We start from the raw sequence: 45,244 nt of genomic DNA, 5'->3' as shown, positions 1-45,244 counted from the left end.
GAACGCCTGATTGGTTAGAAAATATAGGCTATCCAAAACTCACAGATACCAGAGTGGATTCCTTTGTAGGCTATGCAACGAGAAGATACATTCCACCAAAGAATGTTGAGAGAAAATGGAAGATGCTATCAATATTGAGCAATCCAACAACCAATCCCAGACTAGGGGCGATATATCCAATAGAAGATGACAAATGGTTAGTTTTTTTGTCTGGGATTAGCAAAGTCTATCCTCCTACAGAAGAGAAAGGATTTTTAGAATTTGCAAAGAGTCTGGAAAGTGAAGAATTATACGATGCCATGAAAGATGCCATTCCAGATTCAGAGATATATGGATATCGAGTAAAGGGAAGTCGAAGATATCATTATGAATCGATGTCCAGTTGGCCTGAGAATTTCATAGTGTTGGGTGATGCAGTCGCAGTTTTCAATCCATTTTATGGCCAAGGCATTACTTCAGCTGCACTAGGTGTCAAAGTACTAGACAACATGTTAAGAAACCAAAATTTTGATAAGAATTTCGCAAAGAAATTTCAAAAAAGGCTTGCAAAAACAATATCGTTACCATGGATTCTTGGTACAAGTGAGGACCTCAGATGGCCTACAACTGTAGGTAAAAAACCAAACATAATTACAAAATTAGTACAAAATCATGCTCAAAAAGTATTGCTGCTTGGACCTAAAAGCAAACTCGCTACAAAATCATTTCTACAGATGATGCACATGATAAGATCCCCTGCAATAATATTTCATCCTGTGATATTGTTGCAGTTAATTGCAAACTCCATTTGGAAAAAAGATAAGTAAGACCATAATTTTTGATTTTGATGGAACCATTGCAGATACCCTGGATTCAGTTGTTAGGATAGTCAATGACCATGCAGAACACTTTGACTACAAAAAAGTGACAAAGAAAGACATTCCATACCTGCAAGGCAAGAAATCAAGAGAGATTCTTTCGTATCTTGGTATTTCCATATTCAAGCTTCCATCATGGATAAAGAAGATACATTCAGAAATCAACAAGGAGATAACTAACATGGTACCAACAGTGAACATCTCCCCCCTGTTGTCTGAACTACACCATGACGAGCATTTTCAAATGGGAATTCTGACATCAAACACGCAGAAAAATGTAAGACAATTTCTTGGCAAGAATGAATTGGATTTTTTTGATTTTATTCGTACTGGAAAAAGCGTCTTTGGAAAGAGTCACATGATCAACAAGATCATAAAACAAAGACATGTAAACAAAAGGGAGGTATTCTATGTGTGCGACGAAGTAAGAGACATAGAGACTGCCAGAAAATCTGAAATCAAGTCAATCGCAGTTACATGGGGATACAACACAAAAGATGTGCTGATTAAAGAAAATCCTGATTTTCTGGTTAATTCGCCAGATGAATTAAGAAACATCATCATCTCATAAAACATACTTTTTTTAAAAAAAAGATTCGATTTCTTGTCTGGACTTATTGCCTGATTTAATTGGGATTTTTTTACTCCATGGAACATATTCCCATTTCCATAGATCATGGTTATTGTCATGAGGTGCAAGAGCATGGTTTGAGGTGTTGACAAAAATTACAGGATGATTTGTATCTTGAAAATAATATTTTACAGGAATTGTCTTTTGATTGTGAATGGTATCTTCAAACAGATTGCTTTTTCCACTGTAAATATTATCAAAGAAAAATTCATGGCCATTAAAATAAAATGTTTCAATATCTACGGTTCTTTTGTATTTCAGTAATCGAATATACCTATAGATGCCATCCAAGATTCCATGCATCCTCAAAACCTCATCTTGAAAAACCAATGTTATCTGAAAGGAACCATCATCTTCTTTGTACACGTGAATCTCCCTGAGAAAATTTTCCCATGCATCGATTTTTGGTTGATAGATCACTGGAATTACAGAGTTATTTCTTTCCAAATAATCTGCTTCTATTATTTTTGTACCAGAATCATTGTTTCTTTCTTGAAGTACGGTATTGTAAAGATCGTCTGTTTCATGCTCATAATCTGACCATATTTTGACATCTTTTAGTTCCCTGTGATGATTATCGTTACTCTGCTCCAAATCAAAGACAAGAATGTCTCTATGATCAATTGTCTCTTTTCTTACATTCGATGCAATAAATCCCATCATCAGATTCACCTCAAAATCTGATTTCATGAATTTTGAAAATCCTGATTTTCTCCTTCTGACTATTACTCTTGCTTTGTTGTCGCCCATTCCAATTACTCTGACACTGCAATTTTTGTAATCCCAGACCTTTTCTTTATTTCTCCAAGAGAGATAGTACCTTCTGGACTCTTTTATTTCGTCGTATATTTCCTGTCTATAGGAGAAATGAAACATCAATTCTTAATTACTTTGCACGACTAAAAGATTTGTGGCAACTTATACTGTCAAGGGTCAAATTCAGGATGCCAGTAATTCAAAATTCTATGTCGAAATTCTAGACAACGATCAACATTGGTTTGATGATAAAATTGATGATCTCCTGGGTTCTTCTTGGACTGATAATTCTGGAAAATTTGAGATTACTTTTACTGATGATTTGTATAAAGATAATTGGCTTGAAGGAAAACCTGAATTATTTGCAGTGGTAAGAGACAAATCAGGAACCATATGTTTCACAACTGATACTAAAAGTCCATCAAGTCCAGATGATGCGGAAAATCTAACTTTCGATATTGCCATTCTAAAAGAAAAACCTTTTGTGGACAGTCCATACGATGCGGCAAATATCAAAAGGATAGCAGCATTTGCAAGCGTTGGAGACAGCATAGATTTGACAGGCAATGTTAGGAATTCTTTTGGGCTACTAACTCAGACCATTAATGCGTGGTTGCTTTACACAAATGAAGTCAAATGGAATCTCATCAAATATGATGGGCCCCAAGTGGAACGTTATCCTTGGCGCAATCCTCATACTCACAAATTAAAATGGAATGATGAATCATGACAAACACCATTTTTGGAATTGAGGAATTTGAGCAACGTGCAGAACCTTACAAAGTGATTCAAAAAGACGTAATCAGAAATGTTGATGTCTGCGTAATTGGATCGGGAGCTGCAGGAGCAATACTTGCAGGAAAATTAGCTGCTGCTGGAAAGTCTGTAGTCCTATTGGAGAAAGGAAGCTACTATGACGGCGAGTCCATGAATCAACAAGAAAATGACATGATCTCATTGCTTTGGAAAAACAGTGGGGCCAACTTTACATCTAATCTGAAAATTGCAATAGCCCAGGGCTCCTGTCTTGGAGGATCAACTGTAATCAATGATGCAGTGTGTTTTAGGATTCCAGACCTTGTGATTGAGCAATGGAACAACTTGGGAGTGAATATCTCAAAGGAGGAATGGGAGTATGCAAATGACGAGGTATCAGATAGAATTAATGTCACAAAGGTGACAGAAGATGAATTAAATGAGAATGCAAAAAAACTCAGAAAAGCATGCTCAACCATACAGGTTAACGGTCAACCAATTACAGAACATCGAGTAAATGAGAGAAACTGCGGTCCCTCTTGGACTGATCCGTCACTTCAATCATGCGTACAATGCGGTTTTTGTCATTTAGGATGTCATTATGACACAAAACAAAGCATGCTGGTTACATACATCCATGATGCATTACATAGCAGTAATGATTTTACCGCATACTGTAATTGTGATGTAACCAAACTTGTCCATTCAAACGGAGTGGTAACTGGGGTTGAAGGTTCACTTGTTGACAATACAGGAAATGAAAAATACCGCATCAGAGTTAATGCCAAGGTAGTTGTAGTTAGTGCCGGTGCAATAGCATCCTCAAACATTCTACAGAAATCAGGCATAGCCAACAAAAATATCGGAGAGGGACTGGCATTGCATCCTGCACCATTTGTTATGGGCCACTTTGAAGAGAATATTTACGGCAATAGAGGAATTCCAATGTCCTATACTTGTCATCAGTTTGGTGTAACAAACAATGTTCGTAGGGGCGGATTTTTAATTGAGAGCATATTTTTGCCAATATTTCAAATGGCACTTGCCATACCAACCTTTGGTATTGATCATGCAAGACTAATGGCCGAATTCAATAACTATACACTTGCAGGAATAATGGTAAGAGATGACTCTGTAGGAAAAATCGTAAAAACTTTTGGAAACAACCCGAAAGTTCTGTATGAGTTAACAGATGAAACAATAAATGACATGGCCCGAGGCATGGCAATTCTTGCACGAATGTGGTTTGAAATAGGCGCAGACTATGTGGTTACATCACACAACGATGTGCCTGAACTTCGAGGCGTATGGGACATTCCAAGACTTGAGAAAGCAGTACGAGAAAATCCTGACGGTCTTAGAGTGGGATCAGCACATCCTCAAGGCGGGAATAGAATTGGCGATGATCCAGAAAAGGCAGTTGTTGATTCTGACTGTTTGGCATTCGGATTTAAGAATCTCTATGTATGTGATGCAAGTGTTTTTCCAACCGCCCTTGGTGTAAATCCTCAGTTGACTGTGATGGCACTTGGGGCATTAACTGCAGACAAAATCCTTGCAAACTGGCCTTCAGATATCACGATTCCTCATTCACTTGGAAACACTTGTGATTTGTCCCAGCCGCAGAATTGTTCATCCGATACTATTGGAGAAATGTTTGCAGTCACAGAACACAAGTCTGAATTATTTGAAAAACTAGAGAATTCTGCATCAAATGAAATTATTCCTGGAGAGAATTGGCAATTTGATAAAAATACATTGACGATTTCAAATGATCTATACTGGAAGGGGTTCTATGGCAGAAATGCAGATATCACAACTGCGGGATTAAGGGCCTTTGGAGGGTTTTACAAGAGATTTAGAAAACTAAACTCCGAATCCTTTAGCGGGGTTACCAAGCCGTTTAATGTTCCAGTGTTTGCAAAAAGTCTTGCAAAACAAAAAGAACTGCCCGGACATGGCCAAGTGATTCATCTGGAATATGAAGATGCGCCCTTCAACCAAGCATATGACATACTTAAGATGGTAGATGAAAATCACATTCTAGGAAAGGCATTCTTGGGTCCATTTGGAAGGGGGCAGCAATTATTTGATTTTAGCATGTCTCGGACATATTCAGTTGATTTTATTGGCGAGGATGATCTTGCAACTTTATTTTATAATGACAGGTTTAGCCATACCCCTACAAAAGACGAGATGGCAGGAAGGTGGGAAGGAGTACTTGTTTCAGATTCCTTTGTAACCCCTAGAAGCCAAGTCTTTGATTTTGATTATGATGGAAACGGGGAATACCAAATGCATTACAACTTTTCAAACCTTATCCGAGGGCATTCTGAAGTGTCTGCCAATGAGGATTTGTTCAGATTTGATGATTTTACACCATTTCATGACGAACTAAGAATGATCAGACCTGGCTTTGTCGTAGGTAAATGGGTAACAGATTGGTCATTATTGCAAAGCAGTAGGTTTTCACTTTTAGAGTTGGAAAATCGCATAAACTCTGGTGCAAGCACCATACAGGTTTTAGACAGCATCTACAAAATTTTCAATCTAAGAATACCCAGACTTCCTCAAGAAATCGGAGTGAGCTTTTTGAATGTTGAAAACCATCCGCAAAAAGGCTCAAGAATCGGATTGAGTTATATTCTTAGAAAAACAAACTAGACAAAATATGCAGAAAATGGATTCTTTAGTGACGGTACACCCTTTGAAGAACAGCTCATCTTGGACACCGCAAACGGTGATACATTTGAGATAAACAACCCTTATGAAAAATATTCCTCACTAAGATTGATTGTTGGTGTGATAGTTTTACTTGTTGTATCCTCATCTAATAATAATCGAGGGCATCTTTTAGACCTAAAATCAGCAAGAACCATTCCATTGGGTGTTTTAGTTCTAATTGGTGAGGGATTGGCACGGGCAGGAGGTTTTACTGCCTTGTATCTAGGACATATTCCCCTGCAAGGCATGAAATGATTTTGAGTTGGAGCGTTATGAATCTAGAGGCATCATGCTAAATTTTTCATTCTCTCAGTAAATGCTCTATGAGGGAGATCACCATCAAGATCAAAGACAAGGACTAGAACTTTCAACCGGCAGCTAACAGTTCAGGATTACGGCTAGACGAAAAGATTTCAGAAATAATCCAGTATTATATCATCATAAAGAGAAACCGCAAAATGTTCACACAGACAAAACTGGCCTAGACTTTCAAACCCTTTTTCAGGGTCTCATTGACCACATATGAGAAACTTGTAGAACCGTTTGATTTTTTGATGCTTTCTGCCTGGATTTTTCTCAGTTTTGTAGCCAAGTCATCATCAAGCATTATCGTGATTCGTTTTGACATGAGAGAATTTGATTTTTGTGATATTAATACCATATGTGTTTTTGATTTATGACAGAACATGAATTCTGACATTCGGGTCTTCTGCAACAATATTTCTTGCATGGTTTTCACAGTATCGCATGGTATCCTTGCAAAACGGTTTGGAATCTTTATCGTGAAAATAAAACCGCATCACCTTGACATGGCCTTCGGCGTTACAGATCATGTCCAACTGTCAAGTCCTTTTGGTGCTTCCTTCTTTTGGTTCCACTTGTGTTCTATCTGCAAGTGAACCTCCAGCTTGTGAGGAGTGTCTAGGACTGTTTGGCAGATTAGACAGCGGTAGGACATGGGATCTAAGATGGGCGATTTTGGAATTAAAGAGAGGGGTTATTGTGAAAAAGCATGACAGAAATCAAAACCACCTTGTTGCATATAGCAACCAGTCATTACAACAATACAGATACTTTTGTAATGTTTGGAATTACTTGACTGCTGTCATAATCAATATGTAACTGTGGAATAAAAAGAGATTTGAAGACATATCAAACATTTGTTTATCCACAGGATAATTTTTGAACAAGATTTAATCAAAAGAACCTCTCCATCCTCTCAAGATGTGCAACATGCCCGACGCATATCTGTGACACCAATGATCACACCTGACCCAGCAGGTATCAAACTGAAGCTGTCTCTTGCAGAGTGCAGGTGATGACCATGATGACTTGTAAGATGAGTTTGCGAGGCTGGCTTAAGAGAGAGAGGTTATTGTGAAAAAAATAAAATCACCGTATGAAATATGCCTGCAAGTGTGAAAGGCATTCATCATACAATTCTGCCGAATTTTCATGCAGGCAATATCGGAATCAATCCAGGACAGGCAAGATTCCTCAATATCGTGTATGGTCCGGGCCAAGGATATGGTAACTATGTTGATTTTCAATATGACCCTTCAAAAGAATACATCCTATTAATTGATGAATCATTTGGAAGTGCAGAGATTCCACTTGAACTAACTACCAAAATCCAATAATGAATGAATTTTTATTTTTGAATAATTGTTTTGAAAGGATATTTGCAACATCTAAAATCCAATCCATCTCAATTTCACGTACTGATTTTTTTTCTTTCATGAGATCCAATATCTTGTAAACAATGGACAGGATAAATCTCAGTAATCCAAATTTCGTTCCCAAAAATTAGAATAACTTTAAAGAACGTACCTACAGTTTAAAAGAAAAATTTCTTTGATCTGTACAATGACTAAATCAAGAACATCTCTTATGCTAATTGTATTATCTGCAACACTTGTAGCATCCTTGTCTGTTGGTTTGCTTCAAGAAAGTGAAGCCGCTAAAGGTCAAGGAGTGGGACTGCCAGCAATTGGATCTGACAAAGTTTGTGGAGATAGATTATGTTCTGAATCAGCTTCAAACTATTATTCCCCAGAAGAAGCCTCAGTTCAAACAACATCTGAAACTAGTGAATGCAAAAGCAATGAAGGTAAAACACGCACCTATTACATTGCTGCAGACGAAGTAGAATGGGATTATGCCCCTTTGGGAATAAACCAAATGAAGGGACAAGAGTTTAATGAAGATGAAAATGTATTTGTTGAAAATTCTTCAGATAGAATTGGGAGTACTTACATCAAGGCATTATATCGTGAGTATACCGATGATACATTTTCAAAACTCAAACCAAGATCTTCTGAATGGGAACATCTTGGAACACTTGGACCCATGATTCATGCTGAAGTATGTGATACAATCAAAGTCGTATTCAAAAATAATTCTGAAGAACTAGATTACTCTGTTCATCCACATGGCGTCTTTTATGACAAGGATTCAGAAGGTGCAGAATACAATGACGGAACATCAGCTAGTAGCAAATCTGATGGAATAGTTTCTCCTGGTCAAACTCATACCTATGAGTGGAAAGTACCAGAACGTGCGGGACCTGGACCAAATGATCCAAGTTCAATAATTTGGATGTATCATTCACATGTTGATTCTCCAATGGATACCAATTCAGGACTCGTCGGTCCAATGGTTGTAACAGCTAAAGGAATGGCTGATTCAAACGGTAGACCCATGGATGTAGATAGAGAAATGGTGAGCCTCTTTACAGTCTCTGATGAAAATTCCAGTCACTATCTGTGTGATAATCTAGAAAGATTCACCGATGAGACTTGTGATAATGAGGAATTAGTTGGAGATGATGACTTTGCTGAAAGTAATCTCATGCATGGTATTAACGGATATGTTTATGGCAATCAGCCAGGACAAACCTTGAACAAAGGTGAACATGTACGTTGGTATCTAATTGGCATGGGAACTGAAGTGGATTTGCATACACCACATTGGCATGGAAACACTGTTTTGTGGAATGGAATGAGAGTAGACGTACTGGAGTTAATGCCAGCCAGTCTAAAGACTGTTGACTTTATTCCCGACAATGTTGGAACTTGGATGTTCCACTGTCACGTCAATGATCATATCTCCGCAGGAATGATGTCACTTTTCAAAGTGATTTAACCTCATTTTTTATTTTTGTTTTCTAATGCATCGTATTCCTCAGTTAATTTTTGATGGATTTTTGATACATCGTCTAGTGATTTTATTTCTTTTGGCATATTTTTTAGGAATTTCCTTGTATTTTCTGAAATTCCATAAATTGCTGCCATAACTGAGAATTTTGTTTTTCTCAGAATTAAAAATTATGATTATATTTGTTCCACGTGGAACTAAGAAGTTTAGTAAAATAAGGTGATGATTTTGACATGTAAACTTTCAACTCGATCGTAAATAGGGTCACAATAACAGTCTATGGACCACATTCTTTACAAAATTATCTCATGACAACGAGAATCATGTCATAAGATGTAAGATCATAACTTTAAGAATACTTAATTTCACAAGGTTCTAATTGTCCTTATTGTATTTTTTACTTGTATTTTCACTTCTAGCTGCTATTGTCAGCATCATGTCATCTGCTCAAGTCAGTTATGCCATGGAGGAGATTTCTCCGACAAAACAAGTGAAAAATGGAGTATCCTTACAAGACATCAAGTGCAATAAAGATTTAAAATTAATATTCAAAAACTCTGATAATTCACCTGCATGCGTTTCCAACTCTACTGCAGAAATACTGATTCAAAGGGAGACATATATCACCAAAATATTCAATCAGAAGATCATTGCAGGAGAACCAAAGTATCGTATTCTTTCATGGCATGACGTACCAGAGGAACAAGAAGAATTCATAGTACGCATGATTTGGATTGATGAGAATTCAGATCCCATAAAAATGGCCAAAAAAAGTAATGAGAAACCTGAAGGATATGCTGCAGTATTTGCATGGAAATTCACAAGAGGACTATATTCGGATGCAGACGATAGATGCATAGATTCCACAACCAGGGAATACACAAAATTCCAATGTCCTTGGTTGGATAATGGAATCATATCAATAAAAGAAAAGACAGCAGAGTGGTTTGGAAAATACAAGGATGCAGGAGGTGTATTAGACTATCTAATATTAGATGATGAGTCTAGTTTTGGAAATTGGTCATTACAGGCAAACCCTGGATGGGCAGATGCAATAGAGAATGATCCCAGATTCAGTACACTAATTCCAAAATTAAACCAGACATCATTGGATCTGGTTATGAATAGACCACATGCAAATCACAGTGCATACATACAATGGAATGCCATTCAGGATGAGATGCTGGTGGATGCAAGAAACAAAGCCATCTTTGAACCTGTAAAAAAACTATATCCAAATGTCAAAGCTTCAAACTACAACGATTATGTTGTTGACATGGACCACGTCATTCCAGAAAAAAACGGCCACAAACAATATTATTTTTCAAATTTTGGAACACATAATGCAAAATCATTTTATGGCGACATTCGGCAGTACGGGGATAAAATAGGACATGATTCAAATACGGTGTTGGAATGGCAGATCAAAATATTTGAGGCCATTAAGAATTCATCAGACATTCCAAACATGGCATGGATTCCATATTTCAGTTATCCAGAAAATGATCTAAATCAAGAAGACTATGAAGAAATGATGGTATACTTGATCTGCCATACTAAAGAGCCATTGTTATTTTGGAATTCTAATGCGTCTGATTTAGACAATAAATTGGCATATGACATAATGGTCAAAATAAACAATCATGACCATTGCAAGTAAAAACTGGATTACTAGAAAAGACAGAAGGCGGACAAGAATGGGTTTGCGTTACAAACAGTCCATCATATTTTAGATATCTGAATAAACAAGATCATGAGAGATTATTGTTTTGGGCCTCACAGTTATTACTTATTTTAGAAGGGTTTATTCCTCAGTTAAATTATGTAGCGCTTGCGGCCGTCGGTGTAGTATTCTGCGGGTTTTATGCCCTGCAGAGCGTATCGGGTGCAGTCGCCGTGGCAGACGTTGGACATGGGGTTGGGTCCTGACAGCTACGACAGCTAGGAATTGATTTTGTAGCTGTCATATATTGGGTGTTTTTAGGCACGAAATCAGTTTTGACAGCTAGAACAGTAAGGACAGCTAGGATTTCACGATTCTTTTTCTTTTTTTCTTTCTTGATTATAATAAAAATATCCAACAGAGTAAAAGTTAGCTGTCGTAGCTGTCTTAGCTGTCTGGGCCAAAAATAGGCACAAACACTGACAGATAGGAAATTAGGAGTTAGCTGTCGTAGCTGTCGAAAATCATTCAGATAACCTCCAAATTGTAACGATTTTACTGCCACGGGGGAATTCCCCGTCTTTCTTGTTGTAAGTCTTTGATTCTACTCCAATCTCAACTGCTCGGAGTATTGGTGCAATCTGCTTGAGCTGTCTTCCAAACTCTCGAACATTCTGAGGAAGATCCTTGTTCCTTTTACCATATTGATCCTCAGGATTTATTTTCTCAAACATATCAGTGGCAGTCATGCTGGACTCAGCTTGTGAAGTATCCAGCAAACCTGCAATTATCTTTACAAGAGGTTTTTCATCCGATAACACCAAATTAGAAATTTCTAATCTCTCACAATATTTGTTCAGAAATTTGTTTGGTTTATTACCCAGTACCCTGGATATTGCCTCACCCCAAATAGCAAAATCAGCCATCCTGGGCAGTTTGTTTTTTGTATCCTGTTTGACTTGATCGATAATCAGCATGGCCTTCTGGATTGTCTGCAGTGCTTGCCCAACAACATGCGGCCTTGATTCATTTAATCTATCTTTGAATTCCCCGTCAGACATTCTTTCAGTTTTGTCAATCTTTGGCAGTTCATAAAATATTGAACGCTCTAGCAGATCAGCTTGATCAATTGAAGGAGTGATACCGTTGAGAATAATTTTCTCTTTTAATAACAGATTGAACTCCTCACCGTTTGTGTATAGTTTTCTTTTAGGATGCAGTGTGCCGGTTACAGTCCTACAGAGAAAATCAGATATCTGCTTTGTAAACTCGTCAATATTATCAAAGCTTGAAATCTCTCTTTTGGACAAAGTGACAGCAATATCATCAATGTCAGTTGGCATTGAAAGTGAATTTTCAACTTCAGGATCTATCATATACTTGACACCGTTTGACACTGAGGTCTTGGCAGAGCCCTGTTCACCGTGATTAATCATTATTGGAATCGGGATGTTTTTCAGAAACTCACAGATAACATGTACCTCAAAAACAATCCTGTCATCATCAGGTATTCTGCAGAGTTTAGAGAAATCCTTTATCGCCGACTCACTGCCAAATACAACATTACGGTTTATGTTGGCATGAACATTCTGTTTTTTTAGGAATATCGGTTGCACATCATCATCGCAAAGCTTGCCAATACCATCCTTTGATACTTTGTAGATTGTACCTTGATCATCATTGGTGTTATAGTATAAACAGCCGTTTTCCATTGCACATGTTTTGTAGATTTGTTTAGTTTCTATTTCTCCTAGTAAGGCCTGTGCATGCAGGTTCTTGGTCGCATCACGATAAATCGAATCTCCGTAAATTCCACCAAATTTATCTTGCACTCCAACCCTGAGCATCTGTTCAAAGGTTGGAGAAAACAGATCAACCCATATCGGTTTGCCATTTTTTGGAACTTTAACAATCACCTGCTCTGTATCATTTTCATTTTTCACTTGTTCTTGGATTAGTTCACTGCCGACACGAAAAGCCAGGATTTGTTTTGTATTTTTCTTCCTTTTTGATTTACTATTCTCAACTTCTGCAGATTCATTATCTTTCAGAAAGTCCCCTGTTGGCTTGAAAAAACCGTTGTCGGATTCGATGTTGCTTTGATAGAGTCTCTGTCCGGCTTGCACCCATTCAACCACATGATCATAATCAGCTGGAACAGACAAACTTGAATTTTTCTTTAATGCCTCTTGCTCAACCTGTTCATAATTCCAGCCCGAATGAAACCTTCTAAGTGCCAGGTCCCGACCGTTGTCGTATCTTGTGCCAACCGGCCAATCTTCAGTCTCTAGTTCAAGAGTTTTCTTTCTTGCATTACCACCAAGGATTTTCTTATCTCCATGACCGCCATATTCAATTCTAAACCCTTCTTTCTCCTGCAGTCTTTCAAAGATATCCTGAAATTCAATGCGTGAAATGTGTTTTGGTTTTTTATCACATACTATCTCATATGGCTGTTCACTATCACCATCAATGAATGATGGGGGCAATATCATCATCCTTTTTTGAGCGAAGAATTCGATAACCTTATCACCCTTGATCAGTTTCGCACTGTTGAATTTTGGCAGATCCATCAATCTAAAGTAAACGTGATATCCTTTCTTGCCCGATTTTACAATGAATGTTTGCCCCTCATATTTTTTGAAATACTCATATAATTCATGAGCATCAATATCAAAACAAACCAAGTTCTGTGAAGTTCGACCAAGAATCACACCTATGTTTTGCCCTTGAGGAATCGATTCACCCCATATCTCAGTAAACCACCTAGCATATTCTTTATCTGCAATTGCCTTCTTGTTTTGCAATACCGGAATCACATTGAAAGAATTCTCTTCAACAAATCTTTTTGCCATTTTATTTTCAGAGGTGATCAAGATGCTGCAACCTCACGAGCTTTTGAATAGTAGTGTTGTTTTCCCAACTCGACGGTTCTGTGGCACTCGTAACATGAAGTTACAATTCTACCGTCAGCCAGTTTTTCAGTTGTAAAATTATGAAGTGTATCGCCGCAGAAATAACATTGAGTTTCTCTTTTTAGAAATCTTGATTTTATTTCGTCATCCATCATATCTCACCTAGCTTGTATGTCAAGTCAGCTCGTTGATGTGATTGTTCAAAACAATGATCTGAAGACACCGTATTGGTTAACAGCATACAGAATCCCCCGTTAGTTTGTCGGTTTTTGTTTGAGATTGTCTAGGCTTGCCGGCACAACCAATCTCTTTTTTATTTTTAATTCCTCTCTGGAAATGAGGTTTCTCTAAACAATCATTACAAACAAGATAGGTGGTACCAATTTCATATTCAACCTCGTAAACTGGTTTGTTCTCACAGCATTGAAGACTGACACTCATTGGTGGCACCGTCCTTGAATGTGATTCAAAGATAAAACTTCCAGATACCTGGATCTTGAAGAAAGTCCTCTTCTTCTATACCGTTCATCCAAAACTGGTTTGTCCAATGAGACACTTACAGGGTTTCTTGTCTGCATGTAATTCCTTGTTAAACTTAATATATATGCAATATTCTATAACATGATAGTTAAAGTATCATGTTACAACTCACAGACACACAAATCAGGATTTTAAAATTGCTCTTAAAATATGGAAACAATGAAGAGGGGATCTCTACATACAGCATCGGAAAATACCAATTTTCAAGAAGAACTTTTGAGATTAATCGAGAACATTTACTAAAAAATAAAATCATTCAGGTTGTCAAATCAGTAAAAGCCGGAAAACAACAACGCGAATATTATGATATTACGCCTCTTGGATTTTTTAGTTTATTGCAGAATATGTCCAGAAAAGAATTGAAAAGAGAAATCAAGACAAAAAGATTTTCAGACTTTCTCCCAAAAATATCAACCCATTGGAATGATATTGTGAAAATCCATCATGGCCAAGAAGATATGATACTAGAGCTTTTGAAAATTTCAATAAGCAATATAGATCTAATCATCAGGCCACATCATACCGAAGAGTTCTTTGCAGATTCATATTTTCAATTATCAACTACCATTAGTCGCAATCATTCTCTCAGTCTAACATTAAAACAAGAATTTATCAATTGGACTGAGTCTGATTTGAAAGAATGGGAAGAGATTAGATCGAAACCAATCTTAGGCATTAATCTTGAAAAAGAAGAAAGCATACAAGAAAATATCGTTAACCAATCATCATTTCTTTTTTATTTTAATTTACTTAGAATATTAAGAGATGATGTATTGTTACATGAAATTTGTCAGAGAACATCTCCAAAAAGAAAATATGATAACTTGGATGATGAACGGAGGGATTATCTAAATAATTGCTATAATAAAATGATAAAAAACAATCCTACACAGAAAATGGTTAAGATTTTGAAATCGGATGATGAGATTATGGAAATAATTAAGAAAAATCTGAAGAAATGGAATAAAGAATTAGAAAACAATCATCCGTTTAAAGACATTTTTACATTAAAATAATTCAAATATTCTCTTCCCGTGCCTTCTCTTTGGCCATTAGGTACTCCAAGGCCTGGTCACGCCTTGCGTTCTCGTCGGCCTGCTGGCGCTTCATTTCTTCAATCTCATCTACCTTCTTTTCAAGCTCTGTCTTTTCAGTTTCAAGCTTTTCATTTTCAACCCTTACTCTTTCAGAATCATCTATGGTAAGATCAGCAATAGCCTTTTGAAATTCTCCAAACATTTGATCATCTGTTGGAGTCATGTAGACATGATCAAGGTTTACTTTGTGTCCCATCATCTTCTCGACAACAGCTGGCGAAATATCCTTGTTTAATTTTAAGATCGTATTCCATCGCTTGCGAAATCCATGATCAAGCTGCACATCATATCTTGGGCCATTGTTTTTCTCTCTCTTTATCAAAGATCTTTTGATTACTCGTTGCATTACATTGCTCATTCCGCGTTCACTTAATGGTGTGACCTTCTGAATTCCAATCTGATATTGTGTTCTAAACACTGGACTGTCAGGTTTAATCAGTTCACCATCATCACGCCTCTTGTTCAGATAAACATTAAGTGCTTTTGAGGCCTCAGGAGTCATATATGTCACATATTCCTCAGTCGAATCAGGGTATACAATCACGGACTTGCAACCACCTGACATCTCTGCCAAATGCTTCAATCTCAACTCAGAAATTGCACCAATTCGGACACCTGTTGAAGCAAGGAAATGAATCAGTGCCTTTGAGCGAGCATCAGGAGAATATTCCAGCATCTTTTGAATATTCTTGGTAGTCCATGGCTTTGCACCGGATCTTTTAACCTTGGCAGGGAACAACCGCCTTATTTTCTTCCAGTTTAGAATAACATCATTAACATCACAGAACGTCTGAATCGGAAAAATCCTAGTAGGGACAGTATTAGGAGACAGATGGTTCTTAATTTCCATCACGTAGTCCTCAATCATAATTTGGATCTGTTTTGGTTCCATCTTGATTATGCTATCAAAATCCTTTAATTTGAAAAATTCCTTGAATCTGTTGAGACTCTTAAAATATTCCTTCTTTGTGGCCTCAGATTTTATGCTATTTTCAAATAAAAGCAAGCTTCTTTGTTTCAACAGATATAGTATGGGTAGAATAGTATTTTAACACCGCTTCACGTGCAGAAACTTTAACTTTTCTACTTTAGTTGTTCAAGAATTGAAAGACTGAATAAATTAGACAGTGCCATCCCTTTTCTATTTGCATCACGTTTAGTTTGATCACAGTATTGCTTTACACTTTGATGACTCTTTTCACTTGCAACTTCAATTACAACAATATTTTCAGAGTAAGGAAATGTAAATTTTGAAGGTTTTGAGCAAAATGTTTTCATATTTCCTAATCCAGTTGCCTCGATTTTATCTCTTTTTAGTAAAAGGTTTGCAATTTCTTGTAGATCTTCTACATCATCACCATATTCCAAATAATATACAGAGATAAAATTGACATTCCCTACAACCTCTCGTTTGAAAAGTTCATCTTTGATGTTAAACATAAAAGATGTTTTGTCTTGATTATGTTTAGAAAGAATCTTAGAAATATTTCTACTGTCTTTGAATTTTGCCAAAAGATAATGATTTGTAGAGTCAGAAAAATATGGTTTACTATCACTAGAAAAAGTACCAGTTACAAAATATAGATTTTCAATGTTTTTTGAGTTCATCCAATTTTCTTTTAGTTCAATAGATTCATGATTATGCAGATATGGGGCACATACATAACCCGAATAAGACAATTCTAATTTTGACATGATACATTAACCATTTTTCAGAGTATTTATGCTTTAGAGAGTCTGACGATCACATATGGAAAATTATCTACGATAGTTTTTTAATAGTATTGATCCTCGTTTTTTTGTCCCGTGGTAGCTCAGCCTGGTAGAGCTTCCGGCTGTAGTTGTTGGCTTTAGATGGCTGACCGAAAAACAGCATATCAGGCATACAGAAACCGGGTTGTCGGTGGTTCAATTCCGCCCCGCGGGACCACAAATTTTCAAAAGATTATTTTGAATAATCAAAAAACACATGATTGTCAGCAATTCTAATGAGATTTTCTTTGTTTGTTGTATACTATTGCAACATCTTCTGCAAGTTTTTGGGTCGGGATGATAATTCTTCCACCATCTTCAGTTAATGCAACAATTTTTGTCAAGTGAATTTCTATTATCACTCCGTGCATGTCTTTAATGGTAATTGAATCTCCAATGTTAATATCAGAACTGAAAAAAACCCCAATACCTGCAGCAATATTCTTTAGCTGATGTTGTAACGCAATTCCAAATATCACCATCCCTACACCTATTGAAGTGATTACTTCTAATGCAATTTCAAACAATCCAAGAGATGCTCCCAAATATGTAATTTCAGAGATTATGATAAGGAGTGATGCTATTCCCAATAGTTTTTGAGCACCACTCAAATGCTTCATTTTTTTGTTGATTAGGTATCGGACTAGGAAAAACAGTGTAATCGAAACAATAAAGGAAACCAAGACAAAATAATAATTTTCAAACAAAATATTCACTAATTTCTATTTACGATATTTTTGATGCCATTATTAATCTAAATGATTTTTTGGGGTTTGTTTCTGATATAAATCCAGACAGAATTCAACCAGGAAAGATTTTCAGATATTCATCTAATTTAATTATCTTACTTATTGCAATAAGAGCATGTACAAAACAATATTGGTTCCTCATGGAGGTACAGATAGTGGGGATGAGGCTTTAAAACATGCAATTCATATCTCAAAATTAGAATCATCTAAAATTACAATTCTATATGTAATACATACTTGGCATGATCATAGTTTTGGAGTGATAAGAAAAGATGAAAAATATGTCAAAACGCAAATAGAGAAAATCTTTTCTCATGTAGAAAAAAATGTAAAAGAATTTCTTGCTGAACGCGTAGAGACATGCAAAAAAGAAGGAATAGATTGTAAAGGAATATTCAGAACAGGGAATCCCTCAGAGACCATCATCAAATACTCAAACGATGAGCAAATTGATCTTATCATAATGGGGAAAAAGAGAAAAATTCCTAATTACAAATCATTTCTTAAGATAGGTAGTGTGGCAAAGCAGGTTCAAGAAAATGTTCACTGTCCAATTATGTTGGTTGGTGTAGAGGATTAGTTGAAAATATTTTAAAATTCTTACTCCCATAGTTTACAAACAATGCTTATGACAGGTTTAGACGACTGGTGTCACATCTCATCCAAGTATTGAAAAAATTTGGAAAGTGTTGGAAAATTGAAAATGATGAATTGTTCATAAATTAATTACATAAATTTAGTGTTTTTAAAAATAAAAAAAATGAAGAAATGGAGTTTGATGAGTTTAGTGCAAGAGAACGCAACATAATGCAGTTGATTTTTGCATTTATCACAAGTTTTTGTCGTGCCCAACTGTATAATTTTGTGCATAAGCAGGGTATTGAAAAAGATGTGATGTTTTTTACCACTTATTCCATATGTACAACCAAGAAATTGGATGTGCATTCTACAAAACGGGGAGAATTTTTCATTTGATTACTTCCTTCATTATGGCATAATCCAATGGAGATATTCTAAAATCATATTTAATGTGATTCTATGTTTGGCACTAGTCATCTTTATTTTTTTGTTTTATGTCAGATGAATATTTTTTTGTGATGCTGGGTATTCTTGGACCGAGAATACTAAGAATAATTCCCAATACTGCAAGAAAATAATATTCATAGCCTAATGCCATGCCTATGGCCGCAGCACACCAAATGCTTGCAGCAGTTGTAAGGTTGAAAATTCTCTTCCCTTCCCCCCGGATGATCATCCCTCCACCTAGAAAGCCAATTCCTGCAACAACATATGATGCAATTCTTGACGTGGAATATGGATCCACATTAGCCGAAAGATATGTGAACATCATGGAACCCGCAATAACTAGTATGTAGGTGCTGATTCCTGCAGACTTTCCTCTGCTCTCCCTTTCAACGCCAATTAAAAATCCCCCAACAATGGAAATCACAAAACCAATTGCAATTGCAAGTTCATCCCCTTTGAAAAATATATCTAAAAATTCCTCTACCATTATAGTCTGTGTTAAATTTGAGATATAACAATGTGTAGTTTGTTTAAGATGGGTTTTGGAAAAATATCTCAGTTATGATGATGAAAAATCAAGAGGAATTGTAGGATTACAAGAAAGCATGTTGCCATTGGCTAGTCCTCTGTGTGATACATTGGAAAGGAAGAAAATGATTTTTCTATGTCTTTTTTAAAATTGTCAAAAATCCTGTTAAATTCAGAAAGACCTGATCTTGCCGGCGCCGATGCTACTTTTTTTACAGGTTTTTTGTTGCCATGATGAAAAAAGAATTTTCAGATACTTAATTGAGGCATCTGATTTTCTGAATTGATTTCCACCCATGAAAATTCTATTATTTCTTTAAATCCACAAAATAACGAAACAAAATAGCATATGAAATCAATCTCAATTGTGTTTGTATTGTTAGTTATGATATCGGTAGTCTACGTAATTCCAGATGTATATGCTGAGGAAGACGATGACAGAGAAGGTTTTGGGGAAATGAAAAGAGAAAGAGAACATCAGGATGAAGGGATTCCAATAGGTACTGACATTGGAAATGTCATTCTGTATGGCACCATTGCAGCAATTGGAATCTCAGTAGCTTACACTGCCTTTAAGATTACATCATCAAAAAGAAAATCCGATCCAAAGTCATGACAATCAAAAAAACCAATCTGAAATTTGTTGTATTTTTGTCAGTACTGATATTGTTGGGGATTCCTCTAACTTTAGCATATGCAGATGATGATGACGATGCAGAAGACGTTGTAGAAAATCTGGGATGGGTTGCAGTGGGAGCTGGAATAGTGGCAAATGTGCCTTTTATTGCAATGAACAAAATCCGAAGATATGCACTTAAGACAGGCAGTTCAACAATGCAGGTCACAAAACAGATCAGGACTGTCTACAAACCAGTATTGAATTTTCACATAATGCTTAATTCAATTGGATATTTTGCAGGAATGACTCACGGTCTAATGCTATCCAGGCATCTGGATTCAGTTTCTCTGTCCTTGGCTATAGTGATGAGCGTCATGATGGTAAGCGGATTGCTGCTAAAGTATACATCATCTAGAAACTCCAAAATATTTGGCAAGCTGCTTCATGGCCAGTTTGGTCTTGTAATGCTGCTTGCTTCATTAGTAATATTACATATTGTTGTTGGAGATGATTGAATATTTTTACTAACCAAAACTATAGATCTTGTATTTCTTTGGATTGAAAATCTCGGTCTAGTGTGCATTTATCTTCAGGACAATAATTATAAAACTGTATTTTTTGAATCCATTAATCTAAGGCAATACAAAAGACAATGAAAAATTTTTCAAAATTATGGATTTCCAGGAATTGCAACCCAAAATGGAGTATTGCCGGGATTTAGCCTGTCTGTTATCTCCAGAATTTCAGTATCAATCACAACAATTTCGTTTGTCTGAGTTACTCCTACATACAGTTTGATTCCACTAGAGTCTGTTCTTAACCCATGTGGCCCTTTACCCACAGTAATTTGCTTTATGACCTCAAATGATGTAGTATCAATTACACTTATCTTGTCATCTCCAATTCCTGAAACAAAAATTCTATTTCCAGTAGGTGGAATGTCAATACCGTGATGTCCTTGGCTAACATGAATGCGTTTGATTATCTCCTTGTCACCTAGATCAATTACTGCAACATCATTGCTTCCAATGTTTGTTACAAATAGAGTGTTGCCATCAGGTGTTATGTCGAGATTGTGAGGCAGATTTCCAACCTGAATGAAACCTGTCTTTTCTAACGAATTAACATCAATTATTGCTATTTTATCTTCTCCTTGAATTGTTACAAAAGCCTCCAGTCCGTTTGGATGAAACACTATGTTGTGGGGGAGGTTACCAACTTGAATCTCCTTTATGACATCCAATGTATCGAGATTGATCACGCTAATCATTCCAGAATTCTCGTTTGCAACAAATGCTATCTTTCCGGTAGGGTGAATTTTTACTCCTTTTGGAGTCTTTCCTACTGCAATTTCCTTGATGGGTTCACCTGATTCCATATCAAATGCATAAATTGTATCACTTTGGCTGCTTGCTGCCAGTAATAATGAACCATCCATAGATGAATCAAGATATGTCATGTTTGGACCTGACTTCCATTTCTTTTCAGAAAAGATTTCTGAGACTTTATCATCTCCCTGCAATATGACATATGTCTTGTCTTTTGCATCAGGTGCCGTCACAATCATAGGATATGGATCATATGTAGATGCCCATCCGAAATCCATCAGTCTCTGCATATGCTCAGATTTTATGCAGACAGGTTTCAAATCCCAAGACTTGAAGACTAGTGAATAATCAAGATTACACTTGATGTCATAGGGCTTGACTCCTTCTTCTATCTGTACTCTAGGACTTGGTATCTTGTGTTCGGACTCCAGTATGGTTATGCTTCTTTCCACCCATGGGTGGAGTGTGCAATAGTATGTGTATTGGCCAGGGTCTGAAAATGTAAATGACCATGACTCTTGTGGGTTGATAATTCCACTATCAAAGAATCCGTCAGGTTTTCCTTCGGATTCTTTTAGCTGTTTGACCAAGGATGTGCCCTTACCGCTGGTAATTGTATGGGGTATGGAATCCTCGTTGGTCCAAGTTATGACGTCTCCAGCATTTACAGAATGACTTCTTGGTACATAGAAGTCAATGACACTTCTCATACCGGAAATGTGATCATCTTGAGGAATTGGAATTGTAAAATGTGAAGCATGTGCCTCACTGGTCATTAAAATAGAGAATAGGGCAACCAGAGATAAAACCAAAAATAAATTCATCATCATATGTAGCCCACATCAATACTAAATTTAAGACTAGAGGTACCAGCAGAAATTATATTTTTGATTTTTCAATTATGTCTATTAATTTGATCTCAATGTTTACACCTAAATTTTCTAATTTTTGTACAATATTATGGATTCATCATTGGTGCATATTATGATCTTTCATTAATTCTTGCATCTTTTCTTAATCAAGGTACTGTAGATGAGATAATCATATCTGTTATTCCGATACTTTTGGGCAAAGAAATACCTCTCTTCAAAAATATAGAAAATGAGACAAAACTTGAATTTGTTAAGATGTAAAGTATGATCAATTAGTTGATTTGTATTACAAAGTTTTGAAATAATATCCACTCACACTCAAATTTATCGTAAAATGGTAGATCAATCCCTCAAATAGACAAGTTCAAATTCTCATGGATCCTATGCTAATTTTTTGCATTTTCATAAGATTTCAAAATCCATTTCATAGCACTTGTTGTTGTAGTTTCTTTAGAATTAATCTCAATCCACCCCATTTTTGCGCCATGAGAAAACGGCTTGATTGCTTTTGATTTAATCGCAATTTCTTGTTGATCTTTAGGCAGTCTAACAATAACCTGTAAACTGTTCTTATTGCTAAACCCTACAAAGAATTTTTTTTCTATAGAAAAACATTGATAACCAAACATCGGTTTTGTAGTCACGTTTTTCATAGATTCTACTTTCTTTTTGATAGGTTCGTAACTATTCAACAATAGTGTATTCAAATTTTATTATTAAAAGATAATTTCTTAATTACACTGAAGCATCATATGGAACTAGATTTTACGCATATCTGCATGTCTTTTTGGGATGAAAAGATGAGAGTCCATTAGAATTGAACCAATATTTTAGATCTAAAAATTCAATAAGAAATCTAAATTAGAATTAGTACAAAATCTTCCACTCTAACGATATTCCCCATCACGTTGTACTGGTTGATAAAACAATTTCAAAAACGAAAAGAAATGCAAAGTGAAAATGTTGCAAATTCCTATAACATGACGTATGAATAATTTCTACCCATTGCTTTTATACAAAACTTGCAAAACCATATGATAATAGACAGGTTGGAGGCCTCTTTCCGGACGTAGTAACATTACAGCCATCTATTATTTTTCATAATAGTATTTCATACTAATTTTGTTAAAATGATAAAGAATTGTATTAGTTTTAAGTGTGTAATCAATTATGACAATAAATTTTACATCATCCACAATATGCTATTTTATTGAGATTTATGCGTTCCAAGTGTACAAAAGATACAAAGATCATAATACACATTTGATATTGTTTTGGCACAACCGCATTTACATGGACATTTTTGTTGTTGCAACATCATTATCTAATTACAAGTTATTATTTTGTGTTTTAATCTCAAGTTTGTTACTAATGAATTTTTTTGTTTCAATTATTAGAAAAGTGACTATGGACACTCCCACTATCTTCAACCAGGATTCAATTCCAATTGGTTTACTCTGGAAAATGTCATTCATGATAGGAGTATATGTAAAAGCAATCTGCAACAAAATCATAACTATGACTCCGAGAAAAATCAACTTGTTTGAAAAAAATCCCATTCTAAAAACAGATTTAGTCAGAGACCTACAGTTGAACATATAAAATATCTCGATCATTACAATTGTATTTACTGCAATCGTCCTTGACTCTTCAATGGTGTTGCCTTCCTCTATTGACCATTCAAACAAGCCATAAACAGAAATCAGAATGCATGTGCTGACAATGATTATCTGTATTGCCAGATCCTTTGTGAGAATTGGGGAGTTGGGTCGTCTTGGAGGGCGTTTCATCACATCAGACTCTTTTGGCTCAAAAATGAGCATCGTTCCCAACGTAAGAACCGTAGTCATGTTGATCCATAAAATCTGGACTGGTAGAATGGGCATAAGCAGACCCAGAAAGATGGATGTCAATATGACCAAACCCTCTCCAAAACTGGTAGGAAGTGTCCACGTGATGAATTTAATCAAAGTGTCTAGAATTCGTCTCCCTTCTTCCACTGCTGCCTTGATTGACGCAAAGTTGTCATCAGTTAAAATCACATCCGATGCCTCTTTTGCAACCTCCGTACCTGTAATCCCCATTGCAATTCCTACATCAGCTTGTTTTAGAGCAGGCGCATCATTAACACCGTCTCCAGTCATGGCAACAATGTTACCTTTGGATTGAAGTGTCTTTACTATGGAAAATTTTCGTTCAGGCAAAATCCTTGCAAACACATCTGTTTTATCAATAATTTCAACCAGTTCATTCCCAGAGTATTGCTCTAATTCCTTTCCCGTGATTGCTGTTACATTGCGCCGATTTCCTTGAGATGAATGATTTAGACCAATCTGCTCACCTATGCTAATTGCTGTTTTTAGATTATCACCAGTTATCATTTTGACACGTATTCCTGCATTTTGACATTCCCTTATAGCTTCAATGACTTCGGGTCTAGGAGGATCTAGCATGGCTTGAAAGCCTAGAAAAATTAGTCCATCATCTACATCAGAAATTTCAAGTTTATGATTTTCATCTACTATTTTCTTTTTGGCAAAAGCCAACACTCGCAGGCCTTTTGATGCCATACTGTCTGCAATTTTATTTAATTTTGAAATATCAATCTCTGTAACATTTTCATATTCTGCATGTTCATTAATTTGATACGAGGACATTGCAAGAATTTTTTCAACAGAGCCTTTTACATAAACCATCTTATCCCCTGCATTATCATGTAGTGTGGCCATAAACTGAAGATGGGACTCAAATGGAATAGCATCAATTCTATAAAATGACTCTGCCAGAGTTTGTTTGAGGTTTGCTTTGTGAGCTGCCGTGATTAATGCAACTTCAGTAGGATCCCCTTTTGCCTCCCAATTATTTTCTTTTTGAATTAAATCCGAATCATTGCATAACAGTCCTGCAATGAGACACTCTTTGAGTGTTTGATGTTCGTCAAGATTGATGCTATTCTGTTCATATTTAATTTCGCCCGTGGGTTGAAATCCAGTTCCAGATACCTCAAAAAATTTTCCACCTGCATAGATTTCGTTTACAGTCATCTGGTTCTCAGTTATAGTTCCTGTCTTGTCTGAGCATATTATTGTGATACTGCCAAGTGTTTCCACTGCAGGAAGTTTTCTTATTATGGCATTTCTTTTGGCCATGTATCCTACACCGATAGCAAGAGTTATGGTTATGGCAGCTGGTAATCCTTCAGGAATCACTGCAACTGAAAGGGCAACTACTTCCATGAATAATTCGGCCATGGTTCTTTGTGTGAACAAAACTCCGAAAATGAATGTCAGAAGAGATAATCCAAGAATTACAAAAAGAAGTTTTTTGCTAAAATGAGATATTCTTTTAGTTAAAGGGGTCTCAAGTTCCTCTGCCTTGAACATGGTTTGTGATATTTTGCCGGTTTCAGTACCATCACCTGTTATGACAACTATTCCCACACCGTAACCGTTTGTAACCAAAGTTCCGCCATAGGCCATGTTTTTACGCTCTGCAAGGTCCGTGTTTGATGGAAAAATTTCGGTCTGCTTTTTGACAGAGATTGATTCGCCAGTTAGGACTGATTCATCAACTTTCAAATCTTTGGTATGGTATAGACGCATATCAGCTGGAATTTTATCTCCTGAACGAAGTTGTACTACATCACCTGGAACAATTTCTTTTGAGAATAACCTGATTTTTTCACCGTTTCTAACAACAACATTTTCGCTTTTTACAATCTGTGCAAGAGCTTGAATTGCTTTGCCTGCTTTATGTTCCTGAATAAAACCGATAACTGCATTGGCTATAACTACGCCAAAGATTACACCAGTGTCAATCCATTCCTGTAACATTACAGTTATGGAACCAGCTATTATGAGAATCAAGACTAGTGGCTGCTTGAATTGCAAAAGAAATGAAATAGCTGGACTTTGTTCTTTTTTTACAGATAATGCGTTTTCTCCAAACTTTTGCAAACGATTAGTTGCCTCACTCAAGTCCAAACCTTGTTTAGGATCAGTCTGGAGCATCTCTGCAATTTTTTGGACAGACAAAGAATGCCAGGATGTCTTTGATATTTCTTGCAATTTGATACTCTGATGATTTTGATGTAATTAGATTATTAAAAGAAAGTCAGACATGATATTGAAGAATAACAATATATGTCAATTTTCAATGTTATAGTGGATTGAAAGATTCAAAGAACACTGATAATCCGTTATCTGTTTACACTAATTTTGTAATAAAATCATTTGATTTTCAATCAAGGTATGGTCTGATTCTTTTTAATTCATGGTTACAAGCAATTGAGTCTGCTAATAATTTACAAGAGTCTACAGGTAAAAAGATTCAAGATGAAATTAGATCTACTTTTGATGCTGAACTACGTAGTAATTTAGAACAAAGAGAATTTTCAAAATCACTATCATCTTTTGTAGGTTCATTTACAGAATTTGCATCAGTTGGTCATCATGATTCATTATACAAATATCTTGAAACCATGATTGGTCATTATGATAACCTGATAGAGCCTATCCGAGATACAATTAATCGAACGCCTTCTGAAATAATTCCAATGAAGGGAAAATTTGAGGTTCATCACTACAAAACAGATTCACCTCAAAAATTCAAAACACCTATTCTTGTTGTAGGTTCTTTGATCAACAGACACTATATTTTGGATCTACTTCCAGAAACCAGCATAATTAGACGTTTTCAACATCTTGGATTTGATGTCTATGCTACTGACTGGAGGATGCCAACTATTGAAGATGAAAACATGCCGCTTGCAAGTTATGCCCATGACTATCTTGAAAATGCAGTTGACAAAGTAGAGGAAGTCACAGGCTCTAGAAATGTTACTTTGTTTGGATATTGCTGGGGCGGAATTTTGTCTTTGATTTATTCTGCAATGCATCCTAAAGATGTGAAGAACTTGATCTTGCATGCGACTCCAGCAGATCTTGGAAAACATCCAACCGTATTAGAATCATGGATTAAAGATCTGGATGTAAAAAAATTTGTAAATACCTTTGGAAATGTGCCATCATCTTTTCTTAACATTGCATTCATACTTCGCAATCCATTGGAGGCATCTTTAAAGTATCAATTTTACTTTAGCCAACCCAGAACAATAAAGGAAACTACACAGTTTTTTGCAGTAGAATCTTGGCTTTATGACAGTGTTCCAATAATTGGGAAAACATTTGAGCAGATCATAGATGACATTTATAAAAAAAACCTACTCATCCAAAATAAGATGATGTTGGGTGATACTCTTATTGATCTAAAGAATATCACAATGCCTGTATTGAACATAGTTGGAACAAATGATGATCTTGTTTCAGCCGACTCTAGTAGGACAATTACAGACATAGTTGCAAGCACTGACAAACAAACTATAGAATTTCCAACAGGCCACGTTGGATTATGTATCAGCAGAACGGCACACAAAAAACTATGGCCAGAGGTTGGCAAGTGGCTCAAAGAGCATTCAACTTGAAAAATGGTTTATTAAAAAAATCCTAATAATCTATTTTACAACCAATACGGGCACCTTTGAATTATTCACTACTCCATGTGCAACGCTACCAACATAGTTTGCATTGGGAGATCCCAACCCTCTTGAACCTATAATTATGACATCGAATTTGTTCTTGCTGGCAAATCCTACTATGGTATCGACTGCATTTTTTGAGGAGGCAATCTTTTCATGAAATTCTATTCCGTGACGAGCTGCGCTAGTCTTGGCTGACGCCATGAACTTTTTTCCTTGTTTGCTTAGTTGCGCGCGGTATGATTTTATGTCTATTTCATAGGATGGGGGAAATTCCGGTAATACATGAATTCCTGTAATTGTTCCTTGAGATTGTCTTGCAAGTGATATCGCCTGATTCAATCCACGTATGGAGTTTGCAGAGCCATCTATCCCAACAAGTATTTTCTTGAATCTGTTTTGAAGCATAAAGAAACATGTTATTTGCTGAATAATAGTATAAACATAAATCTCAATACTGGAATTAACTAAAATTAAAAGACAAATAGTCATTTATTTTACTAATGCATGAGTTACAAATCTCCAGTGCCTTAATTATTATTTTGAGCATTTACATAATGCCGCCATTCCAACTAATACTGCAGGATAATCAACAGAAGAGTTTAGCTCCGGCATGTGCTGAAAGTTCATCCCATAGACACCTGCAACAAACGTTATCGGAATGAATAGAGAGGCAATGATTGCAAGCATCTTCATCACTTCGTTCATTCTGTTGCTAATTGTGGATAGATAGAGATCATGCAGTCCTGTCAGATTTTCCCGGTTCAAATCAAGCGTTTCCAAAAGATGAATGACATGCTCATATACATCATGAATGTTTCTTGATGTTCTTGCTTCAATGAGGCCTGAATCGCTATGCAGCAACATGCTAAGAAACTCTCTTTGCGGACGAAGAATTTTGGAGAATATTGTCATTTCTTGCCTTAGTTGATAAATCTCGTACTGTGTTTTTTTGTCAGATGATGAAACGCGAGACTATTTTTTCCTCAATGTGCTCCAGTGTGGGAAAATAGTGATCAACTACAGCATCTAAAATGGTGCAAAACAAATAATCATTTTTCTCCTTTCTTAACAGCGAGTTTTTGTCATTAATTCTATTTTGAATTGACTCGAAGAGATCATTTTCTTTTTCTTGGAATGTTATTACAAAGTTTTTACCAAGAATGATTGAAATGTTATCATATCTTGCTTTGCCTGATTCTTTGTCAAAATAGTACGTTCTAGTGTTTACATACAGATAATTTTGAAACTCTTCAATTTTGGGATGCTGGTTTGTATTCATTACTTCTTCCAATGTCAAATTACTGATATCAAAAGAATCACAAATCTGTTGGATTATTTTAGGATCGTGAATGCCCGTTACCTGAAGCCAAAAAACAGATGACTCATCAAGGGATTTTGAGCACTCTGAAACTGATTCAACTGAAATTTGCCTGGAATTGTCCTGAGTATACTGAATCTACTGTATCTTTGTACCCTCAGAATACTTGTCGCCGATGTGAACTAGGGTGCCTTAGGGGAGTCCTATCTTTTTTGAGGAATGTTTTCGAAATTTTAGCATTGTAATGAAGAATATTGCATCAATGAAAACAAATACTGTGAACAAATTTTACGCTATGACTAAAAACGAAAACTGATTCCGTCACATCATATCAAAAGATAATTATACATTCCAGAAACAAAATACATCATAAAGAAATATGTGTTTTTTTATTTTATAATATTGAAGGTTTTTCTTTCCGTGTGGGTTTCCCAACCAGGTTAATGCCTACAAACCTTTTGACGGCAAGACTGCATATTATCTCATAGATTTAAACATGGCGTATGATCTTGCTTTTGTGCATAACTCATATCGATACAAGTTACATTCAATTTCTAAAACCAAATCTGGATTTTTGCGACATCTAAAATAGATATAGTGCACTTGTTACCTTATGGCAATATTAGATGAATTGCGAGTTTGCAAGTCTTGCGGCAATGTGTTTTCTAAGAAAGCAGGAGTTACAATAATTACAGAATGCCCGCAGTGTAAGGGTACCAGTTTTGAGCAAATTGTGATCAACCCTTCAGAGAATGAAGAACAATATTTGGATGAATTGGATTGATCACAAGTATTGCCTAATGAGTCAACGGCTCAAGCGTTTTTGATTTTTTCAATGGGGTGTTGTTTTGGAAATAACTTGCAGTGTATACAATATTGTCCCCTTCAGGCATCGGATTTGCACACTGGCCACATTGAGGAAGAATTACTTCTGCATCATAATCAATCTCGCCAATAGACTTTCCACAGTTTCTACATGAAATTGTCCTTGTGTCATAAATATTCATTTTTTCACCTTCTGTCATGTTATGGTATCAGAGAGAATTAAGGATACGTGAAAATGATTTAATTCCGAATGAAATCAACTTGTCTGTATCTAATAAGCAAGATTATACATCATCCTATTGGAGGTCAAAAATCCAAAACACAAAAATGAAAGCAGATGAGAAAATAGATTCTTAACTGAATCCCTTGATTAACCACATTTGGTTATCATCTGTTTTCTACAGGTTCCTTTGGGGGTGAACAAAAAATGACGATATATGAAATTATCAAAGATATTGATGGGGCAATCCCTCACAATACTGAGCAATTAAAGTCAAAGATGATACTGCCTGCATATAGGTTTGTGACATCTGCAAACTTTGCCTTGGGTCTGGTTGTGATTGCAGTGTTACTTGCAATGATTCTGTTGCAGTATGCATTTGCATATTCCCAGGATGAGATTGACAGGAACGGAATAAGAGACATCAGGGTAACTGATCTAAAACAAAACACATCTAGTGTCACGTTTGACTATTGCCATAACAAGTACAGCAAAGAGTCAGTAGGTGCACTTGTAACTTCAGACATTGATGCAATACCAGTTCCAATTGACTCGAATAGTGTGAAATATAGAGACTGTGCCACATATGGTGCAAAGGTTATGGCAGAATCAGATAGCGTAAATGTGACACTGTTCTCTCAAGACGGCATTGATTCCCTTGTCGCTTCGTTTAATGTCAAAGTGAATGACATGAAGAACAACCTGACACAGGTCAACCAGAAGATCAGCCAATACAAGAAGCTAAACTATGATGATGACAAGATACAAAACTTGACTCAAAAGGCCCAACTTCTTGAATCACAGATAAAATCTGCACAATCAGGAATTAAAATCCTAATTGCAATGAAAAGCAGTTAGTTTTTCAACTGCTCTTATTTTTTATTATTTTAAAAATAATTCCATCTACTTTGATTCAATGACGGGGATGAATTTGTGACAGTTTGTACATTCGTACATGTCCTTGAGTCCTGCCATCTTGACTTTTGCGTTATGTGAACATGTATCCTAAGTGACCATACCGTGTGCCAAAATTGTTCTAAGGCTCCCAATAACAATCACAATTGCATCCTTTTTGACAATGTAACCTCTTGCAGTCTGAACATATTTTTTGATTCCATGATTGCATCGTATTCATGATGTCAATAGTCATTTCATCCTAATTAACCTGCAATGGAGTAATCTCTTTTTAAGCGAAATTGATGTGATACCAGTAACGTAGTGGTGGGAGTTTGCATATCTGCAAGGAAGGACTGAATTAACTACTAATCTACGAAAAAAGACCACGTGAAATTCTGTATGTTGAATTTAAAAAAAGAAGAAAATTAGGAACCCAAAGTCATTATCAGTTAATTTCTGATTTGTTATTCATCCTATTCCTGCAGGCTGTATTGATGCAGGTGTTCCAGATGCATCCTCATAGTATTTTCTAGTTTCTTCTATCATCTTTTGGTTGTCTTTGCTAATTTTTTCTAGTCTCTCCTCAAATTTCTCAGTTTCCACTTTGACCTTAATAATATCTGAAAGTGTTTTAATTGATTTTATTATGGCGTCATCATCTGGCAACATCATTCTACAAGTAGTGTATAAAACAATACATGATGTCTCAGAATTTTTCAATGCAGAGATTACACTTGCATCTGCACCAAGAACTGTTGCACCTGGAATGATTGGCAAACTATATTCATCCAAAAGGCGTTTTGAATTTTGATTAGCCACTAGACCATAGGAGATGGGATTTTCTTTAAAATCTTTACCTACTTCTAATCCCCGCGGAATAATTATTTTCTCAATATTATTGCTTTTTGCAAATTCGATTGATTTGTTAATTAATTCGTATGTGGAGAGTGGGCTCAAAGGAATATTTGCTAAAATTGCATAAATGTTGTCTTTGTTGTAGATACGGATGGGGCCATAAATATTCCCATTCTCAATCATATATGATGGGGATATTTTTCCAATCTCTAGTTCTCCTATATCCTTCATTTGTAATTGAGTAATTAGGTATGATATTGCAAAAGCACCAACCAACCCCACACTTGGAAATGCAACAATTAACAATTTTTCGTTTTGTGTGTCTTTCAAACTCATTGATCACAATATACCAATACAAAATAAAGTATATTGATTTGATTTTCAGGAATGATAGTCACTCCCAATTCGTATTTTGACGAGTCTGAGATTTTTTCAATAACCGTAATTAGAATTTAGATTCTTATGTTAAATATCATATTTTTGTAATGACCTAGTGGCCACTGCAAAACAAACTCAGGCATCCAAAAAGAATGTGAAAAAAACACAAGAAAAATGGCAGAGCATGACTTCTCGCCAACGAGCATTAAGACAGTCTGAAGGGAGATTGAGAAAAAAATCTGGAATGGGACCTAATGGGGAATATTATAGAATTGTTGTTCGCCCCAAATCTGAATTTGTTATTTTAGCACCCACGTGGAAGTGGGTTTAGAATAAAAAAGAAAAAAACAACTTGTCTAGATTCTTGGTATGATGCCAAGTCTTGATCTTGCAGAAACTGCAATTATCGATATGGTTGCAACTGCCAATATCATTGTGGCAATTGTTCCAAATTCCGGAACTATTGTGGTCCCAGTTATGGTGACTGATTTTGCATCAGAAGGAACTTCACCAATTACCAGCACGGTAATTTCATCCTCAAATTCCTGGGTAAATTCTTCTGTCATGGCTCCATCGATGGATACCGAAGATATTCCGCTGATCAAAGCAGATGGAAGAAACAGAGTCAACGTATTGTCATCGTTTATTGTGTTTCCTCTTAATTCAAGAGAAACTGATTTTGTACTTTCATCAATGCTTGCACGGTTAACCAATCGATTGAACTTGTATTCCAAATCAAATACATTTGCGCCATCTCCAAAGTCAGAACCGACATTAAACAGGTAACTATTACCGGTAACTACGCTTACAAGACCTGTTCTCCACGGATGAATGGTGCAGTAATATGGAAACTCCCCCACTTGTGTGAACTTTTGTACAAAGAATTTTCCCGGATTCATCTTGCCACTGTCAAAAATCCCATCGGGTCCGTTTAGAGGAGTTCCAGATGTGACAGTATGGGTAGCCATGTCCCCGTTCTTCCAAAAGACCGTATCATTTACTATGATCTCAATGAATCCAGAAGTGTCTCCATCCTTCTCACTTGACCAATGAAACGGGGAATCCTTGTCAGCAGAACCAGAAGGGATGTTAATATCATAAGTTGATTCGGCAAATGCAATTGATTGTAATGGAATTATCATCATTAATGCTGCAGACATAATCCAAATTAATTTTCTCAAGTGTAATATTTTGAGAATTTTTAGATTTAAAGACAGGATATGATTCTCAATAACGAGAGAACTAGATTCCTCCCGTCATATGGATTTCAAATGCAGTGTGTCACCTTAAGATGAAAATACTGGTGTTTGAGTTGGAAAAGGACCCACGTGTAAATTAAAAATGTGCTTGTTGACTTTTGATTTTAAATAACATCAAATAAAATTTTCAGATTCAATAACCACACGGATTCGACTGCCATTTAGTGATGACTGAATAAACTTTACAGTAATTTTGTTGTGTCTCAGAACAAGTTTTTTGTAAATATATTGTTTAATTTGAAATAGTAATCTCTTTTTTACTGTCGTCATCAGGATCATATCCTCTCTTTTTATGAATAGAATCAATTATTCCTTTTGTAAACTTGTCAAATTTTTCATCTTTCATAGCGTCTATTACCTCATCGACAGTTTTATTCATATCAATTTTTTTGCATAGACGGTCAGCCTCAGAACAATAGGATTCAATGTATCTTTGTATGTAGTCATATTCTGGTCCTTCAATTCCTATTTCTTGTCTCCTTTGACTTAGTCTTTCTCTCCAAGTGGCACTCATTTGATCAGCTTTGATTACACTTCATCGCATTTAAAGATAAAAATTAATTCAAAACAAATTGAATCATACTATGTACTTGTGAAAACAATCCTAGTTGCTTTTCGCCAGTTTATGATGACGGTAACGATACAAAAATCCCATTTTACCAAAGGAATGAAGGATTCAAAAATAATTATGAAGATTATTCTGAAGAATTGATTCCTTCCTTTGAAGAATTAATGCATGTTAAATTAAATTCAAATAAAATTTGTTTATAATCTAAGTAATTACCTAGACATCGTTTCAATATAGCACAAACCTAGGCACAAAAAGGAGGGATTCTATTTTTAGAGATTGTCAGTAAAAATAGACTGCCCCCCGTTTGTGCCTGCAAACTGACAGGTTTAGAAAGTAGTTCTTGATTCATTCAAAATTCTTCATTGAAGATGCAATGGAAACTTTGTTAATAGAAATGGTTTTGCAAGAGGAGTTTTGAAATTAAAAACAACGAGATAACATGGAAAACACTATAGTTCTAGGACGTTAACCTAACATGAGATGTTTTCCAGACCGATCACTCTACGACGCAGAGTGATAGATTTCTCGTTATTATTGATACGTTAAAATGATATTTAACATTGATCATGATTTTCATGTAATTGCGTTAATTCAATTTATGTTATCCAATATGACATCTATTCATAAAATTCTCAAATCTACAAAAGCTACAAATTAGCTAGAGTAGACTTGTCAGAAATACTAATTCTACACTAAAAGATAATGATGCTGCAGGGAAATCTACAAACAATATTTTCAGTCTATGAATAGAAATTGAAAAAAAGGTTACACTGTGATGATAGTTTTTGTAAAATCTAGCATTGTCTAATAGAACTAATAATGATTAGATATACTATTTCTGATCAATAACTAGCCATAACATCTAGGAATAGAATGTTACATGATATTATCTTCTATTCATATCAAAATCAAGATCTATAGATTCTACAAAACTCTACGAATAGTGAAATTCTAAACATATTTTATAGATATTACTGTTTTCTATAGAATATAAAATTAATTTTTCAATATGTTATTTTGTAATCATGATGGATATTATAAAATTCTAAGTTAATTGTAAATTATAATACTAAATTCACATTCTTTTTTAATAAAGTTAAATAAAAACATCTATGAATTATTTAGATTTATTTCAGTATGGAAAAACAGACATTCAACGAGCAGAGAATGCCTTTAAAAATGGAGATTATCCAATAACTGGATTTTTTTTACAACAGGCATTAGAAAAACACTTGAAAGCATATTTGTTAAAAAATGAAATAGTTCACAATATAAAAAATCTAGGCCATCTTCAGATGCCAAAAATTATAGATGAAATGATAATATCTGCAAAAAAAATTAATTTAGATCCCCCTACCGATTATGTAAAATTAAGTTGGGGGGCTTTAGAAAACCTTCATGAATTATTGGAGTTTATTGAATCCAACGAAGTAGCTAAAATAGCAATTTGGAAAGAATCACTTGCGTTGTCGTTAAATAAACATGAATCAAATTTATTCCAAGGAAAATTCACAAAATTCTTAAAAAATGTGGATGAATTTTATGAACAAAGTAATGTCGTTTCATCCGATTATCAATCAGCAATTGATAAAATTGGTATTGACAAAATTGATACGTCAAAATTAACTGAAAGAGAAAAAGCAGGTTTAGAATTTTTACAACATCTGCCAAATCTATTTTCAATGGAAAATCCTGAAAAAACTATGGAAATAATGAACAAAGTAATGAATAATTTTGGATGGGGTTCTGGCGGAAAAACATTATCGCGGGATTTAACACAAAATATGACAAAATATCTTAAATTGTGTAAATGTATGGATTGGATAGATATTATAGCACTTACTTATCCACATCAAGAAATTTCTAGATATCCTTTTCAAATTGATGAAAAAATTTCAGATGAAATTTATCTCGAACAAAAAGATAATTTGAAAAAGATGCTAGATAATGTAAAAAATACTTGTAAACAAATTGAACAAAATTAAACCTGCTCCTTCCTGAAATGATTCAATGAAATTGCCACAGAATCATTTGATTCCTTTTGATTGATACTTGCAATTTTGCCTAGCCACAATCTTTTCCTGTCTGCATTGAGATTGATTTCCTTTGTAATTTGTTTGATTTTGCCTATATCTTGCAATTTATTTTGAATGATGCTTGAACGCAATCTAGAATTTCTCAAAACCTGCAACTTTGCAATTAGCTTGCCGTCTTTTTCTATCGTATCAAGATGTTCAATTTCCCTTGATCCTAGTTTTCCAATTCCTCTCTGCTTCCATTTACCGTTGAACCGATAGAATCCGTTTTGCAGAAAGAACGTATCACTTGATTCTCCTTCAAATGAGAAATCGCCTAGTTTTGTAGAATTTACATCCAGTTTACGTGTGGAACAGATAGAATCAGTTGCAAATGCTACAATGTCTCGCTCTAGGTCATTTTTACGCATAAACCTGTACAGTTGAGCGCGAGTAAAGCCCGTAATGTATGAAAAAATAACAGGATTAAACAAATTTCCCATCACTCTGTTTACTTTTTGACCCGTCTTGCCATAGATGGAGTTTAGAATAATCTTGATTGGTTGCTGTAAGGGATTGTTTTGATTCTTTAGTTCTATTCTTTTCTGGTACAGTTTTTCGATAAAAACACGATATGGATGAATATCAGAATTTGCAAAAAACTGGTATCCTTCAAGAATCCTGTAAAGAGAATCATCTTTGCAGGCTTGAAGTTCTGCTAAAGTACAATATGTGATGAACTTGCCTGTTGGAAATACAATGTTGTTGTTTGTTCTGAATGGAAATGGTGGAATGTGTTTTGTATCTGGTATGTCACATAATATTTTAAAGAATCCAAGTTTTGCATCTTTGTGCATTGTTTTTTTCTTTAACCACTTTCCATCATTTAGATCAGGCAGGTTTGCAATCGCATGTGGATATGCAGAGTTGATGTCATACAGATATGATTCACCAACATGTCCACGTTTTATCATTTCAAATCTACCTCCAAAGTAACTACGAAATGATAAATCTTGAATTAGATACGGTATCGTATCAAACTTTGGAAAATTGACTCCGTGATTAATCAAAACTTTTTCTGCCAAGTATCCTGATGATGGCCACTTTGCAGGATAAAATGAGAATGCACAGTGAAACAGTTTTACCCATTTTTCTGCCAGTTGTTTTGTTAGGATACAATCAGTAGTACAGTAGTTTCTTATTTTTTTCTTATTGTGATTGTAATATCGTAGTGTGAACTGACTTCTATTCTTTTTTATGTCAAGATATGATTCAGATAGTTTACCAATGTTATTCTGATATGCATCAGCCAAACCAGAATGATAAAATTGTGCAATGTCATAAAAAATTGTACTGTGGTGACCTGCTGTGATCTTGAGGCATTTGCTTGGATAATACACAATTCTATACTTGACAAAATTAAACTCAAGCTTGCCAGTTGTCCTATATTTGAAAAGTTCCTTGCCAAGCAGTTTTAGGATAACTTCTGCATCATATGACAGATTGTAGAAAAAATTCCACGAGCCCTGATATTTTTGTGAAAATAGCCAATTTATGACTAATTCAGGTGTGATATCATCTAGAAATAGCCCATCAGAGTCGCAAATCAGAAAGATATTGCCATTGTACGTTTCAGTGTCCAATGCATGTATTTTCCGAAGATCTGAACATGCATTGTTTCTGTTTTGTCTGATTTTTGTATAGATCTTTGAGAGATCTTTGAAATCAGTTACGGGGACGGATTCTGCCATATTACATCAGGAATTGAAACTTCTTTTCCCTGCTTACGTTTTGATAACTGACTTCGAATCTGGTTGTATTCCAAATTAGGAAAACTGTTTCTGATTTGTCTGATGTAGTTGTGGTATCGTCGTAGTTTTCCTGAACGAGACAAATTAGATTTTTGAGATTTTTTCTTTTTGTCTTGTTTCTTTTGAAGATTTGAGAGTTGTTTTTTAATTCTCTCTTTAAGGATTCTTACTTCCTTGTTGTTTGGAAATATCTTTAGCGCATCCAATCTTTGTTTCAGTTTTTTTATTCGTTCAGATTTGTCCATCATATCATCACCATATAAAAAAATAAAGAATTAGAAGACCATCTTGAATCTTCTAATTGGTCTTCCGTTCTTTGATACATCAAGACATGTCTCTATCTTGAAATGCTTGTCTTTGTGCAAGAGGTCTTTTCTTTCATACTTGTTCCACTCGTTGAGCAATGAAGAGTTCGGAGACTCGTGTGATTTCAACGGAAGAATCTTTTCAATCCATTCTCCGTTGTCTTTGTGCAGTACTCTGACATTTGTAGAGTATTGCGTCTCAAATGTTTGAGGGTCTAGCACTTGCAATTCAAGTGAATCTACTCTGTCTTTGCAGTGAGACTTGCAATCTCCCCATTTTATGAAAGGTGCAAGCACGTTACTCATCTTTGTCACCTCTGCCAATTGGAGAAATTTTGATGAATCTCTCATTGTTGCTTTGAACCAGTGTCACATTGACCTTGCTTTTTTGCTCAATCCCACAGTTAGCCAGTGCTTGTCGAGGGATTGCTATTATCCTACTAAAGTTCTGCTGGCTGATGGTTCGCTCTCCAAAATCAGTCTCAATAAACTCGGAGTCTGAATTTTGTTTCTTTTTATGACTTGCAATCTTTTGCATGAAAAATTTTGGTTATGATTTAGCTAATGGTGTTTTAATACATCAAGTGACCCACCTTTAGTTTATGCCTAAAACAGGCCCTAAAAGGGGTAAAATTGAGAATTATCTGACCCACCCTTGGGGGGACTACATTCTAGCACAGCGAATCTTGAGATTTCTTTTTGATCATGAATTGTCATCCACAAACTCAATACGTTCTGGATTGACAGGAACTGGTCAGCAGGCAACAAGGGTCAATGTGACATTAAAGCATCTTAGTAGATTGGGGCATTTGACGGAATATCAGATCCTATCGTGCACCAAGCATTCATGTGAGTCTTGTAAAAAATCACATACCTATTTTGAAACAAGAGAAAATATTTCCAATTCGCTAAAAATACTTGAGAATAATAAAAATAAAAGGGATGCTGCAAAGAAAAAGAAGAATTTCAAATCAACAGAGTGGTTTAGGTATAAAAAAGAACATGTTCTAGGACGGTTTGTTTCACTTGTTTGCACTAGTTGTCGCAAACAAGTTGATTCCAAAAAAGATGAACAGTATAGAATTCAAAAGAATTATCGATATTGGTCATTGTCAAAAAAAGGAGTATTTGCAACAATCGGAATCATGGAACCTTCACAACTATCTGTTCTCAGTGACAGACACAAGAAGAATAAAGTATTACAATTGTCAATGATTTTGTTACAATGCGATAGAGAAGAGGTTGTAAAACAATTAATCAACAGAATAAGAAATTCTTTGAAAATAAAATCAAATATTTTAGACGATGTAAATGATTGGTATGTCCATGCAAGAAGCACCTTTTTGGATTTAGATGATGGTTATTTTTCCTCATCTGAATTATCAAATTATAAAAATCAGCTAGAAAATGAAAGAATCATTGACTCTGTTAACAATGTGAAATGATTATTGATTTTTTACACGCATGAATTAAAGAAATTAATATTCAATGACACTCACGGTTTTACAGAATTAATATCATTAATCATTATCCACGCATTAAAAACGTCATAATCTGTCTTTAAATTCTCAACGTCATTAATTATTCCATGTCTGAAAAATTATCAAAATCAGAAATACTAAGAAGATGGATTAATGATAATTTAGACAACGATTTTGATTATACAACAAAACAAAACAGGACCATTAATTTTCATGATTTTCTAAATTCTGGTCATAACGCAGGTGGTTTTAATGAGAAAAACCACAAGCCACTGTTTCACTTTATCTTGAAAAAAGAACTATCAAAGCGAGGCCACAGTCTCCGATCATTTGGACTTTCAGGCACAAAAGAAACTATCCAAAGTGACATGATAGTGACACTTGAGCCTATGCCTCAGAGCATACCTTTGAATGAATTTGAAAATAATGATGCTGCAGATACTTTCATTGATGTAAATTCTCATGATAATATCCCGAAATTTGAGATTCCAATAGAATCAGTCAGTTCCATGTGCAAATTGATCTTCGATCTGACTAAAATCCACTACCCGTTAATTGAAGGATTATCCAAAGAAGAGTCAAACACTATGGCCAAGATGTGGAAACCAATTATTGATAATCACGTTAAGAACGGGAAATTGATGATCATTTTAGCTATTTTCAGCACATTTTCGTTATTCTCTAGAAAAATATCTGACTCAAAAAGAAAATCAAAGTTAGAAAAACAATCTGCGCAGATAGAGTTTAGGAAAATTAACAATAATTTTTCGTAATCCTAATGGAGATTATGCAAGAATTTAACTTGATAAATCTGGATTAGAAATTTTTGTTCAATTCGTTTATGAGATAGGATTAGTTACTTTTGACATCTGCTAATGCTGACTCATAATATTCAATCAAAAAATCACAATATTGTAGTTGAACTGAAAAATCCATACTATCAACTCTATCTCTAATCAATTGTAAATTATTTTTATTTTTTATACAAAACTCAAAATGTTCCCATGCCCAATGTGGATGATTAATTGTATTTTCCATGATAATTCGATCTAGATCAGATTGAATATCTTTAAACAATTCTCTCATCTTATTTTCAGCGTATTTAGTAGTCAAAATTAGCGGTGGAATACGTGCAGCCGTTACAAAAGAATCATTTCTCTTATATGATGTCATTTCAAATTGTGTAAGAATTTCTTCTCTTTTAGGGTCATCTAAAATCCTCTTTAGTGATTTGTAGCTTGTTTGTAGATTTTTTAGTTCATCTATAATTTTTGGCAGAGCAAGTTTTAACCTACTTTTTCTATTTTGTTGTTGTTGAATTGATATTTCCTTAATTTTTTGAATCATTTCATGCTGTTCTTTTGCCAGATCACTGATTTTTTGATTTTGGCTTTGCTGTAAAATAAAAATAGCAAAAGCTAACCCAATACTGATTGCTCCAAGAATAATTGATAATTCAGCATATGGGTCAGGAGTATAATTAAACATAAAACCTATTGCAAACCCTATTGCAACTAAAATTGGAATTGGTGCAACGAGAGGATTCATTTTATTATTTCCATAGAAGGACTATTTTTCATTTTACTATGTTTCTATCCAACATGATTGCGTAATCTTAGATAGGATTATGCAAATTGGGTATAATTCAAAATATTGACATCATTATTTTCTAAAATTGAGAATCATGATTGTTAGATAAGTAATCCACACACAATAAAAAAATGCTTTGAAGCCAAAAAGTATTGCAATAATAGGCATTGTTGCAGCTATTGCAATATTTTTTATTGTTATGGAAATATCTGTTGTTGGATTATGTTTTTTTGGGGGTTGTGATGATGAAATTGAAATTACTGCTGTAGATTATCCAAAATTAGTATCACCATATCAATGGTTTCTTGTGGATTTTACAATAAACAATTTTGGGAATGATGTTGCAACAAATTGCATTTTACATTTTGTTCCAGAGGATAGGATAGTCACTGAAATTCTTTCATCCCCTTTCACCTTATTTCCAGGAGAAAAATCTAACATAGTTTTAGAATTCCATGGGTTTGCTAAGGCTGGAAAAATTTTTAAAATTGAAAACGAAATGATCATGACGGCATGGATATCTTGTGATGATGTTGAATCACACAGAATACAGTTTAAGACTTTTGTTTTTGATGCATCAGCAGAAGAAGCTATAGAGGATTTTTTAACTTCTGAAAATCCATGAGATTTTTCATAATCCTATACAAGATTACGCAATAACCCTCTCCTTTAATTCCAAAATTATTTATCTTAGATCCCATGTCCTACCGCTGTCTAATCTGCCATACAATCCTAGATACTCCTCACAAGCTGGAGGTTCACTTACAAATAGAACACAAGTGGAGAAGCAAGAAAGAATCAAAAGAACTTAACCTCTGGACATGATGTGCAAGATTTAATCTCTTTCAATGAGTTACATTGGAATTAAATATAAAATAAGATCATTTTGATAGTAATCTCTAGCGGTCATTTTATGAAACAACCTGTATCTTACTGATGGAGTGCTTTAGTATGTCCTTGTGAATGTTCGATATTGATTCGTCTCTGAATGTTAAATCACATACATAACACTTGAAACAATCACATGGCATACAAGTATTATGAATTTTTAGTATTAAAGCGACACGTAGAAATCATCAGTGATTTGTTTAGAAAACTTAATTTTATGAAAGATTAGTTTGCATTAGATTCCTATTCATATCAAATGTAAAAAGATGATTAAATATGGCTCGTCCTCGTTTACTGCAACTACTCTTCATGTTGAGAATACTAGGATCTAAGTAAAAAATACTTACTATCCTTTACCTCATTTCCTTTTTATCAAAAATACATTAAACAAAATCAAGTTAAGCGTCTGTCATACCGTCTAACCTACTAGTTATTCCAATCTGGCCTGACTGCACCTTGGGAGTCATCTTTTTGCAGTCAGGTTTTTTCATAACATTACTGTAATTCCATAATTAGTTTCCTCTCTTCCCCTGCTGTAATCTTCAAGTAAGAATGTCCAGTTCAAAAAACAAGATGAGTCTGGCAATAGAACTGAGAGGTTACAATACTTCCTAATCTTGTATAGGATTATGTAAAAAATCTAAAGAGACGAATTATCTCCTGAAAATTTTTTAGAATAAATTTCTGTTAAGGGTTGTAGGTAACAAGAATCTATGTGATGAATTATTGGTTGGATTTGTTCAATACTAATTTGATCTCTTTCTGCCATATCTTCAAAATGTTCCTTTAATCCCTCAAACAAATTTTTTTCATCGAAGGTCATAAGATCACCATAATTACTAATTAATCTTGGAATTTCGACTTTTCCTTTTTTGAATGTCTCGATGTAATTTTTATCGGAAGGAACATCATAAACATCCTCATCAAGTTGATTTAGAAATTTTTTGATACCTTCAAATTCAGTAAATAACTGTTTATGTCTGTCTTTTTTTAGTTCAGTTTCATGTTTTGTAAATTCTTCAATCCTGTCAAGAATCTTCTTTGCCTTTTCTTGTTGTTCTTTTCCTCGTTTGTAAAATTTCAAGGAGATGGCAATTGCAAAGATTGCAACAGCAATCTCAACTACCAATGTGATCCAATTAGGAATATCCCATTCAGACATATTTGTACAAATTTGAGAAATATTTGATTATCTATAAAACTTCATAATCCTATCTAAGATTATCTTATAACATAAGAATACATATCAGAAGTATTGTCTGAAAAAAGGATAATTTGTTTTATTTGTGAAAAAGAAATTATTCAATATTATAATGAGGGATACAAAGGAATGAGAGGACGTTGTATAATTTGTAAAACCGATTTTCCACTAGAATAATCTTGTTGTCTTCATAAGCCTATCTAAGATTATGAATCAAAATTTCGACATCATTTTTAATCGATTCTAGATCTTTTCAAAGTTTTTTTATATTGATTACCTTTTGGTTTATTTCTAAGCATATATCCACAGCATGGACACCAAAGTCCCTCCCATTCTATGAATATTGTGCAGACTGTGCATCGCTTGGCACCTTTTTTGTACCAAGACTCATTTTTCTTTCCTTTTGTTATTTTGTATCGTTCACAAATTCCTTTACATGTCATGATTTCTCATTTTTTAGATTCATTTTATTTCGAAGGTGACGATTTTTTGGACCTTGTTTTAAGAGATAACCACAGCACGGACACCACAGGCCCTCCCATTCTATGAATATACTGCAACCAGAACAAAACTTTTGACCTTCTTCATACCTGGATTTGTAATTTTTTGGTTTCATCGCCTTGTATTTAATACAAATATTGTGGCAAAAATGCATGATGTACAATTTCCAAATAATGTCACATATTATCTTAAGTTAAGGATTAGATTCTCTTTTGTTAGAATCAATGAAAATATTGGTTTCATATTTTTTGTAATTTCATAATCTCCATTAGGATTACGCATTATCTAAATTACAAAATTTTTATTCTTTCCAAGACAATGCTCTGCTAAATTCTGAACTGCAATCTTTGCAATAGTAATCTCCTGAACTGATTTCAACCCATCTTTGGTCTTTAATCCAAATTTGTAATCATATTTTCTCTCTTTCTGAAAAGTTCTCTCCAACAATTCCAAAAATGACTTTATCAAATCATACTCCAACACAACTGTTCCTTTTCTAGTATACGAATACTGTTTCTTTGAGATCCTATGCCTTGATTTTGCATTGGAGATGTTCCAAACTGCACATTCAACCAGCCACCTAAAGGGCTCCATCATGTCATAGACCAAGGATTGGAAACTTGTATGATTCTTGTGATAGAATCCAAAATAAGGGTCAAGACCAACACCGTGAATGAATTTGGATATTTCCCCAGACAATACAGAATAGCCATAGTTCAACAGGGCATTAATCACGTCTGTCGCACCATACTTTTTCACAGTCATTGGTAAATTCCTAGCAGAAAACTTGAATCTCTCATCAATTAGTTTTGAAAATGCCCCAAAGTAGAGTCTGCTTGTGACTGCCTCTGCATGCAAAACATTGTTTCCCAGATCATTGAGATGTTTTTCTAGTTTTTCTATGCTTGATTCAACTTGTGGGTTTTCAATGCTCTTTAGAAACTGAATCTGCGAACCAATCTTGGCTTTGACTACCTGTCTTGACAGGTAATCCCTCTTTGATGCAATGCGAAACGTGTCATACTGGGCCATGCGATACTTTGTTGCAGTAAGCGAGCTTTTTGTTCCACTCATCACACATTGGATGTCCCCTTTGGAATTGACTAGGATTACATTACGATTATTTTCTGACAGCATGCCCAATGCTTCAGTTGAGACGTATCCCTTGCCAGAAAGTACGATCTTTTCATATGGCATTCTGTTTGGAAACCATTCTTCAATGAATGGTGGAGAAAAGGGATCATGGCAATCCTTTAGAATGATTTTGGAATCCTTTACAGAAATGGAATGGCCGTATCCTTTGAGGAATTTTACGTTGTAATGATTTCTTTTTTCTTTTAGAGTCATAACGAAAATCATAGTCCAAAGCATGATCATAAGGAATTTCCAAAAAATACTATTCTGATAACTTTTCAAGACCTGTCAGTTTTTACGCCTGAGAGAGGGGTGTTCTATTTTTAGAGATTGTCAGTAATCTGTTTTGTAAATTCAGTAGTGCTACTAGTACCACCAATATCTTTGGTTTTTACGCCGGATTTTACCAAATCAAATATTATGGATTCTAATTTGGCTCCAACCCCAATACATTTAGAATCATTGTGTTTGTTTCCTAACCAATCAA

49 protein-coding genes, 1 tRNA gene and 1 pseudogene are annotated in these 45,244 nt (G+C 35.1%); 23 read left to right on the top strand and 28 right to left on the bottom strand.

Annotated elements, in window-relative coordinates; all coding sequences use genetic code 11:
• Window positions 1–806: pseudogene (locus tag OEW78_RS05225) on the top strand (hypothetical protein); the annotation flags it as partial.
• The gene (locus OEW78_RS05220; protein ID WP_300325122.1) at window positions 775–1,428 is read left to right on the top strand and encodes an HAD-IA family hydrolase; all 654 of its coding nucleotides are present in this window, start codon (window positions 775–777) and stop codon (window positions 1,426–1,428) included. The pseudogene OEW78_RS05225 and the gene OEW78_RS05220, both read left to right, overlap by 32 nt.
• A 12-nt stretch (window positions 1,429–1,440) precedes the next feature.
• On the opposite strand, the gene OEW78_RS05215 is transcribed toward OEW78_RS05220, so the two are convergent.
• Window positions 1,441–2,364: a hypothetical protein gene (locus OEW78_RS05215; RefSeq protein WP_300325119.1), complete on the bottom strand. Its 924-nt coding sequence runs from the start codon at window positions 2,362–2,364 to the stop codon at window positions 1,441–1,443.
• A gap of 34 nt (window positions 2,365–2,398) precedes the next feature.
• Here OEW78_RS05215 and OEW78_RS05210 point away from each other — a divergent pair, with 34 nt between their 5' ends.
• The 3 genes from OEW78_RS05210 to OEW78_RS05200 are packed head-to-tail and all read left to right on the top strand — an operon-like array spanning window position 2,399 to window position 5,979.
• Complete coding sequence (locus tag OEW78_RS05210; RefSeq protein WP_300325116.1) at window positions 2,399–2,974, top strand: hypothetical protein; 576 nt, start codon at window positions 2,399–2,401, stop codon at window positions 2,972–2,974.
• Window positions 2,971–5,664 carry a GMC family oxidoreductase gene (locus OEW78_RS05205; protein ID WP_300325112.1) on the top strand — a complete coding sequence of 898 codons (2,694 nt, stop codon included), beginning with the start codon at window positions 2,971–2,973 and terminating at the stop codon, window positions 5,662–5,664. Before OEW78_RS05210 ends, OEW78_RS05205 begins: the two co-directional genes overlap by 4 nt.
• A gap of 60 nt (window positions 5,665–5,724) precedes the next feature.
• A complete protein-coding gene (locus tag OEW78_RS05200; RefSeq protein ID WP_300325109.1) occupies window positions 5,725–5,979 on the top strand; it encodes a hypothetical protein in 255 nt (84 codons plus the stop codon).
• Window positions 5,980–6,205: 226 nt separating this feature from the next.
• Here OEW78_RS05200 and OEW78_RS05195 read toward each other — a convergent pair whose 3' ends face one another.
• Window positions 6,206–6,352, bottom strand: coding sequence for a hypothetical protein (locus OEW78_RS05195; protein ID WP_300325106.1), 147 nt, complete (start codon window positions 6,350–6,352; stop codon window positions 6,206–6,208).
• Window positions 6,353–6,555: 203 nt separating this feature from the next.
• Between OEW78_RS05195 and OEW78_RS05190 the strand changes: the two genes are divergently transcribed.
• The 3 genes from OEW78_RS05190 to OEW78_RS05180 all read left to right on the top strand — a co-directional run bounded on the left by OEW78_RS05190 (window position 6,556) and on the right by OEW78_RS05180 (window position 8,868).
• Window positions 6,556–6,846, top strand: coding sequence for a hypothetical protein (locus OEW78_RS05190; protein ID WP_300325103.1), 291 nt, complete (start codon window positions 6,556–6,558; stop codon window positions 6,844–6,846).
• A 284-nt stretch (window positions 6,847–7,130) separates the two neighbouring features.
• Window positions 7,131–7,364: a hypothetical protein gene (locus OEW78_RS05185; RefSeq protein ID WP_300325100.1), complete on the top strand. Its 234-nt coding sequence runs from the start codon at window positions 7,131–7,133 to the stop codon at window positions 7,362–7,364.
• Between the two features lie 226 nt (window positions 7,365–7,590).
• Entirely contained in the window at window positions 7,591–8,868 is a 1,278-nt protein-coding gene (locus tag OEW78_RS05180; protein WP_300325097.1) for a multicopper oxidase domain-containing protein, read from the top strand.
• 2 nt (window positions 8,869–8,870) lie between these two features.
• On the opposite strand, the gene OEW78_RS05175 is transcribed toward OEW78_RS05180, so the two are convergent.
• On the bottom strand, window positions 8,871–9,017 hold the full coding sequence (locus OEW78_RS05175; RefSeq protein ID WP_300325094.1) for a hypothetical protein: 147 nt from the start codon (window positions 9,015–9,017) through the stop codon (window positions 8,871–8,873).
• A gap of 251 nt (window positions 9,018–9,268) precedes the next feature.
• On the opposite strand from OEW78_RS05175, the gene OEW78_RS05170 reads away from it, so the two are divergent.
• Window positions 9,269–10,540: a hypothetical protein gene (locus OEW78_RS05170; protein WP_300325089.1), complete on the top strand. Its 1,272-nt coding sequence runs from the start codon at window positions 9,269–9,271 to the stop codon at window positions 10,538–10,540.
• Window positions 10,541–11,067: 527 nt separating this feature from the next.
• Here the strand turns inward: OEW78_RS05170 and OEW78_RS05165 are convergent.
• The 3 genes from OEW78_RS05165 to OEW78_RS05155 all read right to left on the bottom strand — a co-directional run bounded on the left by OEW78_RS05165 (window position 11,068) and on the right by OEW78_RS05155 (window position 13,899).
• On the bottom strand, window positions 11,068–13,398 hold the full coding sequence (locus OEW78_RS05165) for a hypothetical protein (RefSeq protein WP_300325086.1): 2,331 nt from the start codon (window positions 13,396–13,398) through the stop codon (window positions 11,068–11,070).
• Between the two features lie 17 nt (window positions 13,399–13,415).
• Window positions 13,416–13,610 carry a hypothetical protein gene (locus OEW78_RS05160; RefSeq protein ID WP_300325083.1) on the bottom strand — a complete coding sequence of 65 codons (195 nt, stop codon included), beginning with the start codon at window positions 13,608–13,610 and terminating at the stop codon, window positions 13,416–13,418.
• A gap of 79 nt (window positions 13,611–13,689) precedes the next feature.
• A complete protein-coding gene (locus tag OEW78_RS05155; RefSeq protein ID WP_300325080.1) occupies window positions 13,690–13,899 on the bottom strand; it encodes a hypothetical protein in 210 nt (69 codons plus the stop codon).
• Between the two features lie 197 nt (window positions 13,900–14,096).
• On the opposite strand from OEW78_RS05155, the gene OEW78_RS05150 reads away from it, so the two are divergent.
• Window positions 14,097–15,014 carry a hypothetical protein gene (locus OEW78_RS05150; RefSeq protein WP_300325077.1) on the top strand — a complete coding sequence of 306 codons (918 nt, stop codon included), beginning with the start codon at window positions 14,097–14,099 and terminating at the stop codon, window positions 15,012–15,014.
• A 1-nt stretch (window position 15,015) separates the two neighbouring features.
• On the opposite strand, the gene OEW78_RS05145 is transcribed toward OEW78_RS05150, so the two are convergent.
• The gene (locus OEW78_RS05145) at window positions 15,016–16,116 is read right to left on the bottom strand and encodes a site-specific integrase (RefSeq protein ID WP_300325074.1); all 1,101 of its coding nucleotides are present in this window, start codon (window positions 16,114–16,116) and stop codon (window positions 15,016–15,018) included.
• Window positions 16,117–16,178: 62 nt separating this feature from the next.
• Complete coding sequence (locus tag OEW78_RS05140; RefSeq protein ID WP_300325071.1) at window positions 16,179–16,790, bottom strand: hypothetical protein; 612 nt, start codon at window positions 16,788–16,790, stop codon at window positions 16,179–16,181.
• Window positions 16,791–16,898: 108 nt separating this feature from the next.
• Between OEW78_RS05140 and OEW78_RS05135 the strand changes: the two genes are divergently transcribed.
• A tRNA-Tyr gene (locus OEW78_RS05135) sits at window positions 16,899–17,025 on the top strand.
• A gap of 55 nt (window positions 17,026–17,080) precedes the next feature.
• Here OEW78_RS05135 and OEW78_RS05130 read toward each other — a convergent pair.
• Window positions 17,081–17,437: a mechanosensitive ion channel domain-containing protein gene (locus tag OEW78_RS05130; protein WP_300325068.1), complete on the bottom strand. Its 357-nt coding sequence runs from the start codon at window positions 17,435–17,437 to the stop codon at window positions 17,081–17,083.
• Between the two features lie 274 nt (window positions 17,438–17,711).
• On the opposite strand from OEW78_RS05130, the gene OEW78_RS05125 reads away from it, so the two are divergent.
• On the top strand, window positions 17,712–18,176 hold the full coding sequence (locus OEW78_RS05125; RefSeq protein WP_300325065.1) for a universal stress protein: 465 nt from the start codon (window positions 17,712–17,714) through the stop codon (window positions 18,174–18,176).
• Window positions 18,177–18,644: 468 nt separating this feature from the next.
• Here the strand turns inward: OEW78_RS05125 and OEW78_RS05120 are convergent, their stop codons facing one another.
• Window positions 18,645–19,109, bottom strand: coding sequence for an MgtC/SapB family protein (locus OEW78_RS05120; RefSeq protein ID WP_300325062.1), 465 nt, complete (start codon window positions 19,107–19,109; stop codon window positions 18,645–18,647).
• Window positions 19,110–19,499: 390 nt separating this feature from the next.
• On the opposite strand from OEW78_RS05120, the gene OEW78_RS05115 reads away from it, so the two are divergent.
• Window positions 19,500–19,766 (top strand): hypothetical protein, encoded by a 267-nt coding sequence (locus tag OEW78_RS05115; RefSeq protein ID WP_300325059.1) that lies wholly within the window; start codon window positions 19,500–19,502, stop codon window positions 19,764–19,766.
• Window positions 19,763–20,284 (top strand): hypothetical protein, encoded by a 522-nt coding sequence (locus OEW78_RS05110; RefSeq protein WP_300325056.1) that lies wholly within the window; start codon window positions 19,763–19,765, stop codon window positions 20,282–20,284. The genes OEW78_RS05115 and OEW78_RS05110 overlap by 4 nt, the downstream gene beginning before the upstream one ends.
• Before the next feature lie 155 nt (window positions 20,285–20,439).
• Here the strand turns inward: OEW78_RS05110 and OEW78_RS05105 are convergent, their stop codons facing one another.
• Entirely contained in the window at window positions 20,440–21,927 is a 1,488-nt protein-coding gene (locus OEW78_RS05105; RefSeq protein ID WP_300325053.1) for a beta-propeller fold lactonase family protein, read from the bottom strand.
• 114 nt (window positions 21,928–22,041) lie between these two features.
• Between OEW78_RS05105 and OEW78_RS10575 the strand changes: the two genes are divergently transcribed.
• Entirely contained in the window at window positions 22,042–22,230 is a 189-nt protein-coding gene (locus tag OEW78_RS10575; protein WP_366523036.1) for a dihydrofolate reductase family protein, read from the top strand.
• A gap of 125 nt (window positions 22,231–22,355) precedes the next feature.
• Here OEW78_RS10575 and OEW78_RS05100 read toward each other — a convergent pair whose 3' ends face one another.
• Both OEW78_RS05100 and OEW78_RS05095 read right to left on the bottom strand, forming a co-directional pair.
• Window positions 22,356–22,661: a hypothetical protein gene (locus OEW78_RS05100; RefSeq protein ID WP_300325050.1), complete on the bottom strand. Its 306-nt coding sequence runs from the start codon at window positions 22,659–22,661 to the stop codon at window positions 22,356–22,358.
• Window positions 22,662–23,297: 636 nt separating this feature from the next.
• The gene (locus tag OEW78_RS05095) at window positions 23,298–26,036 is read right to left on the bottom strand and encodes a cation-transporting P-type ATPase (protein ID WP_300325047.1); all 2,739 of its coding nucleotides are present in this window, start codon (window positions 26,034–26,036) and stop codon (window positions 23,298–23,300) included.
• Window positions 26,037–26,137: 101 nt separating this feature from the next.
• Here OEW78_RS05095 and OEW78_RS05090 point away from each other — a divergent pair, with 101 nt between their 5' ends.
• Complete coding sequence (locus tag OEW78_RS05090; protein ID WP_300325044.1) at window positions 26,138–27,451, top strand: alpha/beta fold hydrolase; 1,314 nt, start codon at window positions 26,138–26,140, stop codon at window positions 27,449–27,451.
• A gap of 30 nt (window positions 27,452–27,481) precedes the next feature.
• On the opposite strand, the gene OEW78_RS05085 is transcribed toward OEW78_RS05090, so the two are convergent.
• The 3 genes from OEW78_RS05085 to OEW78_RS05075 all read right to left on the bottom strand — a co-directional run bounded on the left by OEW78_RS05085 (window position 27,482) and on the right by OEW78_RS05075 (window position 28,934).
• Complete coding sequence (locus tag OEW78_RS05085) at window positions 27,482–27,913, bottom strand: universal stress protein (protein ID WP_300325041.1); 432 nt, start codon at window positions 27,911–27,913, stop codon at window positions 27,482–27,484.
• Window positions 27,914–28,042: 129 nt separating this feature from the next.
• Complete coding sequence (locus tag OEW78_RS05080; protein ID WP_300325038.1) at window positions 28,043–28,420, bottom strand: CorA family divalent cation transporter; 378 nt, start codon at window positions 28,418–28,420, stop codon at window positions 28,043–28,045.
• 40 nt (window positions 28,421–28,460) lie between these two features.
• A complete protein-coding gene (locus OEW78_RS05075) occupies window positions 28,461–28,934 on the bottom strand; it encodes a CorA family divalent cation transporter (protein WP_300325125.1) in 474 nt (157 codons plus the stop codon).
• A 505-nt stretch (window positions 28,935–29,439) separates the two neighbouring features.
• On the opposite strand from OEW78_RS05075, the gene OEW78_RS05070 reads away from it, so the two are divergent.
• Window positions 29,440–29,610, top strand: a complete 171-nt coding sequence (locus tag OEW78_RS05070; RefSeq protein ID WP_300325035.1) for a hypothetical protein — start codon at window positions 29,440–29,442, stop codon at window positions 29,608–29,610.
• Between the two features lie 13 nt (window positions 29,611–29,623).
• Here the strand turns inward: OEW78_RS05070 and OEW78_RS05065 are convergent, their stop codons facing one another.
• On the bottom strand, window positions 29,624–29,833 hold the full coding sequence (locus OEW78_RS05065) for a hypothetical protein (RefSeq protein ID WP_300325032.1): 210 nt from the start codon (window positions 29,831–29,833) through the stop codon (window positions 29,624–29,626).
• A gap of 245 nt (window positions 29,834–30,078) precedes the next feature.
• Here OEW78_RS05065 and OEW78_RS05060 point away from each other — a divergent pair, with 245 nt between their 5' ends.
• On the top strand, window positions 30,079–30,729 hold the full coding sequence (locus OEW78_RS05060; protein WP_300325029.1) for a hypothetical protein: 651 nt from the start codon (window positions 30,079–30,081) through the stop codon (window positions 30,727–30,729).
• Window positions 30,730–31,236: 507 nt separating this feature from the next.
• Here the strand turns inward: OEW78_RS05060 and OEW78_RS05055 are convergent.
• A complete protein-coding gene (locus tag OEW78_RS05055; protein ID WP_300325026.1) occupies window positions 31,237–31,959 on the bottom strand; it encodes a PAC2 family protein in 723 nt (240 codons plus the stop codon).
• 157 nt (window positions 31,960–32,116) lie between these two features.
• Between OEW78_RS05055 and OEW78_RS05050 the strand changes: the two genes are divergently transcribed.
• Window positions 32,117–32,332 (top strand): hypothetical protein, encoded by a 216-nt coding sequence (locus OEW78_RS05050; RefSeq protein WP_300325024.1) that lies wholly within the window; start codon window positions 32,117–32,119, stop codon window positions 32,330–32,332.
• Between the two features lie 25 nt (window positions 32,333–32,357).
• On the opposite strand, the gene OEW78_RS05045 is transcribed toward OEW78_RS05050, so the two are convergent.
• Both OEW78_RS05045 and OEW78_RS05040 read right to left on the bottom strand, forming a co-directional pair.
• Window positions 32,358–33,182, bottom strand: coding sequence for a PEFG-CTERM sorting domain-containing protein (locus OEW78_RS05045; RefSeq protein ID WP_300325022.1), 825 nt, complete (start codon window positions 33,180–33,182; stop codon window positions 32,358–32,360).
• A 310-nt stretch (window positions 33,183–33,492) separates the two neighbouring features.
• On the bottom strand, window positions 33,493–33,774 hold the full coding sequence (locus OEW78_RS05040) for a hypothetical protein (RefSeq protein WP_300325019.1): 282 nt from the start codon (window positions 33,772–33,774) through the stop codon (window positions 33,493–33,495).
• Between the two features lie 1,169 nt (window positions 33,775–34,943).
• Here OEW78_RS05040 and OEW78_RS05035 point away from each other — a divergent pair.
• On the top strand, window positions 34,944–35,816 hold the full coding sequence (locus OEW78_RS05035) for a HEPN domain-containing protein (protein WP_300325016.1): 873 nt from the start codon (window positions 34,944–34,946) through the stop codon (window positions 35,814–35,816).
• On the opposite strand, the gene OEW78_RS05030 is transcribed toward OEW78_RS05035, so the two are convergent.
• Genes OEW78_RS05030 through OEW78_RS05015 form a run of 4 tightly spaced genes read right to left on the bottom strand, consistent with a single transcriptional unit; the run spans window position 35,813 to window position 38,500 of the window.
• Window positions 35,813–37,597: a DNA polymerase gene (locus OEW78_RS05030; RefSeq protein ID WP_300325013.1), complete on the bottom strand. Its 1,785-nt coding sequence runs from the start codon at window positions 37,595–37,597 to the stop codon at window positions 35,813–35,815. The two genes, OEW78_RS05035 and OEW78_RS05030, sit on opposite strands and share 4 nt — an antisense overlap.
• Window positions 37,576–37,902 (bottom strand): hypothetical protein, encoded by a 327-nt coding sequence (locus OEW78_RS05025; protein ID WP_300325010.1) that lies wholly within the window; start codon window positions 37,900–37,902, stop codon window positions 37,576–37,578. The genes OEW78_RS05030 and OEW78_RS05025 overlap by 22 nt, the downstream gene beginning before the upstream one ends.
• A 30-nt stretch (window positions 37,903–37,932) precedes the next feature.
• On the bottom strand, window positions 37,933–38,268 hold the full coding sequence (locus OEW78_RS05020) for a hypothetical protein (RefSeq protein WP_300325007.1): 336 nt from the start codon (window positions 38,266–38,268) through the stop codon (window positions 37,933–37,935).
• Window positions 38,261–38,500, bottom strand: a complete 240-nt coding sequence (locus OEW78_RS05015; protein WP_300325004.1) for a hypothetical protein — start codon at window positions 38,498–38,500, stop codon at window positions 38,261–38,263. Before OEW78_RS05015 ends, OEW78_RS05020 begins: the two co-directional genes overlap by 8 nt.
• Before the next feature lie 64 nt (window positions 38,501–38,564).
• On the opposite strand from OEW78_RS05015, the gene OEW78_RS05010 reads away from it, so the two are divergent.
• A complete protein-coding gene (locus OEW78_RS05010) occupies window positions 38,565–39,407 on the top strand; it encodes a hypothetical protein (protein WP_300325002.1) in 843 nt (280 codons plus the stop codon).
• A 143-nt stretch (window positions 39,408–39,550) separates the two neighbouring features.
• Window positions 39,551–40,216 (top strand): hypothetical protein, encoded by a 666-nt coding sequence (locus OEW78_RS05005; protein ID WP_300324999.1) that lies wholly within the window; start codon window positions 39,551–39,553, stop codon window positions 40,214–40,216.
• 79 nt (window positions 40,217–40,295) lie between these two features.
• On the opposite strand, the gene OEW78_RS05000 is transcribed toward OEW78_RS05005, so the two are convergent.
• Window positions 40,296–40,991 carry a hypothetical protein gene (locus OEW78_RS05000; RefSeq protein WP_300324996.1) on the bottom strand — a complete coding sequence of 232 codons (696 nt, stop codon included), beginning with the start codon at window positions 40,989–40,991 and terminating at the stop codon, window positions 40,296–40,298.
• Between the two features lie 178 nt (window positions 40,992–41,169).
• On the opposite strand from OEW78_RS05000, the gene OEW78_RS04995 reads away from it, so the two are divergent.
• Complete coding sequence (locus OEW78_RS04995; protein WP_300324993.1) at window positions 41,170–41,658, top strand: hypothetical protein; 489 nt, start codon at window positions 41,170–41,172, stop codon at window positions 41,656–41,658.
• A 903-nt stretch (window positions 41,659–42,561) separates the two neighbouring features.
• On the opposite strand, the gene OEW78_RS04990 is transcribed toward OEW78_RS04995, so the two are convergent.
• The 3 genes from OEW78_RS04990 to cas1 form a co-directional block, all read right to left on the bottom strand.
• The gene (locus tag OEW78_RS04990) at window positions 42,562–43,083 is read right to left on the bottom strand and encodes a hypothetical protein (RefSeq protein WP_300324990.1); all 522 of its coding nucleotides are present in this window, start codon (window positions 43,081–43,083) and stop codon (window positions 42,562–42,564) included.
• A 272-nt stretch (window positions 43,084–43,355) separates the two neighbouring features.
• Window positions 43,356–43,565: a hypothetical protein gene (locus tag OEW78_RS04985; RefSeq protein ID WP_300324987.1), complete on the bottom strand. Its 210-nt coding sequence runs from the start codon at window positions 43,563–43,565 to the stop codon at window positions 43,356–43,358.
• A 343-nt stretch (window positions 43,566–43,908) separates the two neighbouring features.
• Window positions 43,909–44,970, bottom strand: a complete 1,062-nt coding sequence (gene cas1, locus OEW78_RS04980) for a CRISPR-associated endonuclease Cas1 (protein WP_300324984.1) — start codon at window positions 44,968–44,970, stop codon at window positions 43,909–43,911.
• Window positions 44,971–45,244 lie beyond the last annotated feature (274 nt).

Origin of the sequence: Candidatus Nitrosopumilus sp., assembly GCF_029882185.1 — an archaeon.
GTDB lineage: Archaea > Thermoproteota > Nitrososphaeria > Nitrososphaerales > Nitrosopumilaceae > Nitrosopumilus.
The sequence above is the reverse complement of the archived record's forward strand: the minus strand, read 5'-3'. Positions and strand labels throughout refer to the sequence as shown.

Bases quoted from the DNA above. Each gene is read 5' to 3' on its own strand.
- OEW78_RS05215 (WP_300325119.1), bottom strand. From the start codon at position 2,364: ATGTTTCATTTCTCCTATAGACAGGAAATATACGACGAAATAAAAGAG.
- OEW78_RS05205 (WP_300325112.1), top strand. From the start codon at position 2,971: ATGACAAACACCATTTTTGGAATTGAGGAATTTGAGCAACGTGCAGAA.
- OEW78_RS05195 (WP_300325106.1), bottom strand. From the start codon at position 6,352: ATGTCAAAACGAATCACGATAATGCTTGATGATGACTTGGCTACAAAA.
- OEW78_RS05190 (WP_300325103.1), top strand. From the start codon at position 6,556: ATGTCCAACTGTCAAGTCCTTTTGGTGCTTCCTTCTTTTGGTTCCACT.
- OEW78_RS05185 (WP_300325100.1), top strand. From the start codon at position 7,131: ATGCCTGCAAGTGTGAAAGGCATTCATCATACAATTCTGCCGAATTTT.
- OEW78_RS05180 (WP_300325097.1), top strand. From the start codon at position 7,591: ATGACTAAATCAAGAACATCTCTTATGCTAATTGTATTATCTGCAACA.
- OEW78_RS05175 (WP_300325094.1), bottom strand. From the start codon at position 9,017: ATGGCAGCAATTTATGGAATTTCAGAAAATACAAGGAAATTCCTAAAA.
- OEW78_RS05165 (WP_300325086.1), bottom strand. From the start codon at position 13,398: ATGGCAAAAAGATTTGTTGAAGAGAATTCTTTCAATGTGATTCCGGTA.
- OEW78_RS05160 (WP_300325083.1), bottom strand. From the start codon at position 13,610: ATGGATGACGAAATAAAATCAAGATTTCTAAAAAGAGAAACTCAATGT.
- OEW78_RS05155 (WP_300325080.1), bottom strand. From the start codon at position 13,899: ATGAGTGTCAGTCTTCAATGCTGTGAGAACAAACCAGTTTACGAGGTT.
- OEW78_RS05150 (WP_300325077.1), top strand. From the start codon at position 14,097: ATGTTACAACTCACAGACACACAAATCAGGATTTTAAAATTGCTCTTA.
- OEW78_RS05140 (WP_300325071.1), bottom strand. From the start codon at position 16,790: ATGTCAAAATTAGAATTGTCTTATTCGGGTTATGTATGTGCCCCATAT.
- OEW78_RS05125 (WP_300325065.1), top strand. From the start codon at position 17,712: ATGTACAAAACAATATTGGTTCCTCATGGAGGTACAGATAGTGGGGAT.
- OEW78_RS05120 (WP_300325062.1), bottom strand. From the start codon at position 19,109: ATGGTAGAGGAATTTTTAGATATATTTTTCAAAGGGGATGAACTTGCA.
- OEW78_RS05115 (WP_300325059.1), top strand. From the start codon at position 19,500: ATGAAATCAATCTCAATTGTGTTTGTATTGTTAGTTATGATATCGGTA.
- OEW78_RS05110 (WP_300325056.1), top strand. From the start codon at position 19,763: ATGACAATCAAAAAAACCAATCTGAAATTTGTTGTATTTTTGTCAGTA.
- OEW78_RS05105 (WP_300325053.1), bottom strand. From the start codon at position 21,927: ATGATGATGAATTTATTTTTGGTTTTATCTCTGGTTGCCCTATTCTCT.
- OEW78_RS05085 (WP_300325041.1), bottom strand. From the start codon at position 27,913: ATGCTTCAAAACAGATTCAAGAAAATACTTGTTGGGATAGATGGCTCT.
- OEW78_RS05080 (WP_300325038.1), bottom strand. From the start codon at position 28,420: ATGACAATATTCTCCAAAATTCTTCGTCCGCAAAGAGAGTTTCTTAGC.
- OEW78_RS05070 (WP_300325035.1), top strand. From the start codon at position 29,440: ATGGCAATATTAGATGAATTGCGAGTTTGCAAGTCTTGCGGCAATGTG.
- OEW78_RS05065 (WP_300325032.1), bottom strand. From the start codon at position 29,833: ATGAATATTTATGACACAAGGACAATTTCATGTAGAAACTGTGGAAAG.
- OEW78_RS05060 (WP_300325029.1), top strand. From the start codon at position 30,079: ATGACGATATATGAAATTATCAAAGATATTGATGGGGCAATCCCTCAC.
- OEW78_RS05055 (WP_300325026.1), bottom strand. From the start codon at position 31,959: ATGAGTTTGAAAGACACACAAAACGAAAAATTGTTAATTGTTGCATTT.
- OEW78_RS05040 (WP_300325019.1), bottom strand. From the start codon at position 33,774: ATGAGTGCCACTTGGAGAGAAAGACTAAGTCAAAGGAGACAAGAAATA.
- OEW78_RS05035 (WP_300325016.1), top strand. From the start codon at position 34,944: ATGAATTATTTAGATTTATTTCAGTATGGAAAAACAGACATTCAACGA.
- OEW78_RS05030 (WP_300325013.1), bottom strand. From the start codon at position 37,597: ATGGCAGAATCCGTCCCCGTAACTGATTTCAAAGATCTCTCAAAGATC.
- OEW78_RS05025 (WP_300325010.1), bottom strand. From the start codon at position 37,902: ATGGACAAATCTGAACGAATAAAAAAACTGAAACAAAGATTGGATGCG.
- OEW78_RS05020 (WP_300325007.1), bottom strand. From the start codon at position 38,268: ATGAGTAACGTGCTTGCACCTTTCATAAAATGGGGAGATTGCAAGTCT.
- OEW78_RS05015 (WP_300325004.1), bottom strand. From the start codon at position 38,500: ATGCAAAAGATTGCAAGTCATAAAAAGAAACAAAATTCAGACTCCGAG.
- OEW78_RS05010 (WP_300325002.1), top strand. From the start codon at position 38,565: ATGCCTAAAACAGGCCCTAAAAGGGGTAAAATTGAGAATTATCTGACC.
- OEW78_RS05005 (WP_300324999.1), top strand. From the start codon at position 39,551: ATGTCTGAAAAATTATCAAAATCAGAAATACTAAGAAGATGGATTAAT.
- OEW78_RS05000 (WP_300324996.1), bottom strand. From the start codon at position 40,991: ATGAATCCTCTCGTTGCACCAATTCCAATTTTAGTTGCAATAGGGTTT.
- OEW78_RS04990 (WP_300324990.1), bottom strand. From the start codon at position 43,083: ATGTCTGAATGGGATATTCCTAATTGGATCACATTGGTAGTTGAGATT.
- OEW78_RS04985 (WP_300324987.1), bottom strand. From the start codon at position 43,565: ATGACATGTAAAGGAATTTGTGAACGATACAAAATAACAAAAGGAAAG.
- cas1 (WP_300324984.1), bottom strand. From the start codon at position 44,970: ATGACTCTAAAAGAAAAAAGAAATCATTACAACGTAAAATTCCTCAAA.